The organism is Clostridium sp. 1001283B150210_160208_E6, assembly GCF_015669365.1.
Taxonomy (GTDB): Bacteria; Bacillota; Clostridia; order Clostridiales; family Clostridiaceae; genus Clostridium; species Clostridium paraputrificum.
The window spans coordinates 39087-96757 of sequence record NZ_JADPAA010000006.1 but is presented as its reverse complement, the minus strand read 5'-3'; the positions used below and the strand labels follow the sequence as shown (position 1 = coordinate 96757).

The 57671-nt window shown below is 31.3% G+C and carries 64 protein-coding genes and 1 pseudogene (1 of these 65 only partly in view); 5 read left to right on the top strand and 60 right to left on the bottom strand.

Annotated features, from left to right (window positions below):
• Nucleotides 1–667: the 3' portion of a 3D domain-containing protein gene (locus tag I4V16_RS08535; RefSeq protein WP_049177253.1), read on the top strand. The gene continues 488 nt to the left of window position 1, outside the view; the window shows 667 of its 1155 coding nt (coding positions 489–1155); the start codon falls outside the window, past its left edge; its stop codon occupies nt 665–667.
• 40 nt (nt 668–707) lie between these two features.
• On the opposite strand, the gene sigF is transcribed toward I4V16_RS08535, so the two are convergent.
• The 7 genes from sigF to I4V16_RS08500 all read right to left on the bottom strand — a co-directional run bounded on the left by sigF (nt 708) and on the right by I4V16_RS08500 (nt 8719).
• Nucleotides 708–1463: an RNA polymerase sporulation sigma factor SigF gene (gene sigF, locus I4V16_RS08530; RefSeq protein ID WP_027099555.1), complete on the bottom strand. Its 756-nt coding sequence runs from the start codon at nt 1461–1463 to the stop codon at nt 708–710.
• 11 nt (nt 1464–1474) lie between these two features.
• Nucleotides 1475–1906 carry an anti-sigma F factor gene (gene spoIIAB / locus I4V16_RS08525; protein ID WP_027099554.1) on the bottom strand — a complete coding sequence of 144 codons (432 nt, stop codon included), beginning with the start codon at nt 1904–1906 and terminating at the stop codon, nt 1475–1477.
• Between the two features lie 13 nt (nt 1907–1919).
• Entirely contained in the window at nt 1920–2255 is a 336-nt protein-coding gene (gene spoIIAA / locus I4V16_RS08520; protein ID WP_027099553.1) for an anti-sigma F factor antagonist, read from the bottom strand.
• 309 nt (nt 2256–2564) lie between these two features.
• Nucleotides 2565–4865, bottom strand: a complete 2301-nt coding sequence (locus I4V16_RS08515) for an AAA family ATPase (RefSeq protein ID WP_049177255.1) — start codon at nt 4863–4865, stop codon at nt 2565–2567.
• A gap of 132 nt (nt 4866–4997) precedes the next feature.
• Nucleotides 4998–6164 carry a tryptophan synthase subunit beta gene (gene trpB, locus I4V16_RS08510; RefSeq protein ID WP_195572250.1) on the bottom strand — a complete coding sequence of 389 codons (1167 nt, stop codon included), beginning with the start codon at nt 6162–6164 and terminating at the stop codon, nt 4998–5000.
• A 548-nt stretch (nt 6165–6712) separates the two neighbouring features.
• Nucleotides 6713–7759 (bottom strand): DNA polymerase IV, encoded by a 1047-nt coding sequence (locus I4V16_RS08505; RefSeq protein ID WP_195572251.1) that lies wholly within the window; start codon nt 7757–7759, stop codon nt 6713–6715.
• Between the two features lie 9 nt (nt 7760–7768).
• Nucleotides 7769–8719, bottom strand: coding sequence for a DUF4003 family protein (locus tag I4V16_RS08500; RefSeq protein ID WP_195572252.1), 951 nt, complete (start codon nt 8717–8719; stop codon nt 7769–7771).
• Nucleotides 8720–8924: 205 nt separating this feature from the next.
• Here I4V16_RS08500 and I4V16_RS08495 point away from each other — a divergent pair, with 205 nt between their 5' ends.
• Nucleotides 8925–9080 (top strand): hypothetical protein, encoded by a 156-nt coding sequence (locus tag I4V16_RS08495; protein WP_195572253.1) that lies wholly within the window; start codon nt 8925–8927, stop codon nt 9078–9080.
• Here I4V16_RS08495 and I4V16_RS08490 read toward each other — a convergent pair.
• From I4V16_RS08490 to I4V16_RS08400, 19 genes are all read right to left on the bottom strand, one after another.
• On the bottom strand, nt 9077–9598 hold the full coding sequence (locus I4V16_RS08490) for a GNAT family protein (protein WP_195572254.1): 522 nt from the start codon (nt 9596–9598) through the stop codon (nt 9077–9079). The two genes, I4V16_RS08495 and I4V16_RS08490, sit on opposite strands and share 4 nt — an antisense overlap.
• A gap of 263 nt (nt 9599–9861) precedes the next feature.
• Nucleotides 9862–10320 (bottom strand): 4Fe-4S binding protein, encoded by a 459-nt coding sequence (locus I4V16_RS08485; protein ID WP_034867008.1) that lies wholly within the window; start codon nt 10318–10320, stop codon nt 9862–9864.
• Nucleotides 10320–10757: an NADH-quinone oxidoreductase subunit NuoB gene (gene nuoB / locus I4V16_RS08480; protein WP_243282795.1), complete on the bottom strand. Its 438-nt coding sequence runs from the start codon at nt 10755–10757 to the stop codon at nt 10320–10322. Before nuoB ends, I4V16_RS08485 begins: the two co-directional genes overlap by 1 nt.
• 14 nt (nt 10758–10771) lie before the next feature.
• Entirely contained in the window at nt 10772–11752 is a 981-nt protein-coding gene (locus I4V16_RS08475; protein WP_049177262.1) for a complex I subunit 1 family protein, read from the bottom strand.
• Between the two features lie 13 nt (nt 11753–11765).
• Nucleotides 11766–13709: a proton-conducting transporter membrane subunit gene (locus I4V16_RS08470; RefSeq protein WP_195631541.1), complete on the bottom strand. Its 1944-nt coding sequence runs from the start codon at nt 13707–13709 to the stop codon at nt 11766–11768.
• The gene (locus tag I4V16_RS08465) at nt 13706–14050 is read right to left on the bottom strand and encodes a sodium:proton antiporter (protein WP_195572257.1); all 345 of its coding nucleotides are present in this window, start codon (nt 14048–14050) and stop codon (nt 13706–13708) included. Before I4V16_RS08465 ends, I4V16_RS08470 begins: the two co-directional genes overlap by 4 nt.
• Entirely contained in the window at nt 14040–14507 is a 468-nt protein-coding gene (locus tag I4V16_RS08460; protein ID WP_049177264.1) for an MnhB domain-containing protein, read from the bottom strand. Before I4V16_RS08460 ends, I4V16_RS08465 begins: the two co-directional genes overlap by 11 nt.
• The gene (gene mbhE, locus I4V16_RS08455) at nt 14494–14784 is read right to left on the bottom strand and encodes a hydrogen gas-evolving membrane-bound hydrogenase subunit E (protein WP_053089704.1); all 291 of its coding nucleotides are present in this window, start codon (nt 14782–14784) and stop codon (nt 14494–14496) included. Before mbhE ends, I4V16_RS08460 begins: the two co-directional genes overlap by 14 nt.
• Nucleotides 14781–15047: a hydrogenase subunit MbhD domain-containing protein gene (locus I4V16_RS08450; protein ID WP_049177266.1), complete on the bottom strand. Its 267-nt coding sequence runs from the start codon at nt 15045–15047 to the stop codon at nt 14781–14783. The genes mbhE and I4V16_RS08450 overlap by 4 nt, the downstream gene beginning before the upstream one ends.
• Complete coding sequence (gene mnhG, locus I4V16_RS08445) at nt 15040–15387, bottom strand: monovalent cation/H(+) antiporter subunit G (protein ID WP_111938051.1); 348 nt, start codon at nt 15385–15387, stop codon at nt 15040–15042. The genes I4V16_RS08450 and mnhG overlap by 8 nt, the downstream gene beginning before the upstream one ends.
• A complete protein-coding gene (locus I4V16_RS08440; protein WP_027099542.1) occupies nt 15384–15647 on the bottom strand; it encodes a monovalent cation/H+ antiporter complex subunit F in 264 nt (87 codons plus the stop codon). The genes mnhG and I4V16_RS08440 overlap by 4 nt, the downstream gene beginning before the upstream one ends.
• Nucleotides 15647–16177: a Na+/H+ antiporter subunit E gene (locus I4V16_RS08435; protein ID WP_049177268.1), complete on the bottom strand. Its 531-nt coding sequence runs from the start codon at nt 16175–16177 to the stop codon at nt 15647–15649. Before I4V16_RS08435 ends, I4V16_RS08440 begins: the two co-directional genes overlap by 1 nt.
• Before the next feature lie 11 nt (nt 16178–16188).
• Nucleotides 16189–16839, bottom strand: coding sequence for a hydrogenase nickel incorporation protein HypB (gene hypB / locus I4V16_RS08430; protein WP_049177269.1), 651 nt, complete (start codon nt 16837–16839; stop codon nt 16189–16191).
• 1 nt (nt 16840) lies between these two features.
• The gene (hypA, locus tag I4V16_RS08425; RefSeq protein ID WP_049177270.1) at nt 16841–17182 is read right to left on the bottom strand and encodes a hydrogenase maturation nickel metallochaperone HypA; all 342 of its coding nucleotides are present in this window, start codon (nt 17180–17182) and stop codon (nt 16841–16843) included.
• On the bottom strand, nt 17183–18265 hold the full coding sequence (locus I4V16_RS08420; protein WP_049177271.1) for a nickel-dependent hydrogenase large subunit: 1083 nt from the start codon (nt 18263–18265) through the stop codon (nt 17183–17185).
• A 14-nt stretch (nt 18266–18279) separates the two neighbouring features.
• Nucleotides 18280–18660 (bottom strand): NADH-quinone oxidoreductase subunit C, encoded by a 381-nt coding sequence (locus I4V16_RS08415; RefSeq protein WP_049177272.1) that lies wholly within the window; start codon nt 18658–18660, stop codon nt 18280–18282.
• Between the two features lie 16 nt (nt 18661–18676).
• Complete coding sequence (hypE, locus tag I4V16_RS08410; protein ID WP_195966632.1) at nt 18677–19678, bottom strand: hydrogenase expression/formation protein HypE; 1002 nt, start codon at nt 19676–19678, stop codon at nt 18677–18679.
• A gap of 14 nt (nt 19679–19692) precedes the next feature.
• On the bottom strand, nt 19693–20763 hold the full coding sequence (gene hypD / locus I4V16_RS08405; RefSeq protein ID WP_111938052.1) for a hydrogenase formation protein HypD: 1071 nt from the start codon (nt 20761–20763) through the stop codon (nt 19693–19695).
• Nucleotides 20760–20993 carry a HypC/HybG/HupF family hydrogenase formation chaperone gene (locus tag I4V16_RS08400; protein WP_049177277.1) on the bottom strand — a complete coding sequence of 78 codons (234 nt, stop codon included), beginning with the start codon at nt 20991–20993 and terminating at the stop codon, nt 20760–20762. Before I4V16_RS08400 ends, hypD begins: the two co-directional genes overlap by 4 nt.
• A gap of 229 nt (nt 20994–21222) precedes the next feature.
• Between I4V16_RS08400 and I4V16_RS08395 the strand changes: the two genes are divergently transcribed.
• Nucleotides 21223–21636, top strand: a complete 414-nt coding sequence (locus I4V16_RS08395) for a hypothetical protein (RefSeq protein ID WP_049177279.1) — start codon at nt 21223–21225, stop codon at nt 21634–21636.
• 265 nt (nt 21637–21901) lie between these two features.
• Nucleotides 21902–23173, top strand: coding sequence for a DUF4317 domain-containing protein (locus tag I4V16_RS08390; protein WP_111938053.1), 1272 nt, complete (start codon nt 21902–21904; stop codon nt 23171–23173).
• A gap of 61 nt (nt 23174–23234) precedes the next feature.
• On the opposite strand, the gene I4V16_RS08385 is transcribed toward I4V16_RS08390, so the two are convergent.
• Nucleotides 23235–25784, bottom strand: a complete 2550-nt coding sequence (locus I4V16_RS08385) for a calcium-translocating P-type ATPase, PMCA-type (RefSeq protein WP_111938054.1) — start codon at nt 25782–25784, stop codon at nt 23235–23237.
• Nucleotides 25785–26116: 332 nt separating this feature from the next.
• Here I4V16_RS08385 and I4V16_RS08380 point away from each other — a divergent pair, with 332 nt between their 5' ends.
• Nucleotides 26117–27760 carry a putative manganese-dependent inorganic diphosphatase gene (locus I4V16_RS08380; RefSeq protein WP_111938055.1) on the top strand — a complete coding sequence of 548 codons (1644 nt, stop codon included), beginning with the start codon at nt 26117–26119 and terminating at the stop codon, nt 27758–27760.
• Between the two features lie 315 nt (nt 27761–28075).
• Here the strand turns inward: I4V16_RS08380 and I4V16_RS08375 are convergent, their stop codons facing one another.
• From I4V16_RS08375 to I4V16_RS08225, 33 genes and pseudogenes are all read right to left on the bottom strand, one after another.
• A complete protein-coding gene (locus I4V16_RS08375) occupies nt 28076–28846 on the bottom strand; it encodes a flagellar hook-basal body complex protein (protein ID WP_049177284.1) in 771 nt (256 codons plus the stop codon).
• 12 nt (nt 28847–28858) lie between these two features.
• Entirely contained in the window at nt 28859–29626 is a 768-nt protein-coding gene (locus I4V16_RS08370; RefSeq protein WP_111937811.1) for a flagellar hook-basal body complex protein, read from the bottom strand.
• Nucleotides 29619–29783 (bottom strand): hypothetical protein, encoded by a 165-nt coding sequence (locus I4V16_RS17325; protein ID WP_162531675.1) that lies wholly within the window; start codon nt 29781–29783, stop codon nt 29619–29621. Before I4V16_RS17325 ends, I4V16_RS08370 begins: the two co-directional genes overlap by 8 nt.
• A gap of 38 nt (nt 29784–29821) precedes the next feature.
• The gene (locus tag I4V16_RS08365) at nt 29822–30271 is read right to left on the bottom strand and encodes a hypothetical protein (RefSeq protein WP_111937810.1); all 450 of its coding nucleotides are present in this window, start codon (nt 30269–30271) and stop codon (nt 29822–29824) included.
• 15 nt (nt 30272–30286) lie between these two features.
• Nucleotides 30287–31012: a FliA/WhiG family RNA polymerase sigma factor gene (locus tag I4V16_RS08360; RefSeq protein ID WP_111937809.1), complete on the bottom strand. Its 726-nt coding sequence runs from the start codon at nt 31010–31012 to the stop codon at nt 30287–30289.
• Nucleotides 31013–31026: 14 nt separating this feature from the next.
• Nucleotides 31027–31656, bottom strand: a complete 630-nt coding sequence (locus I4V16_RS08355) for a flagellar brake domain-containing protein (protein WP_049177289.1) — start codon at nt 31654–31656, stop codon at nt 31027–31029.
• A gap of 15 nt (nt 31657–31671) precedes the next feature.
• Entirely contained in the window at nt 31672–32520 is an 849-nt protein-coding gene (locus tag I4V16_RS08350) for a MinD/ParA family protein (RefSeq protein ID WP_111937808.1), read from the bottom strand.
• Nucleotides 32514–33629 (bottom strand): flagellar biosynthesis protein FlhF, encoded by a 1116-nt coding sequence (flhF, locus tag I4V16_RS08345; RefSeq protein WP_111937807.1) that lies wholly within the window; start codon nt 33627–33629, stop codon nt 32514–32516. Before flhF ends, I4V16_RS08350 begins: the two co-directional genes overlap by 7 nt.
• Nucleotides 33630–35705: a flagellar biosynthesis protein FlhA gene (gene flhA / locus I4V16_RS08340; RefSeq protein WP_111937806.1), complete on the bottom strand. Its 2076-nt coding sequence runs from the start codon at nt 35703–35705 to the stop codon at nt 33630–33632.
• Between the two features lie 24 nt (nt 35706–35729).
• Complete coding sequence (locus I4V16_RS08335) at nt 35730–37571, bottom strand: fused FliR family export protein/FlhB family type III secretion system protein (RefSeq protein ID WP_195966631.1); 1842 nt, start codon at nt 37569–37571, stop codon at nt 35730–35732.
• Nucleotides 37572–37582: 11 nt separating this feature from the next.
• Nucleotides 37583–37852 (bottom strand): flagellar biosynthesis protein FliQ, encoded by a 270-nt coding sequence (gene fliQ / locus I4V16_RS08330; RefSeq protein WP_049177293.1) that lies wholly within the window; start codon nt 37850–37852, stop codon nt 37583–37585.
• 11 nt (nt 37853–37863) lie between these two features.
• Nucleotides 37864–38637, bottom strand: a complete 774-nt coding sequence (fliP, locus tag I4V16_RS08325) for a flagellar type III secretion system pore protein FliP (RefSeq protein WP_195542114.1) — start codon at nt 38635–38637, stop codon at nt 37864–37866.
• A complete protein-coding gene (locus tag I4V16_RS08320) occupies nt 38630–39019 on the bottom strand; it encodes a flagellar biosynthetic protein FliO (protein ID WP_111937804.1) in 390 nt (129 codons plus the stop codon). The genes fliP and I4V16_RS08320 overlap by 8 nt, the downstream gene beginning before the upstream one ends.
• 12 nt (nt 39020–39031) lie before the next feature.
• Nucleotides 39032–39493, bottom strand: coding sequence for a flagellar basal body-associated FliL family protein (locus I4V16_RS08315; protein ID WP_049177297.1), 462 nt, complete (start codon nt 39491–39493; stop codon nt 39032–39034).
• A gap of 5 nt (nt 39494–39498) precedes the next feature.
• Nucleotides 39499–40227: a flagellar motor protein MotB gene (locus tag I4V16_RS08310; protein WP_049177298.1), complete on the bottom strand. Its 729-nt coding sequence runs from the start codon at nt 40225–40227 to the stop codon at nt 39499–39501.
• A 3-nt stretch (nt 40228–40230) separates the two neighbouring features.
• Nucleotides 40231–41034, bottom strand: a complete 804-nt coding sequence (locus tag I4V16_RS08305) for a motility protein A (RefSeq protein WP_195966630.1) — start codon at nt 41032–41034, stop codon at nt 40231–40233.
• A gap of 11 nt (nt 41035–41045) precedes the next feature.
• Complete coding sequence (locus tag I4V16_RS08300) at nt 41046–41237, bottom strand: flagellar FlbD family protein (protein WP_049177300.1); 192 nt, start codon at nt 41235–41237, stop codon at nt 41046–41048.
• A 77-nt stretch (nt 41238–41314) separates the two neighbouring features.
• Entirely contained in the window at nt 41315–42121 is an 807-nt protein-coding gene (locus I4V16_RS17465; protein WP_242979735.1) for a flagellar hook-basal body complex protein, read from the bottom strand.
• Between the two features lie 1380 nt (nt 42122–43501).
• Nucleotides 43502–44011, bottom strand: a pseudogene (locus I4V16_RS17655) (flagellar hook-basal body complex protein); the annotation flags it as partial.
• Nucleotides 44012–44092: 81 nt separating this feature from the next.
• The gene (locus I4V16_RS08290; protein ID WP_049177302.1) at nt 44093–44476 is read right to left on the bottom strand and encodes a TIGR02530 family flagellar biosynthesis protein; all 384 of its coding nucleotides are present in this window, start codon (nt 44474–44476) and stop codon (nt 44093–44095) included.
• A 19-nt stretch (nt 44477–44495) separates the two neighbouring features.
• The gene (locus tag I4V16_RS08285) at nt 44496–45206 is read right to left on the bottom strand and encodes a flagellar hook capping FlgD N-terminal domain-containing protein (RefSeq protein ID WP_049177304.1); all 711 of its coding nucleotides are present in this window, start codon (nt 45204–45206) and stop codon (nt 44496–44498) included.
• 11 nt (nt 45207–45217) lie between these two features.
• Nucleotides 45218–46477, bottom strand: a complete 1260-nt coding sequence (locus I4V16_RS08280) for a flagellar hook-length control protein FliK (RefSeq protein ID WP_049177305.1) — start codon at nt 46475–46477, stop codon at nt 45218–45220.
• The gene (gene fliJ / locus I4V16_RS08275) at nt 46478–46921 is read right to left on the bottom strand and encodes a flagellar export protein FliJ (RefSeq protein ID WP_111937801.1); all 444 of its coding nucleotides are present in this window, start codon (nt 46919–46921) and stop codon (nt 46478–46480) included.
• A 12-nt stretch (nt 46922–46933) separates the two neighbouring features.
• Entirely contained in the window at nt 46934–48247 is a 1314-nt protein-coding gene (fliI, locus tag I4V16_RS08270; RefSeq protein WP_195572269.1) for a flagellar protein export ATPase FliI, read from the bottom strand.
• Between the two features lie 8 nt (nt 48248–48255).
• Complete coding sequence (locus I4V16_RS08265; protein WP_111937800.1) at nt 48256–49032, bottom strand: FliH/SctL family protein; 777 nt, start codon at nt 49030–49032, stop codon at nt 48256–48258.
• A complete protein-coding gene (gene fliG / locus I4V16_RS08260) occupies nt 49016–50029 on the bottom strand; it encodes a flagellar motor switch protein FliG (RefSeq protein ID WP_049177310.1) in 1014 nt (337 codons plus the stop codon). Before fliG ends, I4V16_RS08265 begins: the two co-directional genes overlap by 17 nt.
• A gap of 6 nt (nt 50030–50035) precedes the next feature.
• Nucleotides 50036–51592: a flagellar basal-body MS-ring/collar protein FliF gene (gene fliF / locus I4V16_RS08255; RefSeq protein ID WP_049177311.1), complete on the bottom strand. Its 1557-nt coding sequence runs from the start codon at nt 51590–51592 to the stop codon at nt 50036–50038.
• 19 nt (nt 51593–51611) lie between these two features.
• Complete coding sequence (fliE, locus tag I4V16_RS08250; RefSeq protein WP_049177312.1) at nt 51612–51917, bottom strand: flagellar hook-basal body complex protein FliE; 306 nt, start codon at nt 51915–51917, stop codon at nt 51612–51614.
• A 24-nt stretch (nt 51918–51941) separates the two neighbouring features.
• Nucleotides 51942–52346, bottom strand: a complete 405-nt coding sequence (gene flgC, locus I4V16_RS08245) for a flagellar basal body rod protein FlgC (RefSeq protein ID WP_027099504.1) — start codon at nt 52344–52346, stop codon at nt 51942–51944.
• A 2-nt stretch (nt 52347–52348) separates the two neighbouring features.
• The gene (gene flgB / locus I4V16_RS08240; protein WP_111937799.1) at nt 52349–52756 is read right to left on the bottom strand and encodes a flagellar basal body rod protein FlgB; all 408 of its coding nucleotides are present in this window, start codon (nt 52754–52756) and stop codon (nt 52349–52351) included.
• A gap of 297 nt (nt 52757–53053) precedes the next feature.
• Nucleotides 53054–53914: a flagellin gene (locus tag I4V16_RS08235; protein WP_111937798.1), complete on the bottom strand. Its 861-nt coding sequence runs from the start codon at nt 53912–53914 to the stop codon at nt 53054–53056.
• 132 nt (nt 53915–54046) lie between these two features.
• On the bottom strand, nt 54047–55357 hold the full coding sequence (locus I4V16_RS08230; RefSeq protein WP_111937797.1) for a flagellin: 1311 nt from the start codon (nt 55355–55357) through the stop codon (nt 54047–54049).
• A gap of 944 nt (nt 55358–56301) precedes the next feature.
• On the bottom strand, nt 56302–57582 hold the full coding sequence (locus I4V16_RS08225; RefSeq protein ID WP_111937796.1) for a flagellin: 1281 nt from the start codon (nt 57580–57582) through the stop codon (nt 56302–56304).
• Between the last annotated feature and the right edge of the window lie 89 nt (nt 57583–57671).

Genomic DNA, 57671 nt, shown 5'->3' with positions numbered 1-57671 from the left:
TATTAAGCATAAACAAGAAAATCTTCAAGCTATAAATAAAGATATTAATGAAAAACTTTCTTTAACAAAAGAAAAGAAAGCTGAAGTTGATAAAAAGAAGGTAGACTTATTAAATGAAAAAGAGAAGATTGCTAATAAGATAAAAGAAAATGAAGAAAAATTAATCTCTCATCAATTATCTATAGTTTATTCAGATAATCCTACTTATAGCCAACTTAATGATGCAATTATTAATTTAAAAGGATTATTACCACAGATATCTACCGCTTCTGTAAAATCAAAAATAAATTCTGCTATATCAGAAGCACAATATAATTTATCATTAATGAATAATAATTCTAATTCATCAAACGATGATAGTAATACTTCTTATAAAGCAACTTATCAAATGGAAGCAACTGCTTATTATGGTCACGGAATTACTGCTATGGGTACAAAACCTGTTAGAGACCCTAATGGACTAAGTACAGTAGCTGTAGATAAGACTGTTATTCCTTTAGGTAGTAAATTATATATTCCTGGGTATGGATATGCTATAGCAGCAGATACTGGTGGAGCAATTAAACAAATGAAAATAGACTTATTTATGAATACAAGAGAAGAATGTTATGCCTTTGGAAGAAGAAATGTTACAGTTCATGTAATTGCTTATCCTGGAGAATGGTAGCAGAATTAAAAAAGGTTGTCGCTTTTAGCAACAACCTTTTTTAATCCTGTAATTTATCTCTCATTACATTTAAAACTTTCTTTTCAATTCTAGATACCTGAACTTGGCTTATTCCTAGCATCTTTGCTACTTGCACTTGAGTTTTATCTTTAAAATATCTCAGCATAATTATTTGTCTAGACTTCTCATCTAGGGATCTTAATGCTTCTTTAAGTGCAATTTTATCAATCATATCGTTATCTTCTACACCTTTTTCACTTAACTTATCTATAAGCAATACAGGTGCTCCATCGTCCTGATGTATAGTATCATATAAGTATTGTAAACTAGATGCTGATTCAACAGCAAAAACTAAATCTTCTTTTTCTATACCTGAATACTCAGATAATTCCTCAATTGTTGGTTCTCTGTCTAGCTGTTTTGTTAATTCTTCCTTATCGAAATGAATCTTTCTTGCAAGACTTTTAATATTTCTACTTACTTTTATCATCCCGTCATCTCTTAGAAATCTTTTGATTTCCCCTACAATCATTGGAACTGCATAAGTAGAAAATTTCACATTAAATGATGCATCAAAGTTTTTTATTGCTTTGACTAACCCTATAGAGCCAATTTGAAATATATCCTCATAATCATATCCTCTATTTAAAAACTTTTTACTTAATGAAGATACAAGTGGAAGGTTCATTTCTATAAGTCTATTCATCGCTACTTCATCTCCAGCCTTAGCTAATGGAAGTAGCTGAGAGTTATCATCATAATTGTATTCCTCTCGTTTAAAATTCCCTTTCTCCATCTTTTTTTCACCTAACTTACTGAATCAAATTTCTTCTTTAATACCACCCTTGTACCTCTTCCTTCTTGGCTTTCAACTTGAAGGCTATCCATAAATGTTTCCATTACGGTGAAACCCATCCCTGATCTTTCTAAATCTGGTCTAGATGTAAATAATGGTTCTCTAGCTTGACTTACATCTTTAATTCCTTTACCATTATCTGAAATAATTATAGTTATGTCATTACCAGACAACATTGCTTCTATAACAACTATTCCATCCTTTTTATTTTCATATCCATGAATTATAGAGTTTGTAACAGCTTCTGATACTGCTGTTTTTACATCTGTAATTTCTTCTATTGTTGGATCTAGTTGAGAAACAAATGCTGCTATTGCTACTCTTGCAAAGCCCTCATTTTGGGACTTACTTTCAAATTCAATTTTTATCTTATTATCATACATGAAAACCCCTCCATCAAATGCACTTCAATGCTTCATCAACATCTCTATAGTGATTGATAATTTTAAATAACCCAGACAATTCAAATACTCTGTTAACTCCTCTACTTACATCAACAACGCACAGAGCACCACCTCTAGACGTCATCTTCTTAAATCTTCCAACAACTACTCCTATACCGGAGCTATCCATGAATGTTACTCCACCAAAGTTTAAAATTAACCTTTGAGCATTTTCTCTTTCTATTCTATCATCTATCTTTGCTCTTACTTCTTCTGCACTATGATGATCTAATTCTCCAATTAAGTTTGCTATTAGCGTATTATTACTTTTTTCAAACTTTAGATACATATATAATTTACTCTAAAGATTTCCTTAGAGTACTTCACCTCCTCCTCAGGCCCTTTTTCCATATTTTAGCATATATAATTATGTTAAGTCAATGTTTACATGTAATTTTATTCCTATTTTCTGTAATATAATATATTTTAATAATAAAATCTTTATTTTTCACATTGTTACACCATTATATCCCTACAGATGTTTCGACTTTCCACTTTCTATTGTCACATTGATTAATTGTACTAAAGGTAAAGAAATTATAAGTTAAAAAGGATCGTATCAAAAACAACATTTTTGATACAATCCCTTTAAATATTTCTATTTAGATTTCCCCTTATACTTCTCAACTTCTTTTTCTATTATCTTAAATAAATCTTTATATGATGTTTTATTGTCTAACATCATAACTTCTATAGCATCCTGTAAGTTCTCCATTGTATAAATATGGAACTCACCCTTTTCTATAGCTTCTTCAACTTCCTTATTAAGAACTAAATCCTCACTATTAGTTATAGGAATTAATACTCCCTTATCTTTCGTATCATCTAATAGTTTGCAAACCTTGTAGAATCCTTCTATCTTTTCGTTTACTCCACCTATAGCTTGAACCTCTCCAAATTGATTTATAGACCCTGTAACTGCAATATTCTGCTTTATTCCAACCTTACTTAAAGATGAAAGTATGCAAAGTATTTCTGCAACTGAGGCACTATCACCATCTATTTGTCCATAGGTTTGTTCAAAGCTTAAATGAAAATCTACAGGCAACTTTTCATAAGGAATTATTAAATTACTTAGTAATCCACTTAAGATATTTATAGATTTTTCATGGATACTTCCTGACATGTTACTTTCCTTTTGAATATCTAATATCTTACCTTCACCTTTACATGCTACACAGGTAAGTCTCATAGGCTTTCCAAAAGTAAAATATCCAGAACTTAATACAGCAAGTCCATTTATAGCTCCAACTTTCTCGCCACTTAGTGTTAAAATTATCTTACTATCTTCATACATCTCTAGTATCTCATCTTCAATTAAGGACTTTTCATATGCAACATCTCTTATGTCCTTATCAGATATAATTTCTCTACCATCTAGTTCAACAATATTATTTGCTAATATAAGAAGTCTGTCTATATTTTTATCTTCAATACATATCTTGCCTCTACATTCTGCCACTCTAGATAAATATTTAATTATTTCTTTTATTGCATCATCACTTACTTTATTTATATAATGCTTTTTCCCTCTATCCAAAATATAATCTTTTAAAACTTTTCCTTTTATAGGTTGATTCTTCACGTAATTAGAAAACTCAACTCTTATTGGGAATAATGATTTAAAATCCTCATCTGCATTATATAAAATATCATAGCTCTCATAGTCGCCAATTAAAATTACCTTTACATTTACAGGCACAGCTTTAGGTTTAACTCCATTAATGGAGATAATATCTAGATATCCTCTAGATGAATCTATACTTACCTTTCCAGACATTAAGGTCTTCTTCAAATAATAATAACTATAATTATTCATTGCCAATTGATTTAATCTAATTATGACACATCCTTCGTTAGCTTGAAGCATTGAGCCGGGATTTATTAAAGATAAATCAGTTGAGTAAAGTCCATTATGATTCTCATATTCTATATTTCCAAATAAGTTAGTCACATTAGGATCTTCTTCATAGATAACTCTAGGGTTTTTATTATTTGTGTTATCTACTAATACTGATATATCATACTTATCTAATACTTCATTAATATCTGACTCATCATCCTCTACATTCATAGTATAGCAATCAACTAGTTCTTTCTCTATACTATAAAATACCTTTTCAAGGTATTCATAAGCATCATCATCATCTATAAAATTTAATAAGCAATCTTCTTTTTCATCTTCCATTTCTACATCCATGAATTCAGCATATATACCTTTTAGCCTCTTCATAGAGGTAAGCTCTATATCTTTAAGTTTCTCCAAAACAACTTCTGCTTTTTTCTTTAAATTAGATGCCTTTAAAACTATAGAATCCTTATTTTCTTCTGATAATTCATCATATTCCTTTTCTGTCATTGCTTCTCCTTCTTTTAAAGGAATAAACGCAAAGCCTCCATTAGTGGCCTTAACATCGAAGCCGTCTATTTTAGCCATCTCCATTAATTCACCAATATAGGTTGTTCTTTTGCTATGAACATCATCTATTATACTATCTTTTTCTGATTCAGAAGATGTATTATAAAATTCCATAGCCACTTCATAATAACTATTCTTAATATTCTCTATAGTTTCTTTTAGTTTAGCACCCTTTCCATTAGTTAAAAAAATAGGCTCTGGTCTCTTAGGATCATTTATAGTAGCGTAACAAATATCCTTTGGTGCTTCTGCACTTTTGTACAAATTTTCTATAAACTTAGTTAAATTTTCTAACTTATCCTTAGAGAAGGAGTCTATTATATATAAGTTATAACCTTCTTCATCAATACTGATAGCTCTCTTTATTTTTTCATAAGCAGAGGTTATTTCGGGAATATCCTTGAGTCTAATTTTATTATCATCACCCTCATTTAAGTCCACATTAAATAGTACCTCATTTGGAGTTAACTCTCTCTTCATTTTAATTGCCCACTTTAGAAACTGCTATATTCTACAGTATTACTCAAGTAGTTCCCTCCTTTATTTAGTAGTCTACTATATTAGTATTCTTAATGAGGTAATTTAGATATCAATTTATCAAATATTTTTATATCATTTTATTTTACTCATCAATTCTTGGACGTCTTTATCTCCTCTTCCTGATAAATTCACTATTATATAATCCTCTTTATTTTTATTCTTAGCATACTTTAAAGCATATGATACTGCATGTGAACTTTCAATTGCAGGTATAATTCCCTCAAGTCTTGATAGTATTTTAAATGCTTCTAAAGCTTCTTCATCTGTACATGGTACATATTTTGCCCTTCCAATATCTTTAAGGTATGCATGTTCTGGCCCTACCCCTGGGTAATCTAGTCCTGCAGATATAGAATATACTTCTCTTGCTTCACCTTTTTCATCAACTATACATTTTGTTTTCATTCCATGTACTACTGCATCTTTTCCATTTCTCATAGTTGCTGCATTTAAATCAGTATCTACGCCTTTACCAGCTGCTTCAACTCCTATTAACTCTACATTTTCCTCTTCAATAAATTCTGCAAAGGCTCCAATAGCATTACTTCCTCCACCAACACAAGCTATAACAGCTACTGGTAACTTTCCTTCTGCCTCAAGTCCTTGCCTTTTAGCTTCAATACTTATAATCTTTTGAAATTCTTTTACCATTGCTGGATATGGATGTGGCCCAACAGCTGATCCTAAAACATAAAATGTATTGTCTACATCTTTAACCCATTCCTCTATTGCTAAGTCAACAGCTTCCTTTAAGGTTCTTGTACCTTTTGTAGCAGCTACTACTTTTGCTCCTAAAAGCTCCATTCTAAATACATTAAGTGCTTGTCTTCTCATATCCTCTTCACCCATGTAAATAGTACAATCCATCCCCATTAATGCTGCAACTGTAGCTGTTGCAACACCATGTTGACCTGCCCCAGTTTCAGCTATTACTTTTTTCTTTCCCATTCTCTTTGCTAATAACATTTGCCCCAAAACATTATTTATTTTATGAGCTCCTGTATGATTTAAATCTTCTCTTTTTAAATAAATTTTACAGCCCCCAACATAATCTGTAAGCCTTTGTGCAAAATATAAAGGATTTTCTCTACCAACATATTGTTTTAAATAATAATTATATTCTTCCTTAAAATTAGGATCATCCTTATATTTTATAAATGCCTCCTCTAAAGAATTTAATGCCTTTAATGCATTTTCTGGGACATATTGTCCACCATACTTTCCATAATATTTTTCCATTTTTCTTTCCTCCCCAAATTTTTTTTGCATATAATAAAAAAATCGTCAAGACAAGCTTGCTGAGTCGTCGATTTTTTTGAGCCATACCACAGGTTCCAAAACTTGCTTTTGGCGTTCTGCGGTGGCACTATAATTTTTATTTTTAACGTCTTAACATATTTTCACCACTCAAGACCTGTATCCATAAATATTTGCCACTAAAAATTCTTTATACATTTCTAGACGTTAAAAAGAGCCTATCATCCTGTTGGGACGATAGACTCGTGGTGCCACCCATATTTAGAAACAGTTTTATTGTTTCCCTCTTTTTAGATACAACTTAACATTTTATATCCTATCAATGTAACGTTTGAAAACGGCTAAGCTACTCTTATAAAATAATTTCACATCGCATCTACCAAAGCCCATTCCTTAAAAGCTCCTGTTCCGTACCTTTCACCAAACGACGGCTCGCTTAACCATTTACCTATAAGTACTTTCTTCAGTTACTGATTTTACTTTATTTTCTATTATTATATTAATTTAACAAAATATTTGCAACTACTTTTTTAAAATAATGATAATTGTTCTATTTCTGTTTCTTTAAATGAAGATACACTTAATCCTATTAATCTTAACTCGTCTTTTAAATCTTCTAGCTCTAAAAGTTCCCTACATACAGAATAAATATCCTCACTTGTATATATATATTTATTTAAAGTTTTACTTCTTGTATGATTTTCAAATTCTCCAGTTTTATATTTTAAAGTTATAGTCTTTCCCATCATATTTTTACTAGCTAATATTCTACTAATTTCTTCTGAAAAGTCTTTTAAGTAAACTAATAATTCATCTTTATCTGATGTATTAAACTTTAAAGTTCTTTCTTTTCCTACAGATTTTCTTTCCCTAGTTACTTGTACTTCTCTGTCATCTATCCCTCTAATTCTATTATAAATATCTATACCTGACTTCCCTAAATAACTATGGAAAAACTCCCTAGGAAGTAAATATAAATCCTGAACAGTAAATATCCCCATATTATTTAGCTTTCCAACTGATTTTTTTCCTAAGCCATGTATTTTAGAAATAGATAAAGGTAATAAAATATCTGGAATCATATCTTCCCTTATTTCCATAATTCCGTTTGGTTTATTCCAATCAGATGCAAGCTTTGCTAAAAACTTGTTATATGAAATACCTATAGATAGGTTTAATCCTATTTCCTTTTTTACCCTATCCTTTATGTATAACGCCACTCTTTTTCCATCCTTAAAATCAGTGTCTGTTATATCTAGAAAAGCTTCATCTATAGATAAAGGTTCTATAACTGGTGTTATCTCTTTAAAAATATCAAAAATTTTATTAGAAATCTCTTTATATCTGCCATATCTTACAGGTAAAAAGATTCCCATTGGACATTTGCTTCTAGCCATAAATCCAGGCATAGCAGAATGTACACCATATTTTCTTGCCTCATAAGAGCATGTAGAAACTACACCTCTCTCACTTACTCCGCCTACAATTACAGGCTTTCCTCTTAGGCTTGGGTTATCTAATTGTTCTACTGATGCAAAGAATGCATCCATATCAACATGCAAAATTATTCTATCCATAAGTTAAACTTAGGCTAATACCTCCGAGAATACTCCTTGATTCTTACTTACTAAAAAAGAATATACTCCCATAGATAATAGTTCCTCTAGATATCTCTCCTCTTCTACTTCTTTTGAGAATTCTATAAGCATAATAGCTATGAAGGCTCTAAAGCTTCTATCCATATAAAACTCATACTGTGATTCTACCTCACATAAATAATCTATAACCATTTCTACTTTGTCCACATATCTTTGGACACCATCTTCTACATTAATCATACCTATTATAGATAAAAATTGATGACTAATTTTTATATCCCTATTTTCAAATTCTTTCAATAAGTTATATATAATATTCAAGTCTTCTACTTTTTTATTTAATAAAACTGTCATTGCAAGTCCTTGTACACTATTTCTTGAAAACATATCAAAGTCTGAAATTAGTTCAAATACGCCTTTCATTTTCAAATATAACTCACCAGTATTAATATCATTTAATGCTAATAAGGCACATTGAAGATGATCCTCTTCATTGGTAACGTTATCATATTTTTGCTTCATGTCCTCATATATATAATGTGTTTTATTAATTATATAGTTAAGGTCTTTCCCTTTAGAATACTTTACTATTGCATAAGATGTTAACACCAAATAATGGCTTTCTTTAAACCCTTTTTCTATTAATTCTTCATATACTAAAATTATTTTTTCAGTAATGTTTTCCCAATTTTCTTCGTTACCTATTAAAAATGATAATATATATAGAATATCTCCCCTAAAATAAGACATTCTTGATGTATTATTTTTTATAAATGATCTTATTTCTTTTATTCTTTTTGTAGGTACTTCCTTATTTCTATTTCCATAAATTAATGATGCAAAATGATTTATATATTCCCCATCATATCTAAAATCTTCTTTTGATTTCTTATAATTATTTATTACTCTATTACATAACTCTATAAGTGATTCTTTCATAGCATTTCCTCTCTTTACAAGTTAAATTTCATATTAACCCACTACTATTATACTATATTTATCTAGTTAAATTTATAAGAAAATCTTAATTTCCTTTATATTTATTCTAACTACTAAATATTTCAACTTAATGACATATATACTTTTGTTTAAAAAAACTTTTTCTTCACATACTAATACAGAATAAGATTAAGAGGTGATTATTTTGGATAATAATAATAACAGAGATTATGATAAAAAAGATTATTTAAGAAATGGAGTTAAATCTCAAGGTCAATATGGAAAAAGTAGTTTTAATACCACTGTAGAAAAACCAGGAATAAATGAAAGTGGAGCTGAAGCAAAAAAGAGAGGATTTTAACTAATCCTCTCTTTACTATATCCCTTTATATAATCATCAAATGTTAAAGAATACAAATTTTCAACTTTTAATGTATCTTCCATTGTAAATCCAACTTTTTTAAATATTTTTTTTGACCTAATGTTATTATGATGAATTTTTGCTACTATCTCATTTGCCCTATAACTTAAAAAAGCTTCTGAAATACCTTTCTTCAAAGCTAGTGTACCTATTCCTTGTCCCCACTTTTCTTTATTTCCTATAGCTATAACTATTTCTACTATCTTACCTTTGGGAACCAATTTAAGATATCCTACAGAATCTTTCTTATATTCTATTATATAGAAAGGTCCTCCTTGACTAAAATATGGTGTTAGTACAGGAACTGTTGAAGCTCTTAATAAATAATCTAATGAATTTACTATTCCTTTTTCTTCATTTAAATAACGGCTTACTTCATCATCTCTTAACCAGTCCATTAATTTGTATACGTCTTGTCTATAAATCTCCTGTTGAAGATTTATATCCTTATACATCATTTTATCCCTCCATGATCTCATAATCATATAGGATTATACTTACAATTTAAACTTTAGTAAAATTTTGTATCTTATTGAAATCATATCCACAGTAGTTTATCTCATTTTATCTCTCTTTTGGTGTATTTATATACCTTTTACTATATGATGTTATTAAATTACTTTTATTAACTTTTAATTCAATTTAATTACTTTTAATTCCAAAAAAAGAGTGCTAAATAGCACTCTTCTAACAAGTAAAATAAATATCCACCCTACCTTTTTTAACTTGTAACTTTATTTTCTAAGGCTTTCTTTTCTGCAGCTGCTTTTTTAGCTTCTGCTATTTTCTTTAATTGCTCTGGTGTTGGTTTCGGTGGAGCTTTCTTAATAAAAGATCCACTAACTTTAAAATTATTCTTATCTAGTTCTACCATTTGAGAATCTCCAGTAAGTGTAATTGTCTTTTTAGGACAAAAATCACTACACATACCACAAAAAGTACAGGAACTTAAATCAAACTCCATTGTTATCTCTTGTCCACCTTCCACTGGCTTTTGAGTTTTAGTTATGGCACCTGGTGAGCAAACTCTTATACACATTCCACATCCAATACACTGATCTGCATTAAAACTTATTCTTCCCCTATAATTCTTAGGAGTTTCTACTGGTTTCTCTGGAAACTTAGATGTTACTGAAGGTTTAAATAAATTTCCTATTGCTTCCTTTAAATAAGGTATCATTATTTATCCCCTCCTCTTTTATCTTTTAATATCTTAACAGCTTCAACTAACCCCTGAATAATTGCTTCTGGCTTTGGTGCACACCCACCTACAACCACATCAACTTTTGTCCATTTATCTAAAGGACCATCTACTGAGTAACTTCCCTTAAACACATTACAAGACATTGGACAAGATCCTATAGACATAACCACCTTAGGCTCTGGAACCTGTGATAAAACTCTTAGCATTCTTTCTCTAGACTGTGTTGTAACTGGTCCTGTTACTATAACGATATCTGCATGCTTTGGGCTTCCTGTAAGCTTTACTCCAAACCTTTCCACATCATATCTTGGCCCTAAAAGTGCTACTAACTCTATATCGCACCCATTACATGAACCTGTGTTTAAATGATATATCCAAGGAGACTTCTCTTTACTTAAACTCATTAACCCCATTTAAATCCCTCCAATCACATAGCTAATGTAATAGCCAAGAAGCTTATTAAAGATAACACAGCTGGTACTGTCCAAAAGAACTTTAATCCTTGATTAATTTTAAATCTTCCAGCTATAGCTCTAACTAAAGTTATAGATATAAACATAACAACAAGTGTTAAAATCAAGAATAATATTACATTCAGTATTATATTTAAAGTATCATTTCCAGTGACTCCTATACCTTTTCCACCTAAGAATAGTGCTACAAATAATCCTGACATAATAAATGCCTTAATATGACTTGTTAGTTTATATAAAGCTAAGTATAATCCACTATACTCTACTAAAGGTCCTTCACAAATTTCTGTTTCAGCTTCAGCCATATCAAATGGTACAACACCTACTTCGGCTGGAATAACCATTAAAAATGCTATGGCTGCTGGTATTAGTGTTATATGAAATAATCCCATTCCATCAGCTACTTGAAATCCTTGTATACCTAATAGTGAAAAACTTACGTTAGTTCCCATAAATGCTCCTGCCTTTTTGCAAACTGCAAGTATAGACATAACCATAGGTAATTCATAAGCAAGCATTGTTACAACTTCTCTTGAAGCTCCTATTCCAGCTAATGGAGAAGATGAAGAACTTCCGCCTACTACTAACATTACTGCTGGTATTGTTAAAAGATATATTATAACTATAATATCAGCTGTACTATTTATAAAAGCCTCTTGATACATAGGAATAAATATAGGTATTATTAACACACTAGCTAGTCCAACTATAGGTGCTAAAAGAAAGGCTTTTCTAAGTGCATTTCTTGGAACTATTACATCCTTACCTAATAGCTTTATAAAATCATAAAATGGTTGAAGTAGTGGAGGTCCTTGTCTTAATTGCATTTTAGCAACAAGCTTTCTATCTATTCCAGACATAAGTAATGCCATAGCTATTGCAAATAATCCTCCTGGAAAAATTAATACATGAAAAATAAATTTAGCTATTTCCATATCTACTCACCCCCTATAATGTTATAAAGCAATAGATTATTATAACTGCCATGCTTACAACTACCCAAAGTGCATAATCATTAACAACTCCTGAATGGGCATTACTTAATCTATTGAAATATCCTTTAAAATCATGTTTCATACCCCAGAATAAATCATGAGGTCCAACCTTTGAGAATTCTTCTTTTTCTCCCCCTGTAAAGACTTCATATTTGGTATCCATTGCTCCTTCTAAAGAGCTACTTTCAACTCTACATTTACCAAGCTTATGAATTCCAAAAGTCATTGCTATAATTATAGCTATTACTCCTATAAAGAAAAGTATTAAAAATGACTCTGGATTATATTCTCCTCTAAAGGCAAAATCCAAATCACTCTTTGTATAATTCTCAAGATGTAATAATGACAAATCTCCTAATAGCATATTATCTATATATTTAGGAACATTTCTTATAGCCTCAACGATAGGCACTAATATTCCTTTAATAACATAATTAGAACATATACCAAAAACAAAGCATATTAATGCTAATATTCCCATCGGTAACTTCATAGTAAATGGAACTTCTTTTACTTCTTTTAGTTCCTCTCTCTCAGCTCCAAAGAAAACAGAATGTCCAACTTTAATAAATGAAGCTAATGTAAGAACAGAAACTATAAGTTCTACAATTGTTATTATTGGTATTTGCGTTTCTGAAGTAGATTGATACAATATCCACTTAGAGGCAAAGCCATTAAATGGAGGTATACCACTAATTGCTGCTGCTCCTATAAAAAACATAACTGCTGTAAAAGGCATTCTTTTACCAAGTCCTGAAACCTTATTTAAATCTGTAGTTCCCACGCGGTAAAGCACTGCCCCTGCACAAAGGAACAATAAACACTTAAAGGAGGCATGATTAACCATATGATATAAGCCGCCCATAAGTCCTAGATTTGCAATACCATCTGCTGCAGTTAAACCTACACCTATACCAGTAATTACATAACCTAATTGAGATACTGAGTGAAATGCAAGAAGTCTCTTAAAGTCTGTTTGTAAAAGTGCCATAGAAACTCCTACTACCATGGTTATAGCTCCCCATATCATTACTAGATATGCTAATGCCTTATTGCCACTTACCATAAATATCATAAATAATATTCTTATTAACCCATAAACACCAGTCTTACTCATTACTCCTGAAAGTAACATAGAAATTGAAGATGGTGCTGACATATGAGCATCAGGTGGCCATGTATGACATGGAACCATAAAGGATTTAACTGCATATCCAACTAATAATAAAGCTAAAGCTAGAATTGTTACTGGAGTAAACTTGTCTCCCCCACTATTTAGCTCTAGAGCTATTTGTGCAATATTTAAAGTATGAGTTTGAGCATATATTAATGCTGTTCCCATAAGAATTAGAGAAGAACCTAGTCCCCCAATTACTAAATATTTAAATCCAGCTTCTAAGGCCTTATCCTTCTGAGTTCTAAATGCTGTTAATGCAATGGCTGCAAATGTCATTATTTCTAGCATTACATACATATTAAATAAATCACCAGTAAATACAAAACCTATCATACTACCTGCTAAAAGTAAAAATAGTGTATAGTACTTACCAAGCCCATCATCCTTGCTCATATATTTAATTGAATATATGGAACTTAATGCACAAGCTGCTGTTATTATTAAACCTACAAATAGAGATAGAGCATCCACCTCCATTCCTATACCTATAGCAATATTATCTACAGGCTTCCAATTTCCTAGCCAATAAGTTATTATCTTTCCATCTAAAAATACAGGCTTTATTAATAGCACTGTTATAATAAATGATGCTATGCATCCCAATACAACAATAGCTTTCTTTATCTTTATATATTTTTCCTTAAATAGACCTATTATAAATGCTAATACAAAAGGTGTAAGTATAGCTATTAAAGGATATCCTGAATAATCATTACTCATCCTTTAAGCCTCCTTACCTTGTCAGATTCTATGCTTCCATACCTTTCATTTATCTTTATTACTAAAGATAATGCTAAAGCTGTAACACAAGCTCCAATTACTATAGAGGTAAGTGTTAATGCTTGAGGAATAGGATCAACAAAGAAAGCACCATCTTTTAAATCACTTATAAATATAGGGGCAGTACCACCCGCTCTAAATCCAATTGTAATTAGCAATAGATTTATTCCTGAATCCATAACGCCCATACCTATAACTATTTTTATAAGATTCTTCTTAAAAATAATCAAAGCTAGTCCAATTACAATAAGGAGAAAAGCTCCTATATAATTAATTATCATCCTCTAGTCCCTCCTCCTCATCATCTCTTAAAGTGCCTATCATTATAAGAAGAAGAACTCCAATTCCTGCAAGAACTTTATATCCTACAGCAAAATTCATTAAAAATATTGTTCCTGAAGAAAATAATTTTCCTAAAGTTCCTTTCCAAATTACGTTGCCAAAGAAGGCAGCTCCATATATAACACCTAAAGTTCCTACTAAAACAAATGCTAAGGCACCTAAATCCTCTGATGTCTTTAATCTATTTAAATGAAATGTTTTTAATACTTTATCTCTTCCATATGCTATAAAGAATATGGCAATAGCACCAGTAAGTAAAACTCCTCCTTGGAATCCACCTCCTGGACTTAAGTGCCCATGAAGTATGATATATGCTCCAAGAACAAGAGTTATAGGTATAACTAAATCTGCACAAGAAGGGACTATTATATCTTTTTGCTTTCTATTCTTCTTCATGATTTCCTACCCCCTTAGCTCTTCTTTTTCTTAGAACAGCTGTTGCTCCACAAACTGCTGTAAATAAAACAAATGATTCTCCAAGGGTATCATATCCTCTGAAATCAAATACTATTGATGTAACAGAGTTTATAGCTCCTGTTTTTTCTTGAGTTTCATTTACTATAATTTCTGCTGCTCCATCATAAGTGGAAGGCATATCAACCATCTTAAATCCTACAAAAATGAATGCAGCTGTTATTACTAAAAGAGAAAGAATTCCTATTGATTTCTTCATTTTTCTTCCTCCTTATTATCTTTCTTGTCTTTTACCTTCTTTAAGGTAACTATAAAGATTATTGGAGTAAGTATTGCTCCTACTGCTGCCTCTGCCAAAGCTACATCTGGTGCCTTTAATAGCAAAAACTCTAATGCTAAAAAACTTCCCATAATTGACATAGCTATTATTGATGGTAATAATTCCTCAATAAATAAAAGGGATGCAGCTGCAATAATCATTCCAAGGATAATAATTGTATTTAATATAGCAAAACTATTCATCCTCTTCATCCCTCCCATAGTGATCACACTTATTCTTCTCAAATAACTTGGCCTTTGTTTTATATGCAGCTCTTGTCATAGCATGTGATGCCACTGGGTTAGTTATAATTAAAAAGAACATAATAACTAAAGCCTTTATTCCTAAAGAAGAATTTCCAATAGTAAACCCATATATGGCACATCCAAGAGCAATTGGTAAAGCTCCCATAGTTGCAATATTAGTTGATGATTGTAATCTACAATAGGTATCTGGCATTCTAATCATTCCTACGATTCCAGCTATGGTAAAGAATATTCCAACTGCAAATAGTAAATCTATTAAAATTCTTACCACTATCATATTTTCCCCTCCAAATACTTAGAAATAAGCACCGTACCAATAAAGCCAAGTAATGTCATTATAAGACCAAGGTCCACAAACAAACTTCTCTCTTCAATACAACCAAATAATATTAATACAACACCTAAGATTATATCTATACAGTCTGCTGCCACTACTCTATCTATAATGTGAGGGCCCCTAAATACTCTATATAAAAGTACTAATGATAAGAGAGATAGGATTATTGCAACTATCATTAAATCATTACTCATATCCATTATTTAAAAATCCCCCTTATCCTATTCTCAAAGTCTCCCTTGATTATTTCTCCTGCTTTATCTTCTTCTTCAGTTTCAACATCTATCCAATGAACATATAAATAATTTTTTCCGTCCTCTTCTATAATGTCCATAACAATTGTTCCAGGTGTTAAAGTTATAGAGTTTGCTAGCATTGATAACCCATAATCTGATACTAACTCTGTTGGAATTTTAACTATACCTGGATTTATCTTTACGTTTTTAGATAAAGCTCTTTTTGCCACATCAATATTCGCTTTCATTAAAGCCACTGTATAAAAAGGTATATAAGCTATTAATTTAAAGAATCTATTTTCTTTGAATAGCCAAGTTCCATCTTCCTTTATAAAAAGTGGACATGTAAAATACCCAATTATTACAGATACTATTAATCCAACAATTACTTCTTGGATATCAATTTTGAATATATTTATATCTTGTAATACAAATAAAATCCAAAATACAAAAGCAAAAAGGGAAGTTGCAAAAATACCCTTTTTATTTCTCATATCCTTTCCCCCTATTCCTCAATTTTAGAAATAAGCCAATTTTTAAATTCCTTTATATCATCTTCATTCTTAGAATTTACCTTAAATAACTTAAGCTCATCATTTCTTATTAATGCATTCCTCTCTACTCTTTCCTCATTAAATTCAAAATAATTTATTAAGTCATACTTTGTTAATACTAAAGCATCTGCTCTTGTAAACATTAATGGATACTTTTCAACCTTGTCGTCACCTTCTGGAATGCTTAGTAAAGCTACCTTAAGGCTTTCACCTATATCAAACTCTGCTGGACAAACAAGATTTCCTATATTTTCAATAATGATAAGATCTAAATCATCTAAATCAAATTGTGGAAGTATGTTCTTTATAGACATAGCTTCTATATGACAAGCTCCATCTGTATTTAATTGAACTACAGGTATTCCTCTTTCAGCCATTTTTTCTGCATCTATTTTACCTGCAATATCACCCTCAATAACCCCTACTTTAATTCCTGATCTTTTAAGTTCATCTATTAAACCTAATATAAATGTTGTTTTTCCTGCTCCTGGAGAACCCATTATGTTAATCATAAATACCTTCTTTTCTTTCAATTCATCTTGAAGTTCTTTATGACAATTTTCATTCCACTCCATAATTTGTTTAACAACCTTAATCTCCATATTACTCAACCTCCAAACTGTCTACATAAAATTCCTTGCCATTCTTTATTTTTATCTTATATGAATTACATTTAGGACAAGTATGATTTCCCTTAGGTATCTCCCCTTCATATAAGCATTCTCTACACTCAATTTTTATTGGAAGCTTTTCTACAATTAACTTTGCACCTTCTGCTACTGTATCCTTACTTATTACATTAAAATAGTAATCTATACAGCTAGGTACTAACCCTGTTAATTCTCCAACCTTTATTCTTATTTCTTTTATACTTTTAAAATTATTCTTTTTTTCTTCATCTTTGCATATTTTTAAGATACCTTCAGTAACTGACAATTCATGCATCTATCTATCCAAACAAGAGAAACAAGGGTCTATACTTGCAACTATTAAACCTGCATCTGCTATAGTATTATCCTTAAGCATAACTGGTACAGTAGCTGCATTTTTAAAGGTTGGTACATGTATATTTACTCTTCCATTAGTTTGTCCACCATTAGAAACAACATAGTATGATACCTCACCTCTAGGTGCTTCAATTCTTGAGAAATACTCTCCCTTTGGAACCTTTGGCATTTTCATACCTAAGTTAATTGGTGTATCAGGCATATTATCTAAGGCTTGTTCAATTATTTTTATACTCTCTTCTATTTCTAGTAATCTAACAACAGCTCTTGAGAATACATCTCCTTCTGCTTGAACTATAGCTTTAAAATCAAAATCATCATAAGAACAATATGGATCAACCTTTCTAACATCATCCTTCATTCCCGATGCCCTTCCGTGTGGTCCACAAGCTCCATATATAAAGGCATCTTCATTTGTTAAAACTCCAACTCCTTTAGTTCTTAGTGCTACAGTTTTATCATTAGCATAAATATCGAATATAGCTTTAAAATCTTCTTTTAAAATGTTAAGCTTTTCTCTTAAATCCTTTTCAATTTCATCATTAATATCTCTTCTTGCACCACCTATAATATTCATTGCATAGTTAACTCTATTTCCTGATAGTGTTTCTAACATGTCCATTATCTTCTCTCTCTTTTCAAAACACATCATAAACAATGAATCAAACCCTATTATATGGGCAGCCAAACCTAACCATAAGAAATGAGAATGTAGTCTTTCAAGCTCACATGTAATTACCCTTAAGTAATCTCCTCTTTTAGGAACTTCCATTCCTGCTATCTTTTCTACAGCTAAACAATAAGCTAAAGTATGAGAATGAGAACATATGCCACATACTCTTTCAACAAGTGTAATTGTTTGAATATGGTTTCTTTCTTCACATAACTTTTCAATTCCTCTATGGTTATATCCTATATAAACCTTTGCATCCTTAATTTCTTCCCCCTCAGTAAAAAGCTTTACATGAACAGGCTCTTCTAGCGCTGGATGATAAGGCCCTAAAGGTACAACATAACTCATTTACCTCACCCCTTTTATTTATCCTTATATTTCTTTAATTCACTTAATGGCATAACTAATATTTGTCCTTCACCATCTTTAAATTCTTCTGGTAAAAATAATCTACCAGACCTATCTAACCCCTCAAACTTCATATTCATCATTTCCTCTATTTCCTCTTCTGCCCACCTTGCTGAAGCTGAATAAATGGGAGTTATAGATGGAAGCACCTCTTCCCCTTTTACTAAGTAGGTTGTTATATCGCCATTAACATCAAAGTTATATGCAATTACATTTTCCTTATTTTCATTAATGTAACCATTAATCATAACCAGCCTTCGTTTTTCCTTATACATAGCTTTAACACTATCTAGCAGGTCTTCTTTTTTAATTTCAATCCCATTAAAGTCATGCATTCTTCTCACCTCTTTCTTAACATATTCTTGGAAATAAATCTGAAGCCAATTTGTTTAAAATTCTCCTACCTCCTAAAGGTCCTTTAAGTAATACCTTTTCCTTTTCATAAGAGACAACCTCTCCTATAATAGAAGCATCCTTACCTAAATCCACCTTTCTTAGCTTTTCTACAAGTTCCTCTGCAATGCTTTCATCTACAACTATTAAAGCCTTCCCCTCATTTGCCGCGTATAATAAATCTATACCTAATATCTCACTAGCTCCTAAAGCTCCCTCACTAAAAGGCAAGCTTTCTTCTTGAATTTCAATAGAATAATTAGTTCCATCTACAAATTCATTTAATGTCGTTGCCACTCCTCCCCTTGTTGGATCTCTTAAAATCTTAATTTTGTCACCATATTCAAATATTATAGAAGCTAATGGATATAAATAAGCACAATCTGATTTTACTGCTCCTTGAAAAAAGTTATTTCTTTCACACATAATGGATATGCCATGATCCCCTATGTTTCCTGTTACTATCACCTTATCTCCAGTTTTAATTCTTTCCTTTCCTAATCTTAAGTTTTCCACTTTAATACCTATTCCAGAGGTATTAATAAATATTCCATCTCCATGTCCCTTCTCAACCACCTTTGTATCTCCAGTTACTATTTCTACTCCTGCTATCTTTGCTGTTTCACTTAAAGATTCAATTATCCTATTTAAATTTTCTATACTTAATCCCTCTTCAATTATTAATCCCAAACTTAGATATTTAGGAATGCTGCCACACATTAATAAATCATTACAAGTTCCACAAACTGCAAGCTTTCCTATATCTCCACCCGCGAAAAAAAGAGGATTAATAACAAAACTATCTGTTGAAAAGGCAATTTCTCCTTTCAAACTCAAGCTTGCACCATCCCCTAGTATATTCAATTTACTATTACCCACCTTAGGTAATATTATATTCTTTATTAAATTTTCACTTTGCTCTCCACCACTACCATGAGAAAGAGTAATTACATCTTCCATAAATTTCACCTCTATTAACCTTCATACTTGTAATATGCTGCGCAAGTTCCCTCGCTTGATACCATACATGGCCCTATGGGGAATGCTGGAGTACACACTCTTTTAAAAGAGCTACATTCACAAGGTAATATTTTTCCCTTTAGTACTTCTCCACATCTACATACATACTTTTCTTTATTCCTAGTAATTAGCTTTAATTCTTCATCTAAAGGAAATTTATTTAGTATATCCTTTTCTTTATAGTCATCCCTTAAAACTAATCCACTTTTATCTATATTTCCAAGTCCTCTCCATAATGATTGTGATTCTTTAAAATATTTATTAATTAACTCTTTAGCTACAATATTTCCATCTCTATTTACAAAACTTTTATAACAATTAATTATTTTTTTACTACCCTTGTTCTTTATAAGCTGTATAATAGCCTCTATAATTTCATCCTCTTTAAATCCTGCTATTACACCTAATTGTCCATATTCTTTAATAAATTCAAAATCTCTTTCTCCTAATATAACTGCAACATTACCTGGACAAAGGAATCCATCTAATTTAAGCTCTTTATCCTCCATAAGTTTCTCCATTACAAGTTCAACTCTCTTATGCATTGACAAAATAAATAGATTTCTAATATCTTTATTCATTATCTCCTCTAATAAGACACAGGTAGATGGTATTGTTGTTTCAAAACCAATACCTAAAAACACAAAATTCTTATCTTTTTCCTCTTTAGCTATTTCTATGGCATCTACTGATGAATATACTATCCTTATATCTCCACCTAAAGCTCTTGCCCTTTCTAGTGATATTAAAGGGCTTGTCCCAGGAACCCTTAACATATCACCATAAGTTATTACTGATATATTCTTATTTAAAGCTAAGGAATATATGTAATCTATGTACAAACTTGGAGTTACACATACAGGACAACCTGGACCAGAAATTAATTTAACCTTATTTCCCAGGAAATTTCTCAAAGACATTTTTCCAATTTCCATAGTATGAGTACCACATACCTCCATAAATGTCATAGTACCTTCTATCTTATCTAGCTCCTCCTTAAGTTCAAAAATTAATTTCTTATTCATTTGCTTATTTCTCCAATCTTTTCTTCAAGCTCCCTAAAAATATCTAAACGTTCCTCTCCTTCTTCTTTACTTAGCTTGCTTATTGCAAAACCAGCATGAACTAGCAAGTAATCACCTAAGCTTACATCTTTTATTACATCAATTCTTATCTTTCTTCTATTTCCTAAATAATCACATAGAGCTTCTTTATCATCTATACTTATTACTTTCATAACTAAACCTAAGCACATTTCCATATTCCACCTTGTATTTTTTTACATATTTTCATAATATCACATTTTTTGTCTTTCTTAAAGTTTTTGTGCGAATTTTTATAATATTCTCTATTTACTACACAATTATTATTTTAAATTTTGTTAAAACGATTACTGATTTATTATTTTACAAAAAATAAATGTATGGTATAATACAGATATATTTATAGGAATTATTCACATTATTTATAAAAGGAGATTAGTCATGGGTTTTAAAGATAAGTTCAATAAGTATTTTCAAGATTCATATTTTGAAAAGTATGGTGATAGAATAGCAAGTGCGAGTGGTACAGTTGTATCTGTAAAAGTTGAAGAAAAAAACTTTATTTTAATTCATAAATTAGTTTGTGATTTAGTTGTAAAGCCAGAAGTAGGAAAATCAATTATAAAAGCTAGATATAAAAAATGGCGTTGGTTTAAAAAGGTTGATTTCATTCCTTTAGCTATGGGACATAAGATTATGCTTATGGGACTTAAGGGAGTTAAAGGTAAAAAGGATGCTGATATACTTCAAATTCAAAACATCATTAACTTAACTGCTAAAAAGGATCTAATTCCAATAGACCACTCTCAAATAAAGAAGTCTAGACAACAAGTTAACAAAATGAGATATAAGTAAAAGAGCACTTAATGGTGCTCTTTTTTACTCGAAAAATCAATAAAAAAGGTAGGGTGGATATTTATTTTGCTTGTTCCGTCGCTGCGCTCCAAGTCACATCAAAATAAATATCCCCCCCACTCCTACTAAAGGTAAGGAAATTATAAAATTATTATCCTTCATTTTATATTTTATAATATTAAAATATAATAATACATTTGATTTATAGCTAATTAAAATTTTATACTTTCCTGATATTAAAAATAGTAAAACGAGGGGTTTGTAGATGAGAAAAAAAGATATACTTGAATTAAAAAAGCGTTTAAAGAAGGATTATTGCACTTTTACTAAAATGTGTGGTTGCTATGTTAATGGAGAGAAAAATGTAATTCTAAAATTTAGAGAAACATTTTTAAATTTAGAAGAAGATGATTACTTTAAATTTTTAGAAATAGCTAGAAAGGTTCTATCTGGAACCATTGGAAATAACATTTTAGAATTAAACTTTCCACTTAATGAAGATCTTATAAATGAAAAACAAGTTTCTCTTATGCAGCTTAAAAATAGCAAATTAAAAGATGACTCTATTCTTGATGATTTTTATAACTCTATCATAGATAGTTATGATTACACTGGTAACTTTTTAATACTTGTTTTCCACGACGCTTATGATGTTATAACTAAAACCAAAGATAATTTAAAATTAGATGAATCTGAAGAAGTATATGAATATGTGCTTTGTGCAATCTGTCCAGTTTCACTTTCTGAACCTGGCCTTAGATACTATGAGGATGAGCACAAAATTAAAGCACGTATTAGAGATTGGGTTGTTAACCCTCCAACTAATGGGTTTGTCTTCCCTGCTTTCATTGATCGTAGTACAGACGTTAACTCTGTAATGTACTACACAAAAAATGCTAAGGATCCACATCCTGAATTAATGGAGAAGGCTTTAGGTTGCTCCTCAAAGCAAACTGCTACTATACAAAAAGAAACTTTCCAATCAATTATTAAAGATTCGCTTGATGCTGATGAAGAAAAAGCTGATAAAATTTTTATGGAAGTACAAGATAATCTAAGCGCTATGATTGAAGAACATAATGCCATATATGAGGATACAGATAGTGAACCAAAAACTCTAACCAATAAGGACATTCAAAACCTTTTAATAGAAAGTGGAGTTCCTGAGGAAGTAACTACAAAAATAGAGGAATCTTATGTTGAAAGCTTTGGTGATGACCTTCCTTTAGCAGAAAATTTAATTGATGCAAAAGTACTTAAAGCAAATGAACAAAGAAAAAAGGAAGAACATCTTGAAAAGCAAGTAGCAATTCTTCAAACTAGACTTGAAGAAGTTAAACAAGAAGTTGCTGCTGATAATGATGAGGAGAATGTTAACTTAGAAGAAAGTAATCCAGAGTATGATGTTATACTTCAAGTAAAACCTGAAAAAGTACCTCAAATAAAATCTGAAATAATAGATGGACAAAAATGTATAATCATTCCTATCAATGAGAATGAACAAGCAAAAGTTAATGGAGTGGATGATTTAATTTAAGTTATCTAAATAGAAAAAGCAAATCTTAAAAATAAGATTTGCTTTTTAAGCTTCATTGCAATTATTTTGTTTTTATAAACAAATAAATACTATTTATAAATGCTATTATTCCAGAGAAGAATAATACAATCATCCATTGGTTAAGCATTAAAGGTACTGTATGGAATATTCCTTGTAAGAAAGGTATATATAATATTGCTGCTAGCATTACTATTGATACAGATACTGCACCAACTAAATATAAGTTAGTAAATAACTTTATTTCAAAAATGGAATGTCTTTCTGATCTACATTCAAACACGTGGAACAATTGTGACATTACTAATGTAGCCAAGGTTAAAGTTCTACAAGTCTCTAAATTCATTCCGTAATATCTTCCAACCATAAATGATAATAAAGTACAAACACCAATCAACGAACCACGAACTAAAATCTTCTCAGTTAACCCTCTAGCAAATATTCCTTCTTTCCTATCTCTAGGAGCTTGCCTCATTATATCCTTATCTGCAGGATCTACCCCTAAAGCTATAGCAGGCAACCCATCAGTTGCTAAGTTTACAAATAAAATTTGAATTGGTGAAAGAGGATTAGGTAATGTAAGCAAAGATGCTAGGAACATTGTTAATACTTCACCTAAGTTACATGATAATAGATACCTTATGAACTTTCTAATATTATCATATATAACTCTTCCCTCTTCTACTGCTGATACAATAGTTGCAAAATTATCATCCATAAGTATCATAGATGATGCTTCCTTAGTTACATCTGTTCCTGAAATACCCATGGATATTCCAATATCAGCTTCCTTAATAGCTGGTGCATCATTAACACCATCACCAGTCATTGCTACAACATTATTATTTCTTTTAAATGCCCTAACAATTCTAAGCTTATGATCAGGTGATACCCTAGCAAAAACCCTTATCTTTTCAACCTTTTTCTTCAACTCATCATCTGTCATGATTTCTATATCTTCACCAGTTACAACTTGGTCATCATTATTACATATGTTTAAAGATTTTGCTATTGCAAGAGCAGTATTTTTATGGTCACCAGTAATCATAACAGGCTTAATACCTGCAAGCTTACATCTAAGAACAGCATCTCTAGCCTCAGCTCTTGGTGGATCTATACTACCTGCAACACCTATGAATATCAATCCATCTTCTAATCTTTCACTCCTAGTTAAGTTTTCATCCTTATAAGCACCTGCAATACATCTTAATGCTCTAGAAGACATTGCTTCAATAAATGAAGCTACTTGCTTCTTCTTTTGATATGTTAGAGGCTTAACCTTATTATTTTCTAATATATAAGAACATTTTTCTATAACTCTTTCAGGTGCCCCCTTAACATAGCAACATTCTTTTCCATTTTCCCTCATAATAACAGACATCATCTTTCTTGTTGAATCAAAAGGTATGTCATATACACGCTCAGATTTTTCAACAAAAGCTTTAAGAAGATTTGTATCCTTAAAGAATAGTTTTACTAATGCTGTTTCTGTTGGATCACCATGTAATGCTTTATCTATATTTTTAACATTAAAATCATAATTACAATCATTACATAATACTAATGACTTCATTAACATTGTATAATCTGTAAGCTTTTCCTTATCAAGTTCACATATCTTTCCATTTAGATATACTTCCTTAACAGTCATTTTATTTTGTGTTAAGGTACCTGTCTTATCAGAGCAAATAACAGATGTACATCCTAATGTTTCTACAGCTGGAAGCTTTCTAACTAATGCATTTCTCTTAAGCATTCTAGAAACTCCAAGGGCTAATGAAACTGTTACTATAGCTGCTAATCCTTCTGGAATTGCTGCTACAGCTAAACTTACTCCAAGTAAGAACATCTCTGTTATATCATTTCCTCTAATAATTCCTAAGATAGTAACAACTGCACAGATTACAAGACATAAAACAACTAATATTTTTCCTAATGATTCTAATCGTTCTTTTAAAGGAGATTTTTCTTCTTTTATATTATCTAAAAGATTTGCTATCTTACCCATTTCAGTGTCCATTCCAATGCTAGTTACTGTAAATAATCCTTTTCCCTTTAGCATTGTTGTTCCCATATATCCACTGCGCTTTTCTTTCTTATTTGTATCCTTAGAAACTCCAACTGATTCTCCTGTTAATAAGGATTCATCTACCATTATTGATGAACCTTCAAGGAATTCTCCATCTGCTGGAATTCTATCTCCAGCTTCAAGTACAACAACATCTCCTATTGTTAGATATGCAGAATTAATTACCTTTAATCCTCCATCTCTAAACACCTTACAAGTTGGTGCTGCTAGATTCTTCAAAGCTTCTAAAGACTTTTCAGTTCTAAATTCTTGTACAAATCCTAAAATTGCATTTACTATAACGATTATTATAATTGTAATAGCATCTGCTGTATCTCCCATAATACCTGAAATAATGGTGGCACCTAATAATACCCATACCATAAAATCGTTAAATTGAGATAAAAAAATCATTATTGGTGAAGCTTTCTTTTTATGCTGTATTTCATTTAATCCAAAGTTTTTCATTCTCTTCTCTGCTTCTCGTGTTGTTAACCCCGGAACTATTGTCTTTTCCTGTATCACCCTTTTTCCTCCTTAAACAAAACTCTATATTATATATATTTTGCTTTACTGAAGTTAGAACACAAGAAAACATAATAAAGTTAAAGGTTGTTATGAACTTTCTTTTAATAAAAAGGACCATCATATTAATTGAATGTTCTCTTATACTATCTCAATAGTCAATATCTGATTAAGGTCACATATCTTAGATGTAATATATTTTTTATATTGTGAAATACTTCATTATGAATATGTTTTTCTGCTATACCTCTCTATTTTCTTCTTTTCTTTACTTTTTTCGTGTTTAGCCTTAAAATATAATAGTAAAATTTTAAGTCAAAGGAGGAATAGTTTTGAGAAACGTAGTTTATGTAACTGGACATAAAAATCCAGATTCAGATTCAATTTGTGCAGCTTATGCATATGCTGAATTTAAGAACAAAACTGGAGAAATTCCTGCTATACCTGTTAGATTAGGTAATGTTAGCAGAGAAACTCAGTTCATCTTAGATTACTTTGGTGCAGAAGCTCCTGAGTATTTAGAAACTGTAAAGTTAAAAGTTGAAGATTTAAAGATAGATAATATCACCCCTGTTACACCTGAGATATCATTAAAGATGGCTTGGAACATTATGAGAGATAAGAACATTCAATCTCTTCCTGTAGCTGATTCAAATGATCATTTATTAGGTATGCTATCTGTATCTAACTTAACTTCTTCATATATGGATATATGGGATAATGTTATCCTAGCTAAAAGTAATACTTCTATAGACAATATAGTTGATACTTTATCTGCAAAGGAATTATACATCCATGGTAATAACCCAAAATTCCCTGGAAAGATTTGTGTTGCTGCTATGCAACCAGAAAGCATGAAGGGATTAATTGAAGAGGGTGATATTGCTATAGTTGGTGATAGACCTGAAGTTCAAGAAGCTTTAGTTGATCTTAAAGTTTCTTTAGTTATAATAACAGGTTCTCATAATGTATCTGACGAATTACTTGAAAAAGCTAAGAAGAATGGAGTATGTATCATAAGCACTCCTCATGATTCATTTACAGCTTCAAGATTAATAGTTCAAAGTATACCTGTAGGATATGTTATGGCTACAGAAAACATAGTATCTTTCTCAACTGATGACTTAGTTGAAGATATTAGAAAAGAAATGAGTGAAACTAGATATAGAAGCTACCCTGTTACTGATTCAGATGGTAAGGTAGTAGGTTTAATTTCTAGATATCATTTAATTTCTAACCATAAGAAGAAAGTAATTCAAGTTGACCATAACGAAAGAGGTCAATCTGTAGATGGATTAGATGAAGCTGAAATCTTAGAAATCATCGACCACCACAGAGTTGCTGATATTCAAACAAACAACCCAATTTACTTCAGAAACGAACCTCTTGGAAGTACTTCAAGTATAGTTGCTAAGTGCTTCTTTGAAAATGGTATAAGACCTTCTAAGAAGGCTGCTGGTCTATTAATGGGTGCTTTAATTTCTGATACATTATTATTCAGAAGCCCAACTTGTACAGAACAAGATAAGCACATCTGCAAGAGATTAGCTGAAATTGCTGGAGTAAATGATGTTGAAGCTTTTGCTAAAGAAATGTTTAAAGCTGGTACTTCATTACAAGGGAAGACAGTTGAACAAATCTTCAATCAAGACTTCAAGCCATTTACAATTGGCGAAGTAAAAATTGGTGTTGCTCAAGTTAACACTATGGATATCGAAGGATTTATGCCTTTAAAAGAAGATATGCTAAAGTATATGGAAAGAAAAGCTGAAGAAAATTCCTTCAGCATGGTAATGCTTCTTCTAACTGACATACTAAATGAAGGTTCTCAAATTTTAGTAGCTGGAAGAATGCCTGAAATAGTTGAAAAGACTTTCAGTGTTACTTTAGAAGCATCAACTGCTTTCTTACCTGGAGTTCTTTCAAGAAAGAAGCAAGTTATACCACCATTAACAAACGTAATATCTACAATGTAAAAAAACTGCCTTAGGGCAGTTTTTTTATCTTTTAAAATCTCTGTAAGCCAGCATTTTTACTATATATTTATATATTTATATGTTTAAAACAATATTTAATCATTTCTTTTTGGGCCCAAGTTATCCTAATTATTTTGAACAAAAAGGTGATGTGGATATTTATCTTACTTGTTCCATGGCAAGCTCCATATCATATGGTAACAAATATCCATACCTCTCGTACTAAAGTAATTAAAAAGAAACTTTAGCCCTAGCTAAAGTTTCAACATCATCTTTCTTATCCTTTTTATCTCTTTTATCCCTATTACCCCAAAGTTACCTTCTCATATTATTAATCATTCCCCACATCTCATCAGCACTTTCCATTGCTTTAGTGCTTAATTGAAATGCTCTTTGAGTAACAATCATATCTGTAAATTCTGTAGCAACATCTACATTAGAACCTTCCAAAAATCCTTGATACATTTCTGCATTAATTGATACTTGAACATTAGCATCTTCTGCTGGAATGAATAAATTATCTCCTACTGATTGAAAAGCACTTGTTCCTACTGCTGTATATAAAGGAATGTTTCCAACCTTTATAAAGGTATCTCCTTCTTTATTATATACTCCACCTTTTGTGTCAATTAAAAGATTTCTTGCATTTAATGTAGTGTTCTGTTCGTTTCTACCATTTATGTATTCTATATAAACTTTGTTTCCTCTAGTATCAACAAGTCTTCCCATACTATCCACTTGGAATGCACCATCCCTAGTATAAACATATGATCCATCTGGTTGAACTAATCTAAAGTATCCTTCTCCATCTATACTTAAATCTGTTGGAAGTCCTGTATCTGTTAAGAATCCTTGAGCATTATCCCTATAAAATTCTGTAGTTTTTACTCCTGTTCCCATAGATGCATCTTTATCATTTACTGGATATCCTTTTCTGTCTAAAGATTCATTAAGTAAATCCTTAAAACCTACATCTACTCTCTTATATCCCATTGTCCCAGAGTTAGCTAGGTTATTACTTATTGTATCTAATTTAACTTGTTGAGCATTTAACCCTGTTTTACTTGTCCAAATTGTTCTAAGCATTTCCTAGTCCTCCTATACTCTTCCAATATCATTTGCTGCTTTATTTAAAGTTTCATCTAGCATTGATACAAACTTCTGATTTGTTTCAAAACTTCTTTGATTTGTAATTATATTTACCATTTCATTTGTAATATTAACATTAGATGCTTCAACAAATCCTTGGCTTACAGTAACTACTGTATTATACATTGGGTTTTCTCCTCTGAAGTAGTTATCTCCCATCTTCTCTAAATTTCCATAATCCTGAAAATCAGCTAATGCTAATGAGTGAGTAGCAACTCCACCTACTGAAATATTATTATTTCTATCAAGAGAAAAATTATCATTTCCAACATATATAGGTTCCATATTTCCTGTATACTTATTTACTCCTAAAACCTTATCACCTGTAGTAGTTGTTAAAAAGCCATCATTCCCAACTAAAAAGTTACCATCTCTAGTATAAAGTCTTTCATTACCTCTTTGAACTGTAAAGAATCCTCTTCCGCTTATTGCAAAATCAGTAACCTTTCCAGTATCTTTAAGTGCACCTTGAGTAAATGCAGTTTCTACAGTATCTATCTCTGCTCCTAAACTTAATGACCCTAATCTTTGAGGCACATTTTTACCTGCAGCAATCTTATCTTTATTTTGTATATATACTTCATCAAAGCTTTTTATAGCTAGGTTTTCAGATTTATAGCCTATTGTATTGGCATTAGCCATATTGTTAGTTATTGTACTTTGCTTGCTCTCTAATGATATCATTCCAGAAACAGCTGTATATAAGCTTCTAATCATTTTTCTCATCCCCTTTAAAAAATACCTTACACTCATCCTTAGTGTGCATACCTAGACCTCTAGCTTTTTCCTCTATCTTAGCATCAGTCATTGAATTACTATATTCATATGTAAACATAAGGCTTGTACCTAACACTAGGCCTATTCCAATTCCCATAAGGATTTTTTTATCACATAGAAAGTTAAATACTTCCTTTATTTTTTGTATAAATTCCTTACTAATAATACTTCCCCCTTACCTAAAGAAAGTTTTTCACAAATCTCCTCATCATTAAGTCCTAGACTAATTAATTCTCTTATAACCTCTGTTTTATTCTTATTATCTATTTCATTTATTACATCCACTTCTTCATCTATAGAAGTTAAATTATTACTAATTAATTCTTCGTCTGTTTCTAAGTTTTCTTTAATATCTTCTACATTATTATTGAAATTAATATGTTGTTTAATATCTAAAATTTCTTTTTGAAGCTCTGTTAAGCTTTCAGCTATATCTCTTCTTATAGCTCCTATCTCTATTTCCACTTCTGTCATATCTTTCTGTTTGTATTTTAACACATCACTAAAGGAAGTTTCATCCTTTTTTAGAGCTTTATAGTTTAAAACCACCAAAATAACGCCTATAACTATCAATATAAATGGCATATTTCCACACCCTCATTACAAATAATTAATTTTTTTCATCTTTTCTCTTAAGTTTCTTATAGCTCTACTATGTAATTGACATACTCTTGATTCAGAAACCCCTAAAACAGCTCCAATTTCTTTTAATGTCAGCTTTTCATAGTAATATAAATTTAAAACTGTTCTATCTTTTTCATTAAGAGATTCTATTGCTTTTGCTAATATCTCTATCTGTTCCTTCTCTTCATAACTTTGTTCAGGGCTTGGACTGTTTTTATCCTCAATAATTCCCATAATAGTCATATCTTCATCATCAGAATATACTATGTCTTCTAATGAAACAACTGATATATAATTTATGTAATTTTCTATTTCTCCAACTTCACATATTGATAAGTTCATATGTTTTGCAATTTCATCAATTGACGGTTCCCTACAAAGTGTTTTTTGTAGAGCTTCTACAGCTTCATTATATCTATTTAGCTTATCCATAGCTCCCTTAGATATAGGTCTGTTCTTTCTTATTTCGTCAATTATTGCTCCCCTTATTCTTATAGATGCATATGATGAAAACTTCATGCCTTTAGTTTCATCATATTTAGAAATTGCATCTATTAATCCAATCATTCCATACCCAACTAAATCTTCGTATTCCATATTTTTGTTTTTTCCTAAGCTAATACGTGAAGCTATGTACTTAACTAATGGTATACATTCCTCAATAATTTGTTCTTTTCCCTCTAATATATTTAAGGTGGTCATAAATACTCCTCCTCTTATACAAGTCCCCTTTGTTTTCTCATTTGTTCAAATACTTTTTGAATAATTTTATCTCTTGTTCTCTCTGATATTTCCTTAAACTTTAATCCACATATATATTCATTTATCTTACACTTTTCAACTCTTACAGCTTCTCCAACTACTTGTATCTTTTCATTTTCACCTATAAAGATATTTACTGTAACGCTATCCCTTAAAGATAATTTTTCTTCTGTTTTTATCTTCATTCCTCCACCACTTAGGTCAAGAATAATTCCCTTTTTCCATGCTTCTTCTTCATTATCATTTTGCAGCTTATAAAAAGCATACTCTACCATATCAACTCTTACAAAATTTCTTCTTTGTATTTTAATTATGTTGTATGGTTTTGATAACCTATATAAGTTTAATTTTCCTTCTCTAGTTCTTCCAAGTACCCTACAATTAAATTTATAATAGTTTCCACCATCAACATAATATTCAGCCTCTATTTCGTCATTTTCATGCATAGTAAGGTAAATACCATTGTTAACAGGAATATCTATTAAAAGATAATTTTCTGTTACATCCTGTAAGTTACTTTTATAGAATACCTCTCCATCTAAAATTTGAATGTTTCCATTAATCTCAAGTTTAAATTTTTTCATTTCCTTACTCCCCTTCTAAGAAAATAAACTGAACAGTTTTTTAAACAACCCTTCCGCTCCCATATTTTCTACACTTGCATCTCCTATCAACTTATTTGATATTCTTTCTATTGATCTAGATGCATCACATTTTGGATATAATATTGTAAAGGGAACTTGCGCCCTTACCCCTTCAACTAATTTTCTATCCTCCGATATAGATCCTAAATAATTAATTTTTATAGTTAAAAACTTATCTACAGCTCTTTTTAGCTTGTTATAAGTTTCCTCTCCATCTTTAATTGAAAATGCTCTATTAACTATTACATTTGCAGTGTCTGTTAATTTAAAATGATCTGTAGCCTTTATTAAGCTATAAGCATCAGTTAAAGATGTTGGTTCTGGTGTAGTTATTACTATTGTTTCTTCTGAGCAAGCTATAAATGCAAGTACATTTTTGTTAATTCCTGCACCAGTATCAATGAATATATAATCATATTCATCTAGGCTAGTTAACTTTTCTATAAAGGCTAGCCTCTCTTTTTCTTCTAAATTTTCAATATAGTTTATTCCAGAGCCTCCTGGTAATAAGTTAATTCCATAGGGGCCTTCTACAACTACTTCATTTATATCCTTCCCCTCTAGAAGATCAAAAACATTATACCTAGGTAGTACTCCCATTAAAACATCATCATTTCCCATACCTATATCTGCATCAAAAATCAATACTTTTTTTCCTTTTTTATGAAGAGTTATTCCCATATTAACAACAAAATTACTTTTACCTACTCCACCTTTACCTGATGTTATAGTAATTATTTTTGCCTTTTTCTTTGAATTATCCTTATTAGCTAATCTTCTTAAGTTTTCCGCTTGATCTAGCATAAGGATTCCTCCCCTAATATAAACTTCATTAAATCATCCTTTGATGGATTTTTTATATCATCAGGAACATTTTGTCCTGTTGCAATGTATCTTATAGGCTTTTGTGACCTTTTACTTATGTTATAAATAGCTCCATAAGTAGTTGTTTCATCTAATTTAGTTATTATAATATTGTCATAGTTTAAATACTTATATCCTTGTAATATGGTCTCCATGTCCCTATTTTTAGTTGTTGCACTTATAACCATACTTACACTGTCAGGCTTAGCTTTTTCTGTAAATGCTCTTAATTCTGAAATTTGCATTGTATTTTTACTACTTCTTCCTGTAGTATCTATTAAAATAACATCCATTCCCTTTAAAGCCTCTATAGCATCTTCCATTTCTTTAATCGTAACTACAACCTTAAATGGGATATTCATTATTTCTGCATATGTCTTTAATTGTTCAACAGCTCCAATTCTATATGTATCTACTGTTATTAATCCTACCTTCTTTTTTTCTATCAAAGATAATTTCCCTGCAAGCTTAGCTATAGTTGTTGTCTTTCCTACTCCAGTAGGTCCTACTAAAACTATTCTTCCTTTTAAATTCTCTTCTGATATTTCAATGTCCGCATTAATAATTTCTTTTAGGGAACTCTCTATATGATCCTTATCTATCCTATCTTTTAGCTCATTATAAAACTCTAAATCTATATCTATTTTTTCTAGTACTTCCTTAATAGGATCTTTTTCTTCTTCCTTAGTTGTATTTTTTATTACCTTATTTAGAAGTTCCTTCACCTCTTTTACTTCTGCTTCCAGTTTTTCTGCCTTATCATCTTTAGTTGAAATAGTAGGCCTTGAAACTTCACTTTGTTTATTTTCAATTTCTTGTTCCATTATCTTTTTTATATCATTTATTGAACTTTGAAAATTCTCCTCAGTTCCCTTACTTGAGTTCTCTACAGCAGCAGTTACTTCAATCTGCTTTTCAGAGAATAATCCTTTAAAACCTGGTTTTCTCACTTTTCTTTGACTTACTATAATTGCATCCTTTCCCAGTTCATATCTTATTCTTGTAAGAGCCTCATTCATATTGCTAACTAAATACTTTTTAATAATCATTTACAGTGTTACAACTCCTTCAGTACGAATTTCAACATCATTTGGAATTTCATTTAAAGAAATAACCATTAAATGAGGAAATGCCATTTCTATTAATTTTCTAAATACACATCTTATATTGGGTGATACCAAAATTACTGGTTGATTATTATAGAAATATACTGATTCTATAGTATCTCTTATGTTATTAAATATCCTTGTCGTAGTATCTGGATCAATTGTTGGGAATGTCCCTTGAATTGATTTTTGTATATTGGATGCTACTAATTCTTCTAGCTGAGGATGTAATGTTACAACGGTAACTGCTCTATCTTCATTTATAATTTGATTACATATAGTTCTTGCAAGAGAGAATCTTACATATTCAGTTAACAATTCAATATCCTTTGTATTTCTTGAATTATCAGCAAGAGATTCCATAATAGTAACCATATCCTTTATTGGAACCTTCTCTCTTAATAAGTTCTGTAATACTTTTTGTAATTCTCCAATAGTTAATAGATCTGGTATTAACTCATCAACTACAGCACTATATTTTTCTCTTGTGTTGTCAACAATTAACTTAACCTCTTGTCTTCCTAACAGCTCATAAGAATGTGCTTTTATTGTTTCAGTTAAATGTGTAACCATAACTGTTGTTGGATCTACTACAGTTAATCCTTTTATTTCTGCTTCCTCTCTTTGGTCTTTATTAACCCATACAGCTGGAAGTCCAAAGGTAGGTTCTATTGTTTTAATTCCTGGAATATCTGAATTATCACCTGTAGGGTCCATACATAATAACATATTAGGCATAAGCTCTGATGAAGCTATAACTGTTCCTCTTATCTTTATTACATATTCATTGGTTCTAAGTTGTAAGTTATCTCTAATTCTTATAGGTTGTACAACTATTCCCATTTCAATTGCACACTGCCTTCTTACAGAAGCAATTCTTTGTAATAAATCTCCTCCAGTAGTTTCATCTGCTAATGGAATTAATCCATAACCAATTTCCACTTCCATAGGCTCAACAGATATAAGATTCATTACGTTCTCTGGCTCTTTTCTTTCCATCTCAACAATTTCATCTTCTTCCATAGCAATTGCCAATTCCTGCTTTTTATTTTCTTCTTTATAAAGAAGATATGTTAACACTCCCATAGCAGCTGCTGCTAAAAAGAAAGGAAGCTTTGGCATACCTGGAATAATTCCAATAGAAAACATTAATATTGCTGCAATTCCTGTTACCACTGGGAAAGCTGTTAACTGATTGGCAAATGTTTTACCAAAGTTATCTCTGCTTCCTGAACGAGTTACCAAAATACCTGATGATGTTGATATTAATAATGCTGGTATTTGTCCTACTAACCCATCTCCTACCGTTAAGATTATATACTTACTTGCAGCATCACCAGCACTCATGCCCTTCATCATAACTCCAATTATAATTCCACCAACTATATTTATAAGAGTTATTATTATACCTGCAATGGCATCTCCCTTAACGAACTTAGATGCACCATCCATTGCTCCATAAAAGTCTGCTTCTGATTGCAAATCTTGTCTTCTACTTTTTGCTGTTGCTTCATCTATAAGCCCTGAATTTAAATCTGCATCTATTGACATCTGCTTTCCTGGCATTGCATCAAGAGTAAATCTTGCAGATACTTCTGCTACTCTTCCAGCACCATTTGTTATAACAAGGAAATTAACAATAACTATAATTATGAATATAATAATACCTACAGCATAATTTCCACCTACAACGAAATCTCCAAAGGCAGTAATAATGCTCCCTGCATCTGCTTCTGTTAATATTAATCTTGTTGAAGATATGTTAAGTGCTAATCTAAAAAGTGTAGTTACAAGTAAAAGTGTCGGGAACACTGATAGTTGTAATACATTTGTTGTAAACATTGTTATAAGCATTATTACAACTGAAAGTGTAATATTTAATGCTAACAAAACATCTAATACACCCTTAGGCAATGGAATAATAATCATAAGAACTATTCCTATTACACCTATAGCTACAAGCACATCTAAATTTTCTTTTAAATTCATCTTTTTATTATTTATAGGTGACAAATTCATCCCATCCTTTATCTAAGCAAAGTCTTACTTCTTATTTTTTAGTTTATATACCATAGCTAGAATCTCTGCTACAGCTTGATACATTTCCTGGGGAACTTCCCTATCTATATCTACCTGTTCATATATCATTCTTGCTAAAGGTTTATTTTCCATTATAGGAACATCATTTTCCTTTGCGACTTCTTTTATCTTTAGTGCTACTAACTCTGCTCCCTTTGCCACTACTTTAGGAGCTTCATTATTTCCTTCTTCATACTTTAAAGCTATTGAAAGATGTGTTGGGTTTGTAATTACAACAGTTGCATCTGCTACAGATGCCATCATTCTTCTTGTTGCCATCTCTCTCTGCTTTTGCTTTATTTTACTTTTAATCTGAGGATCTCCCTCCATTTGTTTATACTCTTCCTTAATTTCTTGTTTTGTCATTCTTAAGTCTTTTTGATGAAACTTAAATTGGACAAAGTAATCTGCAGCTGCAATTATTACTAAAACAACGCTAACTTGAAAGAATATACCTACAACTAAATCTTGAACTTGCCCCCCTAGGGAAGGCAAATATGTATTAGATATTTGAAGTATCTTATCATAATTGTCTCTAACATATAAAAAACCAATAAAACCTATTACTGTTACCACTGCAAGATTCTTTAACAAATCTACAAAACTTTTTTTAGAAAACATATTTTTAAAGCCTGAAATAGGATTTAATTTACTAAACTTTGGTTTTAAAGGCTCTCCTGTAAGCAAAAATCCTGTTTGCATTAAACTTGCCACTATTCCAGCTATCATTATTGGAACAACAACGGGAAGTATACATAACCCAGCTTTCATTAATACAGTAAGTACTATTGATTTTATGCTCATTTCATTTATATCTTGAAGCATTCCAGACTGAAGGAAATATACCATAGTATCCTTTAAATTTCCTACTATCATACCACTTAATAGAAGTATTACTAGAGTACAAGTAACCATTGTTATTGCAAGTCCAACGTCCTTACTTCTAGCTATCTGTCCTTTTTTTCTAGCTTCACTCTTTTTCTTTGGCGTAGCTTCCTCTGTCTTTTCTTCATTTGCAAATATAAGTACTATAGGTGCCGCTGGTAGTACCTTTAACATTTCCTCTATAATATCTGGTATTAAATTAAATGCATAGGATATTATTTTTATCATTATCGGTAATAATGCTATAAAGGTTAGTAATCCAACTACCATCTTAACTGGCATACCTAAAATCATTACATTAATTGCTGGCACAGTTCTTGAAACTAAAGCCATACATAAATCTGTTATTATAATTATCAATACCAATGGTATTGCAATTTTCACTCCTACCACAAAATACTCTCTAAAAGCATCTAAAACCACTGAGAAAGTATCTTGAAATACTATATTTTGTCCTATATTTACTACCTTAAAACTTTGTATTAAACACTTAATTAACAGGTGGTGTCCATCGATAATAAAGAATATTACCATGGAAATAAAATACGATAAATTAGAAAAGGGAGTACTTGTTGTCTCACTACTAGGATCTAGTATATTCATCATAGATAAACCTATTTGGATATCCATGTACCCTCCTGCCATTCTTATAAATTCAAATATCATATTGGCTATAAAGCCTAGTATAACCCCACTCATTATTTCACTTACTACGCTATAAACAAGCATATAGTTATTGTTTATCTCTAAAACTACCTGGTAATTTATTCCCGATATTATTGCAAATGATAATATCATTCCAATTGCACCCTTTAGTATTGGCGGGGTTCCTTTTGGAAATAAAGACTTAGCAACCAGGAAAAATGATGTTAACCGTATAAATACAAGTATTAACGCTAGAAAGTAGGCTGTATTAACCACTGCTCTACCCCCTATGTTGAAACTTTAATAATTAATTCAAAAATTCTTCTTGTGAATCCCATAATGGTATGAAGCATCCAATTTCCTAGCAATATACCAACAAAGGCTACACCTAACAGCTTAGGAACAAATGTTAATGTCTGCTCTTGAATTTGAGTAGTTGCTTGAATAATACTTATAATTAAACCAATGACTATAGCTACTGCTAAAATTGGTCCAGCTACCTTTAATGCTGTCATAATTGCATCTTTAACTACGCCTATAACTAAACTTTCACTCATACTAAATCACCTCACGAAAAGCTCAAAATCAAGGACTTAACAAGTAAATACCATCCATCTACCATTACAAAAAGTAATAACTTAAATGGTAATGAAACCATAACTGGCGGCAACATGAACATCCCCATGGACATCAACACGCTTCCAACTACCAAGTCTATTAATAAAAATGGTAAATATATTAAGAAACCTATTTGAAAGGCGGTTTTTAACTCACTAATTGCAAAAGCCGGTACAACTGCTGAAAATGGAATATTTTCTGGTGTTAATTCTTCATCTTGCAAATTAGCAGCCTCTACAAATAGTTCTAAATCCTTCTGCCTAGTTTGCTTCAACATAAATTCTTTTAGTGGTTTACCACCTTCTTCAATAGCTTGTTCTTGTGTAATTGAATTTTCCAAGTATGGTTTAATTGCCTTTTCATTCATTTCACCAACTACAGGGCTCATAATAAAAAATGTTAAAAACAAAGCTAGTCCAACTAAAACTTGATTTGGTATAGACTGCTGTGCTCCCATTGCACTTTTTAAAAATGAAAATACAACAACTATTCTTGTAAAAGATGTTACCATTATAATAATTGAAGGTAATAAAGCTAATACCGTGAAAAATATTAATAGTTTTATATTAGATACATAGTCTCCTGAAGTACCTTCTCCCCCAATGCTTATATTTACACCAGGTAAATCTACTGTTTCTGGAGCTGCACTTACTGCTATTGCTGTAAACCCTATAACTGCTAAAGCTACCAAAAGTATTAATAGTGATTTCCTCTTTTTACTCATGCCTATCTTCCTTTGATTTTATTTTCCCCCAAGCCTCTATTGATAAACTTTTAAAATTATTTAAGATACCCTCATATTTCTTATTCATATCTTTTAAAGCTTGTTGTTTTGCTTCTTCTATTTCTGCCAATTCTTCTTCAGATAATTCTTGTAATTTTTCAGTATGTCCAGTAGAAGTTGATAATACCATTCCCTTGTTTCCTACCTTCACCACTAATATGTATCCATCCTTGGAAATTTGTACTCTCTCTATTACCTTTACGTACTTTTTATTTAAATTTCCGTTAATACCCTTATTGGCATATTTAAATAATATAATCATTAAAGCAAAGATAACTATCATAGATACAATCAACTTAAAAATCATTAATGTAAAATCCATTTATTCTCTTCCCTACTGTGCTAATAATTGATCAAAATAGATATTCACTATTTTACCTTCATCCAATATTTTATTAATATCTTCAATTAGCCCCTTTTTTAAATTCTCTTCATTTTCAGCTCTAAAATCCTCACTCTTTTTTGACATTAAATAAAATAAGGTTGCATCTTTTACTTCTGTAAGCTTACTATTTAACTCTTTTCCTACCTTCTTATTTCTTTTGTCATAAGAAATATTTATTGTTGCTTTAAGGTAGCTTTTTCCACTTTCATCTGCTAATCTAACCATTATATCCTCTGCCACAGGAATTTTTTCTTCAACAATTGGCTTTTCTACATCACTTGTACTCTTCATATAGTAGTAATATCCTCCAAAACCTCCTGCACCAAGAACTAATAATGCTAATACTATAACTAAAAATTTCTTTATTCCACCCGATGTACTTTTTTCATTATCACTATTCTTTTTTGCCATTAAAATCACTCCTTATTATTAGTAACAAGCAAGATGTTTACTCTTCTATTCTTTGCTTTATTTTCTACACTGTTATTAGGTACTAAAGGCCTTGTTTCTCCATATCCAACTGCACTAAATCTATTAGGATTTTGTCCCTTAGCCTCAGTAAAATATCTTAAAACCTTTGTTGCTCTTGTAGCTGACAACTCCCAGTTAGATTCAAATTCTTTTACTCCAACAGGTACATTATCTGTATGTCCCTCTACAATTATAGAATTAGGCAATGTGGCTATAAGTACATTTATTTTATCCAATATTGCTAATGAATCTTGTTTCAAGTCTGCTCTACCTGGTTCAAAAAGTATACTATCTTTTAGTTGAAGAATTATACCTCTCTCATCACTCGTGATCTCAACTGTTGCAGACAAATCATTCTCTTCTACAAACTTTTGTATCTCTTCATATGTTTCAACTTGAGAACCACCATTTTCTATCATATCTTCTACAGGGGATTCCCCACCTACTAAAGGTACCTTCCCATTATATAGGTCATATTGTAAAATTGAATCAGCACTTTTCCCAGACATCACTTCATTAAATGCATTGGATAGTTGCTTTAGCTTCTCACTATCTAAGCTAGACATAGAATATAAAAGAACAAAAAATGTTAAAAGTAACGTTATTGTATCAGCATATGTATCTAACCAAGTACTTCCCCCTGAGTCATTATTCTTCTTTTTTCTTCTAGCCATGGCCTATGCAACCCCTTCACTATTTTCAGCATTATTCTTCAAGTATTCTAACCTTTCAGCTGGTTCTAAATAAGATATTAACTTTTCTTCAATAATTCTTGGATTCACCCCAGATTGAATTGCTAAAACTCCTTCAAGCATCATTTCTCTTATATTAACTTCTTTCTCACTTTTCTTTTGAAGATTTGCTGCTATTGGATTACAGAAAATATTAGCAAGTAATGAACCATAAAACGTTGTTATAAGTGCTTTTCCCATCCCTTGAGCTATTGTTGTAGCATCTGATAAATTTTGAAGCATTTGTATAAGTCCTATTAAGGTACCTAACATACCAAACCCTGGGGCATAAGCTCCCCATGTGCTAAATATTGATGCACCTTCACTATGTCTATTTTCCATTTCTCCAATTTCTAATTCTAATATTTCTCTAATAGTTTCTGGTTCTATACCATCCACTACCATTTGCAAACCTTTCTTTAGAAAATCATCTTCCAAAGTTGAAATTTCATCTTCTAATGAAAGTAGACCTTCTCTTCTTGCTTTCTTTGATAACTCTGAAAATTGAGTGATTACATTTTGTTCTGAATATGATGACTCTTTAAAAGCTTGTATAAAAACTTTACCAATCTTTTTCATCTGATCTAATGGTACTGTAATTAATACTGCCGATAATGACCCACCGACAGTTATTAGCACTGACGATAAATCCCAGAATATCATTAAACTACTGCCTAGCATCATACCATAAATCATCATTCCAATTCCTAGTAGTAATCCTATTCCGGTTAAAGCATCTGACTTTTTCATGTTACTGCCTCCTACAACCTATAAGTAAAAATTCTATTTTTATATCTCAATACTGCATCTTTTACCTCATCAACACTCTCTAGGACTATATATTTCCTGCCATTTGTTAATGTAATAAGTGTTTCAGGTACCTCTTCTATCTTTTCTATATGATCTGCATTTAATATAAACTCTTTATTGTTCATACCTGTTAGATCTATCATATCTATCCCTCCACTGGTAGAAGTATAGGTAAGAAGTTAAGATATCTTAACTTCTTACCAGCCTACCTTTTACCTTCTTATCTCTTTAGGTTGATTATATCTTGAAGAATTTCATCTCCAGTGTTTATCATCTTCCCACTTGCTTGGAATGCCCTTGTTGCAACTATCATTTCAGTAAATTGTTCTGATAAATCAACATTTGACATTTCTAACATACTTTGAACACTATCTCCATATCCTAAGCTGTTGTCTTCTCCAAGTGTTCCAACTCCACTTTTTATTGTAGGGTCTCCAGAGTTAACTGATGAGCTATATAAGTTTCCACCCATCTTTGTTAAACCTTCTGGATTTTTGAAGGATGCCATAGCTATTTGTCCAAGAGCTGCTACTCTACCATCCTCTAAAATACCATTTATAACTCCTGAACTATCTATTGTATAACTCTTAACTCTTAATTCTGTTTCACTTCCTGGTAACTTTACCTTATCTGGAATCTTAAGAGTCTTTAATGAGCTATCATATGCTTTTAAATCTTTTGTACCATCTACGAAGTTTACTGTTCCATCGTTATCTAAGCTTTGAACTGGAGTACCACCATTAGTTATTTCAGATTCTGTTCCTCCAATTTCCATTGGATTACCTGTAACACTTATTGATTGATTTATACTTGCTTCTCTTAATGCGTTATTTAATGCATTCTCAATTCCCTTAGCTGATACTGCTCCTTGAGTTACAAAGTCTCCATTTATTGTGATTGTTTTATTCTTTTCACTAATAGAAACACTTGCTTTTGTTCCAGCACTGATATTCCCTGTAACTATCTTATACCCATTTAAACCAGCACCATCACTGAAGTTAAATTCCAAGCCTAAAGCTTCAACCATAGCTGGTGCTTTTAATTCTTCACCGCCTTCAACTTCTTCACTTGTAAGGCCTGTATATATCTTACCTGATCCTGATATCTTTACTCCTTTATCAGTATCTGCAATTAAACCCTTTTCCTTTAACTTTTGATTTATCTTATTTTGTAAATCATCCTTTTTAACAGCATTAGCTGACATAAAGTTACCTTTTAATATAATCTTATTTTCAGTTGTGTCTACTTCAACAGATAACTCTTCTTCATTAACATCAGCTATAACAATTTGATAATTATCAAATGGAGACTTTTTATTATCTATTAACTCTGGAAACTCTAAAGTAAATCCATTACCAAATTCAATATCCTTAGGTTTTTGTGCATCCACACCACCAGTTAATTTCATTGTAATATCTCTTGAATCTATTGTTGTTGATCCAGCGTTAGTTTGTTCATACTTTCCACCAAATGTTAGGGTTGTTCCTGAAATACCATTACTCTTTAGTGCATTTGCAACCTTATTATTTAATTGAGTAAGCTTATCTGTACCATCTGCTACCCCAGTTAAATCCCCATGTATTTTAATTGATTTACTTGTTTTATCAACTGTTACACTTATATCTCCTGTTGAATCTCCAAAAGATACTGTATATCCATTTAAAGCTGCTCCTAATCCTGTAGTCACAGTTAAACCACTAAAGTTAGCTGCTCCAGATCCATCTTTGTTTTGTAAAGTTGCTTTTGGCTCTTCAGCTACAACAGACTCTGATGTTTGTCCACTTATTTGAGTTAGATTTTGTGCTGAGCCTGTTACACTCTTAACGCTTTGATTTATCTTAGCATCAGATAAAGCTCTATTAATTTCTGTCTTTATTCCATCAGCACTTAGTGCACCTTTATTAATAAAATCACCATTTATTAATATCTTCTTTACATCTGAATTAACTTGTACACTTAATGAATCTGCTGCTACTTCGCCTATTTCAAAAGTATATCCATTTAAGGCATCCCCTTCAGTTAATTGGATAGTAAATCCTGCAACTGTTACTGCTTTAGGCGCTGAAGCATCAGACCCACCTAATATTGCATCTGAACCTAAATTAGCTAATGAAGTAGGTGTACCAGATACAGATATTTCTTGAGAAATTCCACTTGCTGATAATCCTTTATTTACTGCCGATTCAATTTGTGCAGCTGTTAAGTTTCCTGTTTCAGAAAAATCTCCATTTACTATAATTAACTTTTGAGCCTTATCAACATCTGCAGAAGTTACTGTTCCAGGTCCTACTGCACCTAATACAACTTTATACCCATTTAATTGAGAACCAGGTCCAAATTTAAAATCTAGTCCTGCTGCAGTTGTGTTACTTGGCTTTTGTGATGTAGCTGGCATTGAGCTATCATCATTTGTTAATGAGTAACCCATTACTCTATATCCATCACCAGTTAAAAGGTTTCCTTCACTGTCTAATATAAGAGAACCGTCTCTTGTATACATTATTTCGCTTCCAGAGTTAGCAAGAGATTGTTGTGTAAGAGTATGTGTACCTGCTCTATGATTAACCTCTAACTGACTATCACCATATATTGATGGTCCATTACTTACCATGAAGAACCCTTCACCATCAATAGCTAAATCTAATGCTCTTCCTGTTGATTGCAAGTTTCCTTGTGTCATAACAGCATCAATACTTGCAAGCTGAACTCCTAAACCAACTTGGCTTGCATTAGTACCACCTTGATTTTGTGAAGGAGCCATTGCATTGGATACATTTTGATTTAACATATCCTTAAATCTTGCCCTTGAAGATTTAAACCCTGTTGTATTTACATTGGAAATATTATTTCCTATAACATCTAATCTTGTTTGATTTACTTTCATTCCACTTATACCGGAATACATTGATCTTAACATTTGATTGACCTCCTAAAACCCCATTATTTTGCTTACTTCTATCGTTCCATAAGCATAGGCCTCCATATATATTGGTCCAGCCTATAACATTACTACACTATCAATATTTGTGAACACATTATCTACAGCTCTTTCCTTTTCCACAGCTGTAATCACAGTTCTATTTTCAATACTTGCTACCAAAGCAACATCTTTATAAAGCATAACTGCATTTCTAGACCCCTTATCAGCAGCTAAATCAAATCCCTTTTCTATTGCTTTCATATCCACTTCAGAAAAATTAATTTTTTCTAATCTATCGGCTGCATGTTTTGAAACAGTATATCCATTATTCTCAATTGTCTTATTTAGAACATCTTTAAAAGTACTTCCAGAGCTTTTTGAATTATTTATAGGTTTATTAACTTGAACGCCACCTATATTTCCTACTGGGTAGGCTCGTCCATTTACTATTCTATAACTCATTTCTATCCCCTAACTTTCTTTACTCCTTCTCATTTCCATCTTCTGTTTCAGTACTTGAAAAATCTCCAACCTTAGTTACATCTGAATAATTAAACTCTTTTATTTCTCCTGATTCTAATTCAACTCTAAGCATTATGTTCCCATTTGAATCTTTATAAACTCCCTTAACTACACCAGATAACTCTTCCTTTTTTCCCTCTTCATCTGTAGTTGTTAATTCTACATTCTTATTTATAAATGATGTGGCAACTAAGAACTGCATATTCCCTTGTAAACTTGTTAAAGGTGGTATTGCATAATCTGGTACATTTACAACAGATACGATTTTATCTATTGGAAAAGTCATTACTTCATTTTTCCCATTTACGTTTACCTCAAGAGATATATTAGTACCACTTGCTGTATTAGTTACACTTTGAACAACTCCTGTATATGGCATTCCACTATCATCAGTTATACTAACTGTTACACCTTTTCCAATAAGATTTTGGTTTGCATAATTAGACATAGTTGTATTTAAGTTAGACATTTGTTCCATCGCTGCAAATTGAGCTAACTGTGATACATATGCAGTAGAATCAATATCAGCTGTTGGATCTTGATTTGCTAATTCTGCTGCTAATATTGTTAAGAATGCGTTTTTGTCCATTTCTTCTCCAGGTTTTACTATCTTAGTTCCCCTGTCTGTCCTACTAGCACCATTGTAGTTTATACTACTTAATCCAGACATATAATCTCCTCCTATGCCAACATATTAATATTACTTAACATATCGACTTCATTTTCTTCAAATTCCTCTTCAATCAAAGAACTATTAACTTCTATCTGTTTATTAGATGATTGGTTTTCTCTTCTCTCTTGATTAAAAGCTTGTCCTTGGAATTCTTCTTTAAAATATGTAGTATCTTCATATAAGCTTATATCAACCTGTTGAATCTTGATATTTTGCTCACCTAAATACCTTTTTATATCTCCTAGATTTTGAGACAAAATACTATATGTTTCTTTTGAAGATGCCTTTAGATTGGCTTTCATAATTCCATCTTCTTGGATAACTCTTATAGCTACTTCACCTAAATCTTTTGGATTAATTCTTACCACAAGCTCTTTAATATTATTAGAGTTCATATACTTTACAGATTTCACTATGTCCTCAACCATATTTGCCCTATTTATTACTTTAGGAGCATCTACCTTTTCAATGTTTCTTGAAGAAATATTATTATTCATAAGAGTAAATTTTGTAGTAACTTTGTTATCTTCACCATCATTAAGGATTGAATGTAATACTTTTTCTTCATTATCAAATGACTCTTTGCTCCATTCTGAGCTATTACCAGATGTCTCTTCTTCCATAACTGGAATAGGGTTAACTTCCTCTTCTATTTCTTTACCAACAAGAATATTAGAGTTACTTTCATCTGTGTTTATTTTTTCTTTAATGATGTTCTTTAATCCAACAACACTTTTTTCATCTAAAGTAGGTATATTTGAAGATAAGATATTGTTAAATACTTCAACTTCATTCTTCAACCTACTTACGTCTTCTTGAAGAACTTGATTATCTAAATTAGGTATTACTTCCTCATCCAAGACACGTACAAACTCATTAAGTATGCTTTGAATATCCTTAAAATTATTTTTATCACTAACTTCTAAACCTTTTTCTAGATCAATGAAAAGATTAGTTTCCTTAATGAAAGTATTGTTGATTGATTCCACAACATTTTCTAAGTTAATTGGTTCATTTGGAACCTTTTCAACAATAGATGGTAATAATGAAATTATTAAAGATAATTGTTCCATTAAATTTTCTGGTATTTCTTCAACTTCTTCATCTATAACATCCACAACTTCATTTACTTCTTTTTTAGGAATAGTATTTTTCTCATTATCTAACACACTTTTGAAAGATTTATCCTCTTTAGCACCTTTAGATATGGTATTATCATTTGGTTTATTGACCATTTTAATTAAATCAAGATTTATCCCTTGTATCATTTATTCACCCCCTTTCAAATTCCTCATATATGCATATAGGGCAAATTCATCATTATTAATTTGTTCTATTCTATCCTGTTCTTTAATAAAAGCCCTATATTGCTTTTCCTTTAAAGTTTCTACTATCTTTCTATCAACTTGCCTTTGCTTTAAATCAATTCTTCTCACTTCTACTTCTCTTGATTTAACAACAAGCTCCTTCTCTTTACTTTTTATCCCAGACTCTAAAGCTAAAAGATAGTTTCTTTTTATCTTTTGATAAATAACATCTTCACCTGGCCTTATACCTTTGTATTTATCATAACTATCTCTCATATTATTAAGTTCATTTTCAGTAATTTGTTTTTGTCTTTGACTCTCAGTAAAAAGCCTTTTGCTCTCTTCTTCTTTTTCTTCTCTAATTTCTAGAAGTTTTTGTAAACTAAATTTATATCCTGATGCCATGTCTTACCCCCACTACTTAAACATTGAGGTTAAAATATTTATACTTTCGTTAAATGGAGACCGTTCTGTAATTCCTTGTCTTAGATATTGCTCTAGCAAATCATGATATGCTATAGCTTTATCTATTTTAGGATTACTTCCTTTAACATAAGCACCTATATTAATTAAATCCTCTGAATCTTCATATGTAGCAAGTAAATCTCTAGCCATAGATGCTGCCATCTTATGATTTTCATCCGCTATAGAAGACATAAGTCTACTAACACTATGTAAAACATCTATAGCTGGATAATGATTTTTCTGAGCTAAAGCTCTTGATAAAACTATATGTCCATCAAGTATACCTCTTACAGCATCAGCTATAGGTTCATTAAAATCATCCCCATCAACAAGAACAGTATAAAAAGCTGTTATTGATCCTTTATCAGATGTACCTGCTCTCTCCATAAGCATAGGTAACTTAGCAAAAACTGATGGAGTATATCCTTTTGTAGCTGGAGGTTCTCCAATAGCTAGACCAACTTCTCTTTGAGCCATAGCAAATCTTGTTACTGAATCCATCATCAATATAACTTTTTTCCCTTGGTCTCTAAAATACTCTGCTATTGAAGTTGCAGTTAAAGCTCCTTTTAACCTAATAAGGGCCGGTTTATCTGAGGTAGCGCACACTACAACTGACTTCTTCATTCCTTCTGGCCCTAAATCCTTTTCAATAAATTCAAGAACTTCTCTACCTCTTTCCCCTATAAGGGCTATAACATTAACATCTGCCTCTGCTTCTCTAGCAATCATACCTAATGTAGTACTTTTCCCTACTCCACTACCTGCAAATATACCTATTCTTTGCCCATCACCAACAGTTAAAAATCCATCTATTGCCCTTACCCCTGTTGGCATTACATCCTTTATTCTTATACGAGATAATGGATCTGGAGGAGAGTTTTCAAGAGCATATCCTACCCCTGAAAGTTCCTTTTCTCCATTTATAGGTTTCCCTAATCCATCTAGTATCTTTCCAAGCATATCATCTGAACACTTTACTTCTAAAGGTTTATTTGAAGGAACAACTCTACATCCTGAGGCTATCCCATTTAAATCACCTAATGGCATTAAGATTACAAAATCGTCTCTAAATCCAACCACTTCACTATGTACAGGTTTTCCATACTGATTAAATATTGTACAAAGCTCACCAACAAAAGCCTTTATTCCCTGTACTTCAATTGTTAAACCTATTACTCTCTTTACAACTCCTTCTGAATAAACAGTCAAAGTTTCATTTACCTTATCAATTAATTCATCAAAATCTATATTCAAGAATGTCACCTACACTTCTATGATGATAAGGCTTCTTCTATTGCCTTTAAACTTACATCTATTCCAACTTCTACTTTACCGCTAGCCTTTTCTATAATTGCATTACCTAAGGAAACTCCTTCATTTGGCAAAACAAATATTTCTCCACTAATTGAATAGCTAGCCTTCCACACAGGAATATGTTCTTTAATAGATGACACATATTTAGGATTGCACTTTATGACTAAATTTTCTTCTCCCTTTGATAGCCTTATGCCTTCCTCCAAAATTTCACTTATTCCATCTTCATCAGTAACTTTTTGTCTAATTACTTTTTCAGCTATAGCAATAGAAAGTCTAATTATTTCTGCTTTTTTACTTTCTAAATATCTAATATAATCTTCTTTAGCACCTTCTAAAATTTCATCTGCCTTTTTTATTGTTTCAGCAGCTTGTCTCTCTGCTTGAGGCAATATATTTTCTATAGCTTCTTTTTTTCCATCTTCATATCCATTTTCTTTTCCTTGAGCATATCCTTTTTCATAGGCTTCTCTCTCCATAGCCTGTGATTCTTCCATTGCCTTATACATTATTTCATCTTTTTTTCTTTTTGCCTCTACGACAATACTATTTCCTATACTCTCATAGTTACTTAATATATCTTCTATTTCTTCTATTGTTTTACCACTTTGTTTACAAATAATATCTTCTTTATCATCTTCTATATCAAAACCTTTTACATATTCAGTTGATATAACTTTACTATTAGAACTTAATACTTGATTTTTCCTTATAAGATTATACGATAATTGCATCTTCTCCACCTCTTGAGATTATTATTTCTCCTGCTTCGTCTAACCTTCTAATTATTGCAACAATACCTTGTTGAGCTTTCTCTACATCCATTAATCTTACAGGTCCTAAGAACTCCATATCTTCCTTCAATGAAGCAGCAGCTCTCTTTGATTGGTTTTTGTAGATAACTTCAGCAACTTCTTCTGAACATCCCTTAAGAGCAAGTGCAAGGTCTTTAGCTTCAACTTCTCTAAGAATTCTTTGAATTGCAACATCATCAAGAGTAATAATATCTTCAAATACAAACATAGAACTCTTAACTTTATCCGCAAGTTCAGCATCTTCTCTTTCAAGACTTTCTGTAATATTTCTTTCAGTAGTTCTATCTACTTGATTTAATATATCAACTAAAGTCTCTACACCACCTAAAGTAGTCATTTCTGTTCTTACCACTGAAGATAATTTACTCTCTAGCACCTTCTCTATTTCTTTAATAACCATTGGAGAAGTAGTACTCATAGTTGCTATTCTATATGCGACCTCACTTTGTGTCTCTTCAGGTAACTCAGCCATAACCTGTGCTGCCTTCTCTGGTTGAAGATAGCAAAGAATTAATGCTATTGTTTGCGGATGTTCATAGGTTATAACATTTAAAAGCTGATGTGCATCTGCTTTTCTTGCAATTGAAAATGGCCTATATTGCTGAGTAGCTTCTGATACTTTTTCCAAAATCTCATTAGCTCTATGAGGACCTAACGCCTTTGATAAAAGCTCCCTTGCATAATCCATACCACCTTCAATTATGTATTCCCTAGCTTTATTTATCTGTAAAAATTCATTTAAAATTCCTTCTCTTTGTTCTGAAGTAACAGAAGTAATATTAGCAATTTCATATGTTATCTTTTGAATTTCTGCTTCTGGTAATTTTTTCAGTATTCCAGATGATACTTCCGGCCCAAGGGTTATAAATAATATTGCTGCCTTTTGTACTCCAGATAGCTTTGTATCTTTAGCCAAAACTTATCACCTCTCATTTTCAGATAACCAAGATTTTATTATGTCTACAACTTGATCTGGTTTGTCTTTTGCGTATTTCTTTATTTCACTTTCCATGTGTGATTTTTCATTCTTCACTTCAAAGTCTATTGGAGCAAAGCTTATTGCTTCTTTATTAGGTATCGAATCATCTATAACTACATCAAGAACTCTCTCGTCCACTTTTTCTTTTCTCTTTTTAATTAGTATTATCAAAACAATAATTCCAGCTACAATTCCTAAAGCTATTGCTCCCCACATAATTAACTTATTTCTCTTTTCTTTAGCAAGTTCAGCATTAAACGCATCTATTTGCGCTTGAGCCTCTTCCTTTATTGTAGGGTCAAACTCCATACCAACTAAAGATATTTCATCTCCTCTATTGCTATCAAACCCAATGGCTGCACCTATTGCCTTTTCAAAGTCTGCCTTAGCTGCCCCATCTAATTTCCCATCAATAAATATTGATGCTGTTAGTCTCTTAACTTCTCCTGGAGCTGTTATAGTTACTGTTTCAGTTTTCCCCGTATCATAATTCGTCTTTTGCTCTTCTGAACCAGATGAACCTACAGACGTATTTCCCTCTATTGTATTACTCATATTATTATCAACTGGGCTCTCACTAACTGTGCCCCCATTGACATTATTCCATTCCTTAATTGTTTGCTGACTTACTATTACTTTATTAGGATCTATAATATTTTGAGTTTGCTTTTTAGAATCAAAATCTAAATCCACACTAATCTTAGCTTGAATTTTATTTTTACCTATTACAGGTTCAAGCAAGTTAACAACTTCTTTTCTTAATTTTTCTTCATAATCAGCTTCTAACTTCTGATTATTCTGTATTGTTTCAGACGAAACTCCATTTGATTCATCTGAAGTATTTAAATTCTTTGTCAATAAATTCATCTTATCATCGATGACTTCAATATTTTCCTTAGGAACATTCTCTGTACTAACTGATAATAAAGATACAATTGATTGTACTTGATCATCTGAAAGTTTTGTCCCATTCTTTAGCTTAAGAATAACTGCTGCCTTTCCAGGCTCCTTGTCTTGAACAAACACAGAACTCTTTGCTGGTGTAATATGTACTCTTGCACTCTCTACAGGTTCTAGACTTTTTATAGATTTTTCTAACTCCCCCTGTAGCATTCTAAGTTTTCTTATATTAAATTCTTCATCAGTCATTCCAAAGGAACTACTATCATCCATAAGTTCATATCCCTTACTACCTGATGATAACTGAGAAGCAAGTTTTAGTCTTAATTCATCAACTTGATTCTTATCTACTAAAATAGAATTTCCATCAACCTTCATGTCTACTTTGTCTTCAGTTAATTTATTTATAACAACATCCACATCACTAGGATCTAAATTTGAGTATAATACTGCATACTTATTTGAAGATGAATAGACAACTAAACTAACAATTGCTATAAGTACAGCTATAACAGACACTACCATAGCAATTCTTATACCTTTACTAAAGGTTTTAAATTTAGCCCAAAGCTTTTTAAATAATTCTGAAAGCTTTTTCATCACATTGCACTCCTAACTCTTATAACTGCATTCTACTAATTTCTTGATATGCTTCAACTAATTTATTTCTAACTTGTACTGCAAATTGCAATGATGCACTGGCTTCTGCTCCTGCAAGCATAACTTCACTAATATCTATATCTTCACCCTTTACAAATGCTTCTGTAGACTTATCGGCTACTATTTGTTGCTCATTTATCTTATCTAAGGATTCTTTTAATACATTTGAAAAAAGCTCTCCTTTATTATCCTTATTTCCTACCTTTATTCCATCTAAACCAGTATTAAATATTTCTTCACTTGGAACAAAACTACTAACTCTCATAAATACATCTCCATTCTAACTTGTCTACTTCCCTATCTCTAAAGCTTTCATAAACATATTTTTATTTGCTGTTAAAGTATCTACATTAGCTTCATAAGCTCTGGTAGATGCTATCATATCGGCCATTTCATTAAGAACGTTAACATTAGGGTATAAAACATACCCATTCTCATCAGCATCAGGATGTGTTGGATCATACACGCTTCTTAAAGGGGATTCATCATCTTCAAGAGCTACTGCCTTTACCCCATTCCCCCTTAGTTTTTCATCCAAGGCTTCTTGAAAGACAGCCACTTTTCTAACATAAGGACCCCCATCTTCTGTTCTCGTTGTTGTGGCATTTACCATATTGGATGTAATTGTATCCATTCTAAGTCTTTCTGCTGCTAGTCCACTAGCGCTGATTCTCATTGCAGAAAATGCATTCATTTTTAATTACCTCCACTAATTACATATTTTAAATTTGTCAATTTACCATTTGCACTTTGAATTAATGTATTGTACTTTAAGGTATTTGCTGCTTGCTCAACTTTTTCTACATCTAAATCTACATTATTACCATCAGTTCTCATGCTTGTACTATCATCTCTTTTCACAGAAATATTCCCTACACTCTCACTGTTAGATAAATGTTTTTCATTTGTAGTTTTCATTTGCAGATCAGTCTGACCACTTCCATTTATATTTTCTTCAAAAACAACACTAAATCTTTTATATCCTTTTGTATTAATATTAGCTATATTATTTGAAATGGTCTTTGCTCTTGCAGTAGAAGCCTTTATACCTTGCTTAATTAAGCTATATGTACTATTTTCTCCTCCCACTAAATTAATTGACATACTACACCCCCATCTTTCGCTTCAAACATTGGATTAGTTTAATTAAATTTATAACCAAACTAATAATAAACAAAAAATTATTCCCAATTTATTTATCTATCACTATTATATGTTACAATAAGTTAAATTTCTAGATAATTTAGAGTTTTTTTACAGATTTCAAAAAAAAAGGTGCTAAAATGCCAAAGATTACTTAATCAACGTTAAAATTTTGACATTTTTCATGTTGCTTTTTTCTTTTTGCATCAAAAAAATGGAACTGTTTAGTAAAAAATACCAAGCAGTTCCCTACTGACCTTATCTAACTCTCTCTAAAATTCTTAATGCATCTTGTGGCAAATTATTACTTTGAGATATAAGTGCTAGAGATGTATCATTTAAAATTTGTGTTCTTGCAAGTTCAGCCATTTCTAAAGCAATATCTGAATCTCTTAAATTACTATCAGCTCTTTCAAAAACTTGTTCATTTGAACTTACGTTTTCTGCTGTAGTTTCTAATCTATTAGACATAGCACCATATCTACTTCTTATACTAGAAATAGTTTTTATAGATTCATCTATTACTTCCAAGGCACTACCTACACCCTCTTGTGTTCTAACATCTATATCTTTTAAAGTGTTACCTTTTTCATCCTTTAATATTTCCGTTCTAATATTAAAGCTTGGAATTCTACTTTGTTCTCCTTGCATAGCTCCTACTACGATATTCTTATACATTGGATATTTATTATTAGGAACTCCCTCATCACATAAAAGCTTAACCCCATTGAATTCTGTATTATTGGCTAAATCATCTATGTTCTTCTTCATTTCTTCTATTTCATTTTGTATTATTTCTTTTTCGTTTTCACTTTTACTTCCATTAGCAGCACTTACTGAAAGTTCTTTAATTCTAGCTAGAGTATTATTTACTTCTTGAAGTGCTCCATCTGCTGTTTGAAGCATTGATACCCCATCTTGAAGGTTTCTTTGAACTGCTTGAAGACTTTTTATTTGTATTCTCATCTGCTCACTTTGTCCAATTTTATTAGGATTATCTTTTGCAGAATTAATTTTAATTCCTGTACTAAGTCTTTCAATTGCAGATTTATTATTAATTAAATTCTTCTTATATCCATTATATATACTTAGAGAACTCATATTGTGATTAAGTCTCATTTTTCACCACTCCAAAAAATGTATTTACTTTATTATCGAAATAATGATCATATTCTTTAATATTTTTTAGTATTTCGCTAGATAATACAAAAAGGTGAGAAATACATCTCACCTTTTAATAAACTATGTTAATTATCTAAGAAGTTGTAATACTCCTTGAGGTTGTTGATTAGCTTGAGCAAGCATAGCTTGAGCTGCTTGAGAAAGGATGTTATTCTTAGAGAAATTCATCATTTCCTTAGCCATATCAACGTCTCTTACTCTTGATTCAGCTGCTGTTAAGTTTTCTGAAGTATTATTTAAGTTAGCAGTTGTATGTTCTAATCTGTTTTGAACAGCTCCTAGCTTAGCTCTTTGAGTTGAAACATTCTCTATTGCCTTATTTATAGTCTCTATAGATCCCGAAGCTTTTTCAGATGAAGAAACATCTGCTCCATTAATTGTAAACTTAGTTAAAGCTTTACCTGTACTTAACCCAAAATCTTCAGCTTTTATAGTTAAATCTGCTCCATTTTCACCTTTACCTTTAAATGTCAAAGTAACTCCAGCATCTGCTGTGCTTCCTACTTCAACACCATCTTTTAAAACTAAAGTACCTTTAACTTCATAAGTTCCAGCTGCTAATTTTCCAATGTTATCAGAAGAATGTTTTAATTCTGTCTTAATATCTAACCCAGTTAATGAACCAGCTTTTATATCTTTTCCTATTGTAATAATAGCACCATCGCTTAAGCTTTTTGCATCAGAAGCTGTAATTATCGTCCCATTTGTTGCATCACCAAAAGTAATTTTTTCGGCTGCAATAGAACCAACTTTATTTCCTGCAGAATTTAAAACATCAGTTCCTTTGATTGTATATGTACCTGCTGCCACATCAATAGCACCAGCTGTTCCAGCAGCTGCAGTAGTAATGCTTTCACCTGTGACCCCTCCAGAAACTAAATTTAAATTTCCAGAATTCATAGCACTTATTCCTAAGTTAATAGTTTGACCACCATTAGCTCCAATTTGGAATGTTCCATTAAAGCTTCCATCTAATAATGTTTGTTTGTTGAATTCAGTTTGTTCTGAAATTCTATCAATTTCTTGAGTTAAAGCATTCATCTCTTCTTGTATAGCTGCCCTATCTTCAGTAATGTTTGTATCATTAGCCGCTTGTACTGATAATTCTCTCATTCTTTGAAGAATGTTATGAGTTTCATTTAATGCACCTTCAGCAGTTTGAATTAATGAAATACCATCTTGAGCATTTCTAGAAGCTTGATCTAAACCTCTTATTTGTCCTCTCATCTTTTCTGAAATAGCTAATCCTGCTGCATCATCACCAGCCCTGTTTATTCTTAAACCTGAGCTTAATTTTTCCATTGACTTTCCAGCTGAGTTAGTATTAGCTGTCATGTTTCTGTGTGCGTTTAACGCATTCATGTTGTGATTAATAATCATAGTAAATTCCTCCTTGAATTTTAATTTTCGCCATCCTTGGCTTTTTATTTATAAAATACTCTTAAGAGTTTTTTATGCTTAAGCTTTATATTTATATATTCGTATTAGAAAACTTTAACTTTATACATTTTTAATTTTTTTACTTTTTTTCTTTATAGTATATTTTAACTATTCATCAATTATACTGTATATAAAATCACACAGAAATACTAAACTTCTAGAGTAAAAAAACGCAAGAAAAACTTGATGCTAGTATATATGAACGTTCTGTAGATATAGATAACCATATGTAGTTTGACCATTAGGAAATAAATACTGTTATTGGTGAAAAAGCTAAGGATGATAATATACATTTAACCATAGTAAACCGTAAGAAAAGATATACTACGGTACTAAAAGCTATAGCAAAAACTGCTCTTGGTACTACAGATACACTTAACAAAGTCCGTAATTATTAGGTCGAGCAATTTAGGCAAGTTTTCAATAGTATAACTTGTAACAACGGCTCTGAATTTGCTGATTTGTCTACAATTGAAACTAAAACTAAAGCTAATACAAAAATATTCTTCTTTTGAGAAAGGTACTAATGACAGTCATAATTGATTGATGCGACCATTAATCTCAAAAGGAAACAATATATCTGACTATTCATATGATGATATATTGAATGAATAGTCCTATAAGAAGGATACTTATATATAAAACTCCAGAAGAGTAATTTGAGTTACACTTAGATCAAATATATACAATTTTAGTCACTTTAAACATTTAAATCATAAATACGGATTATTATTGCAATTTATCAATATTATTTTCTAAATAATATTGATAAATAAGCAATAGATGCAATAACCTCCTTTGCTTTATAGCATATTAAATTTTTATACTTTTCTATACAACAAAAAAGGTGAGAAATTCATCCCACCTTTCAATAACCATTATAACTATCTAAGAAGTTGTAATACTCCCTGAGGTTGTTGATTAGCTTGAGCAAGCATAGCTTGAGCTGCTTGAGAAAGGATGTTATTCTTAGAGAAGTTCATCATTTCTTTAGCCATATCAACATCTCTTACTCTTGATTCAGCTGCTGTTAAGTTTTCTGAAGTATTATTTAAGTTAGCAGTTGTATGTTCTAACCTATTTTGGACAGCTCCTAGTTTAGCTCTTTGAGTTGAAACATTTTCTATTGCCTTGTTTATTGTTTCAATACTTCCTGAAGCCTTATCTGATGAAGAAACATCAGAACCATTTATTGTAAACTTAGAAGCAGCTCCTAAATCTGATCCTAAACCTAACTGAGCTTTAGTTATAGTAAGACCATCAATTGTAGCTGTTGTCCCTGCAAAAGTACCTACTTCCTTACCATCTCTAAGAACTAGCCCTGCTTTAACTTCATAGTTACCAGCTGCAAGTTTCAATCCATCACCTTTTAAAATTCCCTTTACATCTCCTGAAGCTGTAGTTGTTGAGCCTCCAAGAGTTATTTTTCCACCTTCGCTTAAAGCTGTCTTAAATTCTATTTTTGCATCTTTACTTGCATCTTCTCCAGTTCCAGTGAAAGTTATAGTCTTACCATCTTCACTTACTTTTCCTTTCACCTCACCATCACTATTATACACTTTACCATTTTTAACTGTATATTCTCCATCTGCAGGCTGTGCCGCACCAGTACCAGTTGCCTTAGATACAGTACCAGCTTCTGATATACTTGAAGTACTAGTTAATCCAAGATTAGAAGAATTCATAGCATCAACACTTAAAGAAATAGTTTGACCTCCATTAGCTCCAATTTGGAATGTTCCATTAAAGCTACCATCTAATAATGTTTGTTTATTGAATTCAGTTTGTTCTGAAATTCTATCAATCTCTTGAGTTAAAGCATTCATTTCCTCTTGTATAGCAGCTCTATCTTCAGATATATTGGTATCATTAGCTGCTTGAACCGATAATTCTCTCATTCTTTGAAGAATGTTATGAGTTTCATTTAAAGCACCTTCAGCAGTTTGAATTAATGAAATACCATCTTGAGCATTTCTAGAAGCTTGGTCTAAACCTCTTATTTGTCCTCTCATCTTTTCTGAAATAGCTAATCCTGCTGCATCATCACCAGCTCTGTTTATTCTTAAACCTGAGCTTAATTTCTCCATTGATTTACCTGCTGAGTTAGTATTAGCTGTCATGTTTCTGTGTGCGTTTAACGCATTCATGTTGTGATTAATAATCATAGTAAATTCCTCCCTGAATTTTAATTTTCGCCATCCTTGGCTTTTTATTTATAAAATACTCTTAAGAGTTTTTTATGCTTAAGCTCTAT

Excerpts from the sequence above, each read along its gene's own strand:
- mnhG (WP_111938051.1), bottom strand. The coding sequence starts at position 15,387 with ATGATAGTGGTAAGAATTTTAATAGATTTACTATTTGCAGTTGGAATA.
- I4V16_RS08435 (WP_049177268.1), bottom strand. The coding sequence starts at position 16,177 with ATGAGAAATAAAAAGGGTATTTTTGCAACTTCCCTTTTTGCTTTTGTA.
- I4V16_RS08375 (WP_049177284.1), bottom strand. The coding sequence starts at position 28,846 with ATGCTTAGAACAATTTGGACAAGTAAAACAGGGTTAAATGCTCAACAA.
- fliF (WP_049177311.1), bottom strand. The coding sequence starts at position 51,592 with ATGAAAAAGCTTTCAGAATTATTTAAAAAGCTTTGGGCTAAATTTAAA.
- I4V16_RS08485 (WP_034867008.1), bottom strand. The coding sequence starts at position 10,320 with ATGATACCTTATTTAAAGGAAGCAATAGGAAATTTATTTAAACCTTCA.
- I4V16_RS08500 (WP_195572252.1), bottom strand. The coding sequence starts at position 8,719 with ATGAAAGAATCACTTATAGAGTTATGTAATAGAGTAATAAATAATTAT.
- I4V16_RS08265 (WP_111937800.1), bottom strand. The coding sequence starts at position 49,032 with ATGCAATTATCGTATAATCTTATAAGGAAAAATCAAGTATTAAGTTCT.
- I4V16_RS08305 (WP_195966630.1), bottom strand. The coding sequence starts at position 41,034 with ATGAAAAAGTCAGATGCTTTAACCGGAATAGGATTACTACTAGGAATT.
- fliE (WP_049177312.1), bottom strand. The coding sequence starts at position 51,917 with ATGAGAGTTAGTAGTTTTGTTCCAAGTGAAGAAATATTTAATACTGGT.
- fliP (WP_195542114.1), bottom strand. The coding sequence starts at position 38,637 with ATGAGTAAAAAGAGGAAATCACTATTAATACTTTTGGTAGCTTTAGCA.
- I4V16_RS08315 (WP_049177297.1), bottom strand. The coding sequence starts at position 39,493 with ATGGCAAAAAAGAATAGTGATAATGAAAAAAGTACATCGGGTGGAATA.
- I4V16_RS08465 (WP_195572257.1), bottom strand. The coding sequence starts at position 14,050 with ATGATAATTAATTATATAGGAGCTTTTCTCCTTATTGTAATTGGACTA.
- I4V16_RS08475 (WP_049177262.1), bottom strand. The coding sequence starts at position 11,752 with ATGGAAATAGCTAAATTTATTTTTCATGTATTAATTTTTCCAGGAGGA.
- fliQ (WP_049177293.1), bottom strand. The coding sequence starts at position 37,852 with ATGAGTGAAAGTTTAGTTATAGGCGTAGTTAAAGATGCAATTATGACA.
- hypB (WP_049177269.1), bottom strand. The coding sequence starts at position 16,839 with ATGGAGATTAAGGTTGTTAAACAAATTATGGAGTGGAATGAAAATTGT.
- mbhE (WP_053089704.1), bottom strand. The coding sequence starts at position 14,784 with ATGAAGAAATCAATAGGAATTCTTTCTCTTTTAGTAATAACAGCTGCA.
- flgC (WP_027099504.1), bottom strand. The coding sequence starts at position 52,346 with ATGAATGCATTTTCTGCAATGAGAATCAGCGCTAGTGGACTAGCAGCA.
- I4V16_RS08420 (WP_049177271.1), bottom strand. The coding sequence starts at position 18,265 with ATGAGTTATGTTGTACCTTTAGGGCCTTATCATCCAGCGCTAGAAGAG.
- hypD (WP_111938052.1), bottom strand. The coding sequence starts at position 20,763 with ATGAATAAGAAATTAATTTTTGAACTTAAGGAGGAGCTAGATAAGATA.
- nuoB (WP_243282795.1), bottom strand. The coding sequence starts at position 10,757 with ATGGGGTTAATGAGTTTAAGTAAAGAGAAGTCTCCTTGGATATATCAT.
- I4V16_RS08230 (WP_111937797.1), bottom strand. The coding sequence starts at position 55,357 with ATGATTATTAATCACAACATGAATGCGTTAAACGCACACAGAAACATG.
- I4V16_RS08515 (WP_049177255.1), bottom strand. The coding sequence starts at position 4,865 with ATGAAGAGAGAGTTAACTCCAAATGAGGTACTATTTAATGTGGACTTA.
- trpB (WP_195572250.1), bottom strand. The coding sequence starts at position 6,164 with ATGGAAAAATATTATGGAAAGTATGGTGGACAATATGTCCCAGAAAAT.
- I4V16_RS08350 (WP_111937808.1), bottom strand. The coding sequence starts at position 32,520 with ATGCTAGATCAAGCGGAAAACTTAAGAAGATTAGCTAATAAGGATAAT.
- I4V16_RS08415 (WP_049177272.1), bottom strand. The coding sequence starts at position 18,660 with ATGCATGACTTTAATGGGATTGAAATTAAAAAAGAAGACCTGCTAGAT.
- hypE (WP_195966632.1), bottom strand. The coding sequence starts at position 19,678 with ATGGAAGATGTAATTACTCTTTCTCATGGTAGTGGTGGAGAGCAAAGT.
- spoIIAB (WP_027099554.1), bottom strand. The coding sequence starts at position 1,906 with ATGTATGATAATAAGATAAAAATTGAATTTGAAAGTAAGTCCCAAAAT.
- I4V16_RS08395 (WP_049177279.1), top strand. The coding sequence starts at position 21,223 with ATGGGTTTTAAAGATAAGTTCAATAAGTATTTTCAAGATTCATATTTT.
- I4V16_RS08450 (WP_049177266.1), bottom strand. The coding sequence starts at position 15,047 with ATGAATAGTTTTGCTATATTAAATACAATTATTATCCTTGGAATGATT.
- I4V16_RS08365 (WP_111937810.1), bottom strand. The coding sequence starts at position 30,271 with ATGCCATTTATATTGATAGTTATAGGCGTTATTTTGGTGGTTTTAAAC.
- I4V16_RS08390 (WP_111938053.1), top strand. The coding sequence starts at position 21,902 with ATGAGAAAAAAAGATATACTTGAATTAAAAAAGCGTTTAAAGAAGGAT.
- I4V16_RS17465 (WP_242979735.1), bottom strand. The coding sequence starts at position 42,121 with ATGGTTGAAGCTTTAGGCTTGGAATTTAACTTCAGTGATGGTGCTGGT.
- I4V16_RS08225 (WP_111937796.1), bottom strand. The coding sequence starts at position 57,582 with ATGATTATTAATCACAACATGAATGCGTTAAACGCACACAGAAACATG.
- I4V16_RS08505 (WP_195572251.1), bottom strand. The coding sequence starts at position 7,759 with ATGGATAGAATAATTTTGCATGTTGATATGGATGCATTCTTTGCATCA.
- I4V16_RS08460 (WP_049177264.1), bottom strand. The coding sequence starts at position 14,507 with ATGAAGAAGAATAGAAAGCAAAAAGATATAATAGTCCCTTCTTGTGCA.
- I4V16_RS08310 (WP_049177298.1), bottom strand. The coding sequence starts at position 40,227 with ATGGCTAGAAGAAAAAAGAAGAATAATGACTCAGGGGGAAGTACTTGG.
- I4V16_RS08400 (WP_049177277.1), bottom strand. The coding sequence starts at position 20,993 with ATGTGCTTAGGTTTAGTTATGAAAGTAATAAGTATAGATGATAAAGAA.
- I4V16_RS08355 (WP_049177289.1), bottom strand. The coding sequence starts at position 31,656 with ATGAAAAAATTTAAACTTGAGATTAATGGAAACATTCAAATTTTAGAT.
- I4V16_RS08290 (WP_049177302.1), bottom strand. The coding sequence starts at position 44,476 with ATGAGTTATAGAATAGTAAATGGACGAGCCTACCCAGTAGGAAATATA.
- I4V16_RS08320 (WP_111937804.1), bottom strand. The coding sequence starts at position 39,019 with ATGGATTTTACATTAATGATTTTTAAGTTGATTGTATCTATGATAGTT.
- flgB (WP_111937799.1), bottom strand. The coding sequence starts at position 52,756 with ATGTCAATTAATTTAGTGGGAGGAGAAAATAGTACATATAGCTTAATT.
- I4V16_RS08360 (WP_111937809.1), bottom strand. The coding sequence starts at position 31,012 with ATGACCACCTTAAATATATTAGAGGGAAAAGAACAAATTATTGAGGAA.
- fliJ (WP_111937801.1), bottom strand. The coding sequence starts at position 46,921 with ATGGCATCAGGATATAAATTTAGTTTACAAAAACTTCTAGAAATTAGA.
- I4V16_RS08300 (WP_049177300.1), bottom strand. The coding sequence starts at position 41,237 with ATGATAGATCTAACAGGTATGAACAATAAAGAGTTTATATTAAATGCA.
- spoIIAA (WP_027099553.1), bottom strand. The coding sequence starts at position 2,255 with ATGTATCTAAAGTTTGAAAAAAGTAATAATACGCTAATAGCAAACTTA.
- I4V16_RS08440 (WP_027099542.1), bottom strand. The coding sequence starts at position 15,647 with ATGGATATGAGTAATGATTTAATGATAGTTGCAATAATCCTATCTCTC.
- I4V16_RS17325 (WP_162531675.1), bottom strand. The coding sequence starts at position 29,783 with ATGGGAATTGGAATAGGCCTAGTGTTAGGTACAAGCCTTATGTTTACA.
- flhF (WP_111937807.1), bottom strand. The coding sequence starts at position 33,629 with ATGATTATTAAAAAGTATTTAGTTAGCAATATGAATGAGGCTCTTACA.
- hypA (WP_049177270.1), bottom strand. The coding sequence starts at position 17,182 with ATGCATGAATTGTCAGTTACTGAAGGTATCTTAAAAATATGCAAAGAT.
- sigF (WP_027099555.1), bottom strand. The coding sequence starts at position 1,463 with ATGGAGAAAGGGAATTTTAAACGAGAGGAATACAATTATGATGATAAC.
- I4V16_RS08490 (WP_195572254.1), bottom strand. The coding sequence starts at position 9,598 with ATGATGTATAAGGATATAAATCTTCAACAGGAGATTTATAGACAAGAC.
- I4V16_RS08280 (WP_049177305.1), bottom strand. The coding sequence starts at position 46,477 with ATGATACAAGGGATAAATCTTGATTTAATTAAAATGGTCAATAAACCA.
- I4V16_RS08470 (WP_195631541.1), bottom strand. The coding sequence starts at position 13,709 with ATGAGTAATGATTATTCAGGATATCCTTTAATAGCTATACTTACACCT.
- I4V16_RS08285 (WP_049177304.1), bottom strand. The coding sequence starts at position 45,206 with ATGTCTGGATTAAGTAGTATAAACTACAATGGTGCTAGTAGGACAGAC.
- flhA (WP_111937806.1), bottom strand. The coding sequence starts at position 35,705 with ATGAATTTGTCACCTATAAATAATAAAAAGATGAATTTAAAAGAAAAT.
- I4V16_RS08235 (WP_111937798.1), bottom strand. The coding sequence starts at position 53,914 with ATGAGACTTAATCACAATATGAGTTCTCTAAGTATATATAATGGATAT.
- I4V16_RS08370 (WP_111937811.1), bottom strand. The coding sequence starts at position 29,626 with ATGATTAGAAGCTTATATACAGCTGTTTCTGGAATGATATCATTAGAG.